Below are 55,674 nucleotides of genomic sequence, written 5' to 3' on the forward strand. Positions count from 1 at the left end.
TAAAGAGCGTTTGGTTAAGAGCTTTTCGTCTCAACCGAGGCGCGCATTCTACGCTTTCCTCAGAGCCTGTCAAGCGTTTATTTTGAAGTTTTTTGAATCTGCTTTCTTTCAAAAGCCTTTAACCTCAAACACTTACCGACTATCTCGTCGCGTTCAACGCTGCGAGGAGGCGAATAATACGCGCTTTGAAATTTGAGTCAACACCTTGATCTAAAATACTTTCAAACTGCATTTCGCAACCGCTCGGCAACTAAATGCCTGAACCATCGCTCTGTAGAGAAACACACCGTGGAGGCACTGGTCATGAGCGAGGCACAAAGCGAGAAGACCCCCGGCCTGTCGGCGGATGAAGAGAAGGAAGTCAGCCATAACCAGCCACCGCGGGCGGCGGTACTGCACGAGATCATTCGCTACCAGGGCGATCAGGAGCTGGAGCGCACCATTGCGGCGCTGTGGTGGTCGGCCTTGGCTGCCGGCCTCACCATGGGCCTGTCATTAATGGCCATGGGGCTCTTCTATGCCCGCCTGCCGGCAGGTGACAGTGCCCAGGTGGTTGCCAGTATCGGCTACAGCGCGGGTTTCCTTGCCGTGATCCTGGCGCGCCAGCAGCTGTTCACCGAGAACACGCTGACGGCGGTACTCCCCGTCATGACCACACCCACCCTGGCCAACCTCGGGCGGCTGTTGCGCCTGTGGAGCGTGGTGTTGCTCGGCAACCTGGCAGGTACCTTGCTGGTGGCCTGGGTCATGCTCGAACTGCCGATCTTCGACAGCAAGACCGATGTCGCTTTTCTCGAGATCGGTCGCAAGGTCATGAAGAACGACTTCAGCCAGATGTTTGCCAAAGGCATCGTCTCGGGGTGGATGATCGCCACCATGGTGTGGATGATCCCCTCCATGGAGCACGCCAAGATCTGGATCATCCTGATGATCACCTACCTGATGGCCCTAGGCGACTTCACCCATATCGTCGTCGGTTCGGTAGAGGTTTCCTACCTGGTCTGGGCCGGCGACGAGACCTGGCGCAGTTTCTGGCTGGAGTTTGCCCTGCCTACCCTAGCCGGAAACATCATTGGCGGCAGCTTCATCTTTGCCTTGATCAGCCACGCCCAGGTGCGCAGCGACAGCGGCAAGCCACCTTCGCAGCTATTAAAGGAAGACAAACACCCGTCCCCTCGCCAACAAGATGAAAGACACTGAAGTTCAGCGTGCCGCCACCGCACGCTTGGTCGTACGCCCCCGCTCGGGTGCAGGCCGTGGTTGCCACCAGTTCTGCCCCTCATGCGGCGAATCGAGGCTGACCCGCTCGCCCATCTGCGGTGTGCTTAGCCGAACTTGCGCGGCCGCGGCCAAAGCCACGATGCGCTCGAACGGCTCTTGCCAAGCGTGGATGGACAAATCGAAGGTGCCATTATGAATCGGCAGCATCCAGCGCCCTCGCAAATCGAGGTGCGCCTGCAGACTCTGCTCGGGCTGCATGTGCACGTTGGGCCAGGCCAGGTTGTAGGCACCGGTTTCAATCAAGGTCAGATCGAACGGCCCATAACGCTCACCGATCTGACGAAAGCCATGGAAATAACCCGTGTCTCCGCTGAAGAACACCCGCAATTGCCCATCCATGACCACCCACGAAGCCCATAACGTACGGTTGCTGTCGAACAACCCGCGCCCGGAAAAGTGCTGGGCCGGCGTGGCCACGAAACGCACACCCTCGACCTCGCTAGCCTGCCACCAGTCCAGTTGGGTGACCTTTTCCGCCGGCACCCCCCATTCAATCAGCAGGTCGCCCACCCCAAGCGGCGCCAGAAAACGCTCGGTGCGCGACGCCAGGAAGCGGATGGTTTGTTCGTCGAGGTGGTCGAAGTGATCGTGCGAGAGAATGACCGCTGTCAACGGCGGTATGTCATCCAGCGCCAGCGGCGGCGCATGAAAGCGCTGTGGCCCGGCCCATTGCACCGGTGAGGCGCGCTCGGAGAAGACCGGGTCGGTCATGAAGAAGCGTCCACGGAGTTTGAGCAGTACCGTGGAGTGCCCCAGGCGCCAGAGGCTGTGATCGGGGGCATCGAGGAGCTGCTGGCGTGTCATCGGCTGCACACTGATTGCCGCAGTTGACCGTGTTTCCGGCGGCTTGCGCAAGAACAGGTATTTAAAACCGATGCGCAGCTTTTTAAACACACCATCCTGGGGCAGGCTGGCCTGGTTGTGAAAACGTCCATCCCGCTGTGGCGCCGGCTCGCCGGCGGGGTTAGCCATGGGCATCATGAGCAGCAGCACTCCAAGCACGAGGAAAGCCTTCATGTTACCCCACAGTGATCGCGCCAACCGTGAATTGGCTTGTAAGGTCATTTTTCGTCGATGACAGTCTGTTGAACAATATTCACGTTTTTTATGCGATAAACGGCGCAACAGCAGAAGACGACGACCATGATGGACAACCGCAGCGGCAAGGGACTTTCTTTCGTCAAACGCATCTACCTGCCGCGCATCATCGGCTTGGGTATCGGTCTATTGAGTGTAGCCGCAGCCGTCGCACCGCTGTCGCCACCCACTTGGGCCTGGTGTGCACTGCTGTTCAATGGCCTGCTCTGGCCGCATGTGGCCTACCAGTGGGCGCTGCGTTCGGCGGCGCCCTTTCAGGCGGAGCAACGCAATCTGTTGCTGGATTCGCTGATGGGCGGCTTCTGGACCGCTGCCATGCACTTCAACCCCCTGCCCACCGTCACCGTGCTGTCGATGATGACCATGAACAACGTGGCCGCTGGGGGCAAACGGATGGTCGCCCAAGGGCTGGCGGCTCAACTTGTCGGCATGCTGCTGGCCAGCCTGTTGCTGGGCACCGGCTTGCAATTGGATGCCACGCCGCTGCAGATCTATGCCTGCCTGCCGATGCTGACGCTGTATCCCCTGGCCCTGGGCTGGGTATGCTACCGCCTGGCAATCAAGCTTGCCGAGCACAAGCGCCGCCTCAGCGCCCTGAGCCAGACCGACAGCCTGACCGCGCTTCTCAACCACGGAGCCTGGAAGGACATGCTGCAGTTGAAGTTCCAGGCCTGCCAGCAGCAACAGGCGCCGGCGGTGATTGCCCTGATCGATATCGACCACTTCAAGAGCATCAATGACACGTTTGGCCATGTGGTCGGCGACTGCGTACTTCGCCAGTTGAGCGCTGAGCTCAAACGCAACCTGCGCGACATCGACCAGGCCGGTCGCTACGGCGGCGACGAGTTCTGCGTGATCCTGCCGGGCACCAGCGAGGAACAGGCGTGCCAAGCCATGGAGCGCCTGCGCGAGCGCGTCGCCAGCTACCGCAACCCGCAGCTGCCGCACCTGCGGATCCGCCTGAGTATCGGCTTGTCGGCCTTCCATCCGAGCCTGGCGTCCCCCGAACATTGGCTGGACCAGGCCGACAAAGCGCTCTACAGCGCCAAGCGGCACGGTCGCGATCAGGTCAATTTCGCCCATGGCGAGGCTACGGCGCTCAAGCTGGCCTATCCTGACTGAATCTCCTCGCTGATTGTCCGGCGGGGGGCGGCAGCTCATGAAGGAGTCGCTTGTGTATGGCCAGGAACGCCAACCTAACGCCCGCCAGCCCTACCCCCCGCTTACCCATCCGCCCATTGATCAGCGGTTTTTGTGCCGTGTTTGGCCTGGCATGCCTGGTCACATTGGGTGCGCTGTTCAATATCGCCGCTTCACTGGATAAGCAGGAGCAGCAGCGCAGCGCCTTCCATGCCAACCAGGCGCTGGAGCAGCGCTTGCAGGCTTCGCGGCAGTTTCTCTCCAGCTACGCCGTGTGGGACGCTGCCTATGAGCACTTGGTGGGCAAGGTCGATTGGCAGTGGGCTTTCCAGGAAAAGAATGTCGGCGAATCGTTGTACAGCGCCAGCGGCTACGAAGGCGTGTTCGTCGTCGAGGACCAGCGCACATCCTATGCCTTGTTCAAGGGCAACCCCACCGAGTCTGGTGCCGGCAGTTTTATCGCTGCCCCCTTGCCGGCGATCATCGCCGAGGCCCGGCGCGTTGCCAGCGCGCGCGAACAGGTCACACACTTTATATTGTTCAACGGCTGGCCGGCCGTACTCAGTGCCGCCGCCGTGCGCCCCGACCGGGATGTAACAGCCGAGGAGGTGAGCCAGGCGCCGGTCATGCTGTTCGTCGATCAACTCACCGAAGCAAAACTTGCCCGCCTGGGCGCAGGCGCTGGCCTTGCGCAGATGCACATCGAAAAGGACCCGGTTGGCGAACATGGCCATGAGCAGATTGCCCTGGGCGATACCGGTTATCACCTCGCCTGGAGCAACCCGCTCCCAGGCCAGCAACTGCTCTGGGCCGTGCTGCCGCCGCTTCTTTGCGCGCTACTGGTGCTGGGCCTGGTGATGCTGTACCTGTTCCGCCATGCCCTGCGCAGCTCCCGCGCCATCGACCTGAGCCTGCAACACCTGCAACAGAGCAACCACGCCCTGGAGGCAAGTGAACAACGCTTCCGCGCCGTGGCCGAGGCCGCCTCCGACTGGATCTGGGAAACCGACCGCCAGCAGCGGCTGACTTACCTCTCGCAACGTTTCGTGCGGGTCACCGGCGATCAGGTGGAGGACTGGCTTGGGCAACCGATCAACCAGCTCCTCAGCTGCGACACTACGCCCCTGTCGCCCTGGTTGGATGCTCAGGCCGAGGCTGACACGGAACAACCGGCCAACCTGCGCTGCGCCTATCGCGACCACAACGGCCAGAACCGCTACTGCAGGGTTTCGGCGCGGGCGATCATCTATGACGGCAAACCCGCCGGTTTTCGCGGCACCGCCAGCGACATCACCGATGAAGTCGCCGCCCATGCGCGCATCCAGCACCTGTCACTGCACGATCCCCTGACCGGGCTTGCCAACCGCAACAAGCTCGCCCGTCACCTGGAACAAGCCCTACTGCGCGGCAGCGACTCACCGCCGCTGACCTTGCTGTTGCTTGACCTGGACAACTTCAAGCCGATCAACGACTCCCTTGGCCACGCCGCTGGCGATGCCGTGCTGCAGGAAGTGGCCGCACGCCTGCGCGATACCACCCGCGACGGTGACCTGGTCGCCCGCCTGGGCGGCGATGAATTCGTCTTGGTGCTTGAGGGAATGGACAACCGCACTGAGATCGACCGGCTCAGCAAGCGGCTGATCGAACTGCTGCAGCAGCCCATACTTTTCGAAGACCAATCGCTGCACGTCGGCGCCAGCCTGGGTATCGCCCAGACCCGCACCCAGGGCTTCGATGCCGGCGAGCTGATTCGCTGCGCCGATATCGCCCTGTACCAGGCCAAGGCCGACGGCAAGAACACCTGGCGCTATTTCGCCGCCGAGATGAACCAGCAGATCCAGTACCGGCGCCAACTGGAGAACGACCTGCGCCGGGCACTGAGGAACGACGAGTTCGTGTTGTACTACCAGCCGCGCTATCGCCTGGGCGATTTGCGCATCGTCTCGGTCGAGGCCTTGCTGCGCTGGCAACACCCTCAGGAAGGCCTGCTCGGCCCGGACACGTTCATCCCCCTGGCCGAACAGAGCGACCTGATCGTCACCCTCGGCCGCTGGGTGTTACGTGAAGTCTGCCGCAGCGCCCTGGGCTGGCCCGAACAGCTGCTGGTATCGGTGAACCTGTCCCCCGCACAGTTCCTGCGCAGCGACGTGGTGGCCGATGTGCGCGAAATCCTGCAGGAAAGCACATTCCCGGCCCAGCGCCTGGAACTGGAAATCACCGAGAACGTCATGCTCAACGACATTGAAGGCGCCTTGGGCACCATGCAAGCGCTGAAGGAACTGGGCGTGCGTCTGAACATGGATGATTTCGGCACCGGCTATTCGTCACTGGGTTATCTGCGCACCTACCCGTTCGACAGTATCAAGATCGACAAACGCTTCATCGCAGGGCTCGGCAACCCCAGCAGCAGTGACCGCGCGGTGGTGCAGGCGATTATCAACCTGGGCGAGGCCATGGGGCTGACCGTGACGGCGGAAGGGGTCGAGACCGAGCAGCAGCTCAAGGCACTGGAAGTGGACAATTGCCATGAGGTTCAGGGCTATTTCCTGAGCCGGCCGCTGGACAAGCGGGCATTTGAGCAATTGTTGCAGAACAGGCCAGGGCGCTCTGCCGATGCGTCCTGAGCCTGTACCGAGCACACAGGATTCAGCGCAAAGACCGCTCGGCAACGATCTCCGGCAAATCACCACGCCGCTGGTAGATGCGTAATGCCTCGGCAATATTCAGCCGATCATCCACATGCTGCTCCAGCAGTAGCGCGAGCCGCTCACGGCACAAGGCCATGCGCGCGCCCTCGTCGGCCCGCCAGACAAACTCGCTGCACGGAGTGATGCTCTCGTCAGCCACGTCCATGCCGAACGCGTCCTCGGAAAATCGCACGATGTGGACCCCGCGCTTGCCATGAAAACCGACGAAACCCTTGAGCTGGTCGGCGGCGTTGCAGATGTCCTGGGATGTAATGGCCATGACGTAACCTCGCAAATGAATGGAAGTGACGCACGCCAGGCTGGCAACGGTCGCCTCTACTGGGCAACGCGTCGGGCCAGGGTAGCGCAAGTGCCCGTCGATTTGCCACCAACCCTAAGCGTCGACCTGCGACGCGAGCACGCCGCTCAGCCAGTTCATGAATGGGCCGTAACGCCGCCGAACACCTGGCTGTCCGCGGAATCGACGTTATTGGCACCTACCACTCCAAAGCTGACGAAGCACAGGCCGTGGTCTAAAACCTGGAGCGAGCTGGAGCCAAAGCGGCCATGCTGCAGCTCGATGTCAGCGACAGCAGCCGTTTTGCAATTTTTGCCGAGCGCCTGAGCGAAACCCTGCCGCAACACTTCGGCCGGGAGCGCTTCGATTTCCTGGTGAACAACGCCGGCATCGGCCTCAACGTGCCCTACAGCGAAACCAGCGAAGCGCAATTCGACCAGCTGATGAACATTCAGCTCAAGGGGCCGTTTTTCCTGACCCAGCGGATGTTGCCGCTGTTGGTCGACGGCGGGCGGATCGTCAATATTTCTTCCGGCCTGGCGCGCTTCGCGCTGCCGGGATATGCCGCCTATGCGGCCATGAAGGGGGCGATGGAGGTGCTGACCCGCTATCAAGCCAAGGAACTGGGCGCGCGCGGTATCCGGGTGAATATCCTCGCACCGGGGGCGATAGAGACTGATTTCGGTGGCGGCGTTGTTCGCGACAACCAGCAGGTGAATGACTTCATTGCTGGCAATACGGCTTTGGGACGGTTGGGATTGCCGGATGATATCGGCGCGGCGATCGCCCTGCTGCTGGACGACGGCAATGGCTGGATAACCGGCCAGCGCTTGGAAGTGTCGGGCGGAATGTTCCTCTGAAATCCAGCAGCCCCGGCTTCACTGTTCAGGTGCATCCTCATGCACCTGAACACTGGCCGTCATCCCCGCACTCAGGTTGATGCCCTCTGGCACGTGGTCCAGCCGGATCCGCACGGGTATCCGTTGCGCCAGCCGCACCCAGTTGAAAGTGGGCTCGACCACTGGCAACAGCTGACTGTCGGGGTTGCTGTTGCTGTCGGTGATGCCTCGGCTGATGCTTTCCACATGGCCTTGCATCGCCTCCCCCGCCCCCATCAGCCAGACCTTCACCGAATCGCCCACGCGAATGCGCGGCAGCTTGGTTTCCTCGAAATAGGCCTGAATGTAGAAGGTCGAGTCATCCACCAGGGCCATCACCGATTCCCCTGCGTTCACATAGTTGCCCTGGGCCAGTCGCAAGTTGGTGATGTGCCCGCTACGTGGCGCCCGCACTTCGCTGCGTGCCAGGTTGATCTTCGCTACCTGCAATTGGGCTTGCGCCTCATGCAACTCACCCCGTGCGACCGCAGCATTGATCTGAGCGTTTTCGCGCAGTTCGGCACTGATCGCCTCGGGCCCCAGTGCAGTACGTCGCGCCGCTTCGCGCTCACGCAGATGGAGCTGCTGGCTGCGCGTTTCGGCCACGGCGCTGGCTTGATCGAACGCCGCCTGGAAGCGTTCGCGATCGATGCTCATCAGCAGGTCGCCGGCCTTGACCTGCTGGTTGTCCTGCACCTTGAGTTCGCGCACCCAGCCCGCCACGTCAGGCGCGATCACCACCACATCGGCACGCACCCGTGCATCACGCGTCCAGGGCGTGAACATGTAGTACTGCCAGAGTTTGTAGCCGGCCAGAACAGCAATGGCGACCACGCACAGGGTCACCAGGGTACGCACGACAGCACGCATTCAATCACTCCTTACAAAGGCCCCAGCAGACGGACTACCAGGTACAGCACACAAACGAACAACGCCGCGTCGAACAACGCTTCATGCCAGATCCAGCGCCCCAGCGGCGTGGCCTGCACCACAAAGCGCAACAAGCCGGTGAGCACCAGGGCCATCAAGACGTAGATCAGAAAAGGGCTGAGCAGCACGCCGCCCAATGCCCACTCACGCAACCCCATGGGCTTCCTCCTGCCAGCGGCACCACCTGTTCCAGCTTTTCTGCAACTGCAGCACCGCCCCTTCGGCCAGGCGCAGAGGGTCACTCGACGGCTGGCACTGGAGGGTGGCGATGAATTGCTCGCTGGCGGTATCCAGGCGTTGTCCACGCCCGGCAGCCGGCCCCTTGGCCAACACCGTCTCCACTTGCTGCAGGTATTCGCGTTCGGCAACACCCAACGGCGCCTGGGCGACGGCCAGGCACATGCGCAAATGCACCAGTTCGTCACCAATATCCAGTGCGTGCAGGCCATCATCCCAGCGTTTGCGCTCTGCCTCGGGCAGCTCGCTGGCCTGTCGCGCCAGTTGCATCAGACGGTCGGCCATGCGCCCGCCAAACCAGCTGTCGGCACCGCGCAGATCGCGTCGGGTCAGACGCACCAGGTCACTCTGGGTCGCAGCCCGCAGACGCCGGCCGAGCCAGCGAGGGTGACGGAACACCAGCAGGCGGAACGCCATGACCGCGGCCCCCACGCCCACCAGCATGGCCAGGGCACTGTTGAGCAACGTCGCCACGCCGAACTGCATGGCGTTGAGCGGCGACACCAAGACGATGAAATGCAAGCAATAGGAGGTAGCCGTGGCCCCTGTACGCGGGTGGGCCATACCCAGGGCGCCGAAAAACAGGGGCACGCCCATGCCCAGGCAGAGCAACGCAAAACTGCTCCACTGAGGCAGGAGGATCTGCCCTACGAGCAAGGCCGCCGGGATCGCCAGGAAGATACCGCGCAAAAAGCTGAGGCCGATCTGTGCACCGTTTTCACGGCTGGCGAACAAGCTGCAGACCACGCAGGTCAACACCAGGCCACCAGGCGCAGACGGCCAGGCGGTGGCTAGCCAGAAGCCACTCATCACCAGGAATGCCAGTGCGCTGCGCGAGCCGAACAGCAACGCCAGCGACCAGTCGCGGTGAGCTGCCAGGCCCTGCCCCACATCTTTGGGCGCCCTGCCCGCTTCCACGTCATCCAGCGCCTGGGTGGCGGCCATCGCATAGTCCAGTAGCAAGGCCATGCGCGCCAGGCAGAAGTGTTCGGCAGAGCTGATCTGCTCATCCTGCGCGGCGTCCCAGATGCGCTGGCGCAACAACAGCAGGCTCGGCTGATCGGGCTTGGCCAGCGAGGCGCGAACCTCTTCAAGCCAAAGAGCAAGGCGCGAGGCCTCGCGCTCATCGAGCTGGCGCCACTGGCGCCGCACTGAGCGCGATATGCGCAACAGCACCATCAGTTTCTGGCTCAGCCCGCGAATGGCCCTGGCCCGTTGACGCCCGCGCGGCCCCTCGAACCAGGCGTGTTCACGCTGGGTATCGATGGCGACGATACGCCCGAGGATCTCCAAAAGGCCTTTACGTTGTTCGTCCTCGCCCCCGAGCATCGCACTGGCGGCCTGCAAGCCGTTCTGCCAGGCCTGACGCGCCTGGCCGGCGAGTTGCTGCTCGACACGCATCGGCCAGAGCAAGGCGCTGGTGGCGGTTGCGCAGAAGATACCCAGGCAGATTTCGGTACAGCGCGCCACCGCCTGATCGAACACCTGCAGGGGATGGGAGATGGCGGGCAAGGCGATGATGGCTGCGGTGTAACCCGCCAGCACGAAGGCGTAGGCCCAGGCACTGCGCAGTTGCGTCGAGGCTGCCGTGCACAGGGCTAGCCACAACGCCAGGGTAATGAGGAACAGCCAGGGGGTTTGGGCGAACAAGCCGATGAACAACACTGACATGCAGGTGCCGACCAGCGTTCCGGCCAGCCGCGCGAGCCCCTTCTGCACCACCATGCCCGACAGCGGCTGGGCGACGATGAACGCGGTCATCAATGCCCAGGCTGGCTGCTCCAGCCCCCAGCGCATGGCCAGCCACAACGCCAGTCCGCCGCCAAGCAGGGTTTTGATGGCGAATTTCAGGGCGAGGCTGCTGGGTGCGAACAGGGCCTGGAGGGTGATGGGCACGAATCGGACCTTGCGGGGGGTGGTCAGGTAAACGATAGACAACGGAGAGAAGGATAATGCGAGAACAAATAATTAGCTAGCTAATCATCTTTATCAGGATTGATCCGACTTTTCTTGCAGAAAAAAAAATGGGCGACCGAAGTCGCCCTAAATGCCTTGCGTGCCCATGAACCTGGAAGGTCAGCGCGGCTTGCGCTTGTTCGAGTCCTTCCAAATGAAAATGCCCAGACCGGCAAAGAATGCGAACATCAACCCGACCGTTACCACACCCGCGATAACCACATTGTCGAAGAACATGTCGGCCTCCCGTTTCGTTTGCCGTTGTCCGATGGATGCAAGGTAACGAAATCGGGGGCGGGAGGAATTGATCGAGGTCAATGGTGCCCGGGACCGGACACGCGAGGCGGGCGCAGGGTTGACCTGCGTCAAGTTTCAGCGCTTCTTGGGTTTGCTTTTGGGCTTCTTTTTCTTCGCCTTGCCCAATGGCATGGCGTGCTCGAACGCCTGGCGCACTTCGTTAAGGCGCTTTTCCTTGAGGTCGTGGACGCGCTTGGCGCGTTCGGCATCGAAGTCGATGAGGTTGTCTTGGCTCATGGGTGGGCTCGACGGTCAACGGAGACCTGCATGATGAAGCCATGCGCCGGCGGTGACCAGCCCTGCCTTACACTTCTATGTCGACCAGCAGGCCCTGGCGCTGGTGCTCACCCATCAATGGTGCCACCGGCACGGTGTTGTCGGCGTTCACTTCGTCACCCGGCAAGGCGCTGTAGCGCTCTTCATCACCCTTGTTATTGCGCCGCTGCTGTTGGCGGCGCTGCTCGTCGCGCAGCAACAAGGCCTGTTCCTGCGGGTCGCGCTGATGCTTGAGGTCGATTGCGCTTTCGCTGGACGATGGCTGCACAGGCACCACCGGCTTGATGTCGGGCGTCTGCTTGACCGGATCCTGCTGCGAGGTCACGGGGGCGGCACTGAGCGGAATGATCGGCGGCAACATGGAAGTTCTCCTGTGCCCACTGTATCGGCCGTCCTTTAGCCAGCTTGAGCGTCGAAGGCAAGAATGTGCGGCCACCCATGGCCACACCCTGCCAGTATAGACAGCGGCTATTCGGCTTCGTCGTCCGGGTCGTCATTGCTTGGTGTGCTGGCCTCGCTCCAGGGGCGCTTGTAGACCTGCTGCCACACCGCATCCAGATGCTCGTGCAGCACCGGTGGCGCGTTTTTCAGCGTGGCACTGTCCTCACGTTCGCCACCGATCGGCTCTTCGCCTGCCGGCGTGATCAGCGATTGCCCGGTAATGGTGTAGCTGGCCTGGCCCTCGCGCAGCTCGATAGCGATGTCGTGCGGGTCGATGCCGCCGCCACAGAAGGCATGGCTGGCCACCGTCACTTCGGCGATACCGTCCTTGTTCAGGTCGCCGACATCGCTGACGTCGGTATAGAAGTCGACATCCAGGTCCAGGCCCGGGCAGGTGGTCTCCTGCTCGATCTGCCAGCGCGGCTTGAAGCCGTCACGCTCATTCGCACGCCCATAGAGCGTGGCCTTGAGCACCACCTTGTCGACTTCCTGCTCGGACTCGGCATCCACCGCCTGGCCATCGCTGCGGCTGAGCACCAGCAAGCCTTCGCCGTCGCGGTCACGAAAGTGCACGCTCTTGATCGGTGTCTGCACGCCCAATACCTCGAGCTGCTCGACCGGAATCGGCGGAAGGTTTTCGAAATTTTTCTGTTCGCAGGCGGCCAGCAGCACGAGGCTGCTCACGGCCAGGCAGGCATTCAACCAGCGGTGCTTGAGCGGCATGGCGTCCGTAGCCCTCGTCGGCAAGACGGTAATCTGCGATGAAACAGCTAGACTCTTGGACTCAACTCTATGGTCTGACCGGCCTATCCGTTAACATAGCCGGCTTTTCATCGCGGGAGTTCAGGCAGTATGGCGCAGCAGTATCAACCGGGGCAACGCTGGATCAGTGACAGCGAAGCGGAGCTCGGCCTGGGAACCATCCTGGCCCAGGATGGCCGCTTGCTGACCGTGCTCTACCCGGCCACTGGCGACACCCGCCAGTATTCCCTGCGCAATGCGCCGCTGACCCGCGTGCGCTTCGCCCCAGGTGACCAGATCACCCACTTCGAAGGCTGGAAGCTGACGGTGCGCGAGGTCGATGACATCGACGGGCTGATGGTCTATCACGGCCTCGATGGCCAGAACCAGCCGCGCACCCTGCCGGAAACCCAGCTGTCGAACTTCATCCAGTTCCGCCTGGCCAGCGACCGCCTGTTCGCCGGCCAGATCGACCCGCTGGCCTGGTTCAGCCTGCGTTACAACACCCTGCATCACACCAGCAAGCAGGTCCAGTCGTCCCTGTGGGGCCTGGGTGGCTGCCGCGCACAACCCATCGCCCACCAACTGCACATCGCCCGCGAAGTGGCGGACCGCAGCGCCCCCCGTGTGCTGCTGGCCGACGAAGTGGGTCTGGGCAAGACCATCGAGGCCGGCCTGGTGATTCACCGCCAGCTGCTGACCGGGCGCGCCAACCGCGTATTGATCCTGGTGCCGGAAAACCTCCAGCACCAGTGGCTGGTGGAAATGCGCCGACGCTTCAACCTGCAGGTGGCGCTGTTCGATGCCGAACGCTTCATCGAAAGCGATGCCAGCAACCCGTTCGAGGATGCCCAGTTGGCGCTGGTCGCCCTGGAGTGGCTGGTGGATGACGAAAAGGCCCAGGACGCGCTGTTCGCTGCCGGCTGGGACCTCATGGTGGTCGACGAAGCCCACCACCTGGTCTGGCATGAAGACCAGGTCAGCGCCGAGTATGGCCTGGTCGAGCAACTGGCCCAGGTCATCCCTGGCGTGCTGCTGCTCACCGCCACCCCCGAGCAACTTGGCCAGGACAGCCACTTCGCCCGCTTACGCCTACTCGACCCCCATCGTTTCCATGATTTGGCCGCCTTCCGCGCCGAGAGCGAAAACTATCGCCCGGTGGCCGAAGCGGTGCAGGAACTGCTCGAGGAGGGCCGCCTGTCGCCCCAGGCCCACGCCACCATCCAGGGCTTCCTGGGTGCCGAAGGCGAGGCTCTGCTGGCTGCGGTCAGCGACGGTGATTCCCAGGCCAGCGCACGCCTGATCCGCGAACTGCTGGACCGCCATGGCACCGGCCGCGTGCTGTTCCGCAACACCCGCGCGGCGGTCCAGGGCTTCCCCGAGCGCCAGCTGCACCCCTACCCGCTGGCCCTGCCGGAGCAGTACCGTGAACTGCCGGCCGGCGAGCACGCCGAGCTGTACCCGGAAGTCGCCTTCCAGGCGCAAGGCGAGGTGAGCGACGACGAGCGCTGGTGGCGCTTCGACCCACGGGTCGACTGGCTGATCGATACCCTGAAAATGCTCAAGCGCACCAAAGTCCTGGTGATCTGCGCCCATGCCGAAACTGCCATGGACCTGGAAGACGCCCTGCGCGTGCGCTCGGGCATTCCGGCGTCGGTGTTCCATGAAGGCATGAGTATTCTCGAACGCGATCGCGCCGCAGCCTACTTCGCCGACGAAGAATTCGGCGCCCAGGTGCTGATCTGCTCCGAGATCGGCAGCGAGGGCCGCAACTTCCAGTTCGCCCATCACTTGGTGATGTTCGACTTGCCGGCCCACCCTGACTTGCTCGAACAGCGCATCGGCCGCCTTGACCGGATTGGCCAGAAGCACATCATCCAGTTGCACATCCCGTACTTGCAGGATGGCCCGCAAGAGCGCCTGTTCCAGTGGTACCACGAAGGCCTTAACGCCTTCCTCAATACCTGCCCGACCGGCAACGCTCTGCAACACCAGTTCGGGCCACGCCTGCTGCCGATGCTCGAAGGCGGTGACAGCAAGGCCTGGGATGCCCTGGTTGACGAGGCCAAGGGCGAGCGCGAGCGCCTCGAAGCCGAGCTGCACAGCGGTCGCGACCGCCTGCTGGAACTCAACTCCGGCGGTGCCGGTGAAGGCCAGGCGCTGGTCGAGGCCATCCTTGAGCAGGACGACCAGTTCGCCCTGCCGATCTACATGGAAACCCTGTTCGACGCCTTTGGCATCGACAGCGAAGACCACTCGGAAAACGCCCTGATCCTCAAGCCGAGCGAGAAGATGCTCGACGCCAGCTTCCCCCTGGGCGACGACGAAGGTGTCACCATCACCTACGACCGTGCCCAGGCGCTGTCGCGCGAAGACATGCAGTTCCTCACCTGGGAACACCCAATGGTGCAGGGCGGCATGGACCTGGTGCTGTCCGGCTCGATGGGCAACACGGCTGTCGCGCTGATCAAGAACAAGGCCCTCAAGCCTGGCACCGTATTGCTCGAACTGCTGTTCGTCAGCGAGGTGGTGGCGCCGCGCAGCCTGCAACTGGGCCGCTACCTGCCACCCGCGGCGCTGCGCTGCCTGCTTGATACCAACGGCAACGACCTGGCCTCGCGCGTGGCTTTCGAAACGCTCAACGACCAGCTCGAAAGTGTGCCACGGGCCAGCGCCAACAAGTTCGTCCAGGCCCAGCGTGATGTGCTGGCCCAGCGCATCAGCGGCGGTGAAGCGAAGATCATGCCGACCCACGTCGAACGCGTGGCCGAGGCGCAACGCCGCCTGGCCGCCGAGGCCGATGAAGAGCTGGCGCGCCTGACTGCGCTCAAGGCCGTCAACCCAAGTGTGCGCGACAGCGAAATCAATGCCCTGCGCAAGCAGCGTGAAGATGGCCTGGCGATGCTGGAAAAAGCTGCCCTGCGCCTGGAAGCCATCCGCGTGCTGGTTGCGGGCTGACATTCCCGCAGTGATAGAGGGAGGCCTGAGGGCCTCCTTTTTTTATGCCTCGCCGCTATCAATCTGATAACCAAATCATTGCAATCAAAGCGCCATTAGTCAGGAAGGTTTAAACACCCGTTTCTATACTGCGTTGTGAACAGTCTCCTCGGGGCTTGATCGGAGACGGGTGCGCATTCGACCATGGGGCAAGCAATGGAATGGCTGGGACTGCAACTGTTCTCCGAATTGCCGGCTAGCGGGCGAATCGTCATTGATTGTCGGCATGAGCCGCTGCTGATCCTGATCGCCTTCGCCGTGGCCAGCGCAGCGTGCTTCGCCACCCTCGACATGGCCGAACGCCAATCCCACAGCGAACACCCCGCCGCCCGGCGGCAATGGCGGGTGCTCGGTGCCTGCTGCCTGGCCGGTGGTATCTGGGCCATGCACTTCATCAGCATGCTGGCGTTTCAGGCGCCGGTGGAAATGCACTACGACGTCTCGCTGACCGGCCTGTCGCTACTCATCGCCCTGGTCGTGGCGTGGATGGCGATGAACAGTCTCGATCGCGAGCAGATGCTGCCGCAGCATTACCTGCAAGGCGCCCTGCTTATCGGCCTGGGCATCGTGCTCATGCACTTTGTCGGCATGGCCGCACTTCAGACCGGCGCCCAGCAGTACTACCAGACCGACCTGCTGCTGGCCAGCGCAGCCATCGCCCTGCTGGCCAGCCTCGCCGCGCTGCTCTTGGCACGTTACTTCCGCAACGGCAGCGGCAGGATGCATCAAGCCATGAAATACGGCGCTAGCCTGCTGATGGCCAGCGGCATCGTCGCTACCCATTTCACCGCAATGGCCGCCATGACCCTGGTGATTCCGGCCGACACGGCCCTGAGCCTGCCCTCTGGCGACAACAGCCTGCAACTGGGCCTGACCGTCGCCGTCATCACCTTGCTAATCAGCGGCAGCAGCATCAGTGCCGCCTTGGCCGACAAGAAGCTGCAAAGCAAGGAAGACGACCTTCGCCGTTATGGCATATTGCTGGGCCAACTCGACCAGGCCCGCGCGTCGCTGCAGCAGGCAGCCCACTATGACGCCCTGACCAACCTGATCAACCGCCGCGGTTTCAACCAGGTGTTCGCCGAACGCCTGGCAGAACTGGATGCCAGTGAGCAGCGGCTGGCAGTGATGTTCCTCGACATCGACCACTTCAAGCGCATCAACGACAGCCTCGGGCATGATGCTGGTGACGAGATGCTCAAAGTCATCGCCAGCCATATCAAGGCCGCCACCCGCAGCCAGGACCTGGTGGCGCGGTTTGGCGGCGACGAATTCTGCGTGGTCACCACGCTGCACAGCCCGGATGAGGCACGCCATCTGGCCCAACGCATCATGCAGCGCATGAAGGATCCGATCGACCTGAACGGCCGACGCATGGTCATGACCACGAGCATCGGCATCAGTATTTATCCGGACGACGGCCTGACCGCTGAAGAGCTGCTCAAGCACGCCGACCTCGCGCTCTACCAATCCAAGGGCAGTGGGCGCAACAGCCTGCATTTCTTCAGCAGCGGCCTGAAGAGCCGGGCCACCCTCGAGCTGCAGCTGGAAGAAGAACTGCGCATCGCCCTGCTCGAAGAGCGCGGGTTGCGCGTGCACTATCAGCCGATTTTCGACCTGCACAGTGGCCAGGTGGCCAAACTCGAAGCGCTGGTGCGCTGGCAGCACCCGCAACACGGCCTGCTCAGCCCCGACCGCTTCATCGGCATCGCCGAAGCCAACGGCATGATCGTCGACCTCGACCTGTGGGTACTGCGCCACGCCTGCGAAGACTTGGCGCAATTGCATCGCCACGGTTTTGCCAGCCTCAAGCTTACGGTCAACTGCTCAGCGGTGACGCTGGGTCATGAGGCGCTGCCCAACGAAGTGGAAATGGCCCTGGCACAGGCAGGACTTGCGCCCAGGTACCTTGAGCTGGAAGTCACCGAGAACGCCCTGATGGGCGACATCCAGCGCACCGTCAACCTGCTCAAACGTATTCGCAGCCAGGGCGTCAGCCTGTCGATAGATGACTTCGGCACCGGCTACTCGTCCTTGGCCTACCTCAAGCGCCTGCCCCTCGATGTACTGAAGATCGATCGCAGTTTCCTGCAGGACGTGCCGGGTAGCCTGAAGGACCGAGAGATCGTGCAGGCCATCATCGCCATGGCCCATACCCTGCACCTGCAGGTGGTCAGCGAAGGCGTGGAAACCGTCGAGCAACACGAATTCCTGGCCGCCAATGGCTGCGACTACCTGCAGGGTTACCTGCTCAGCCGCCCGGTACCGCTGGCGGAGCTGCGGCCGATTCTCGACCGGCTCGACCGCCAGGAAGCCGCGCTCAGCGCTTGTTACGATACAGCTCTACCAGGGTCGCCGGATCTTTTTGCAGATACCCCTGGCTACCGTGCAGGCGCATCAACTGCGCGGCGAGGCCACTGAGCGGCGTCGCCGTACCCTGTTCGCGGGAGAACTTGACCGCTCCGTCGAGGTCCTTGAGCAACGTGCGCACGTGCCACTTGATCGGTTCGAAACGGCTCTCGGCCATCTGCGGCGCGAGGATCTGCAACGGCTTGGAATCGGCAAAACCACCGGCCAGGGCTTCGGCGATCAGCGTCGCATCCACCCCTGACTGTTCGGCCAGTGCCACGACTTCGGCGAGCACCAGCGCATTGCAGGCAACGATCATCTGATTGCAGGCCTTGGTCACCTGCCCCGCCCCCACACCGCCCATGTGCGTGACCCGCTGGCCCAGCGTCAGCAAGACCGGTCGTGCACGCTGCAGGTCGGCAGCTTCGCCACCCACCATGATCGCCAGGCTGCCAGCCTCGGCGCCCGGTGTGCCGCCAGAAACCGGCGCATCCAGCCAAGCCATGCCGCATAACGCGGCCAGCTCGGCGGCCATCTCGCGGGTGGCGGTTGGTTCCAGGCTGGAGAAGTCGATCAGCAACTGGCCGCTGCGCCCACCTTGGGCGATACCTTGCTCACCGAATACCACTTCGCGCACCACCGCCGTATCGGCCAGGCACAGCAGCACCATCTCGCTGCTGCGGCACAACTCGGCAGGGCTGGCGGCCAGCCGTGCGCCAGCGGCGACCAGTTCGGCGCACTTTTCCGGGCTGCGGTTCCACACCGTCAGCGGGTAACCAGCGGCCAGCAGGCGCCGGCACATCGGCAACCCCATCAGGCCGATCCCGGCGAATCCAAGCGAAGGCAGTGCAGTGCTCATCAACGACTCCTGGCAAATTCGATCTCTATCCGGGCCTGTCTGGGCCCCATTACGCATCCCGTAAACTGTTACCGCCACGCCGAATTGTTACCTACCTCTACCCACCTGATCGTCATCTAGCACCAGAATGGAGCGACTGCGCATTTTTGCGCACCAAAATCAATCAGGCTCACTCGGCGTTCTTCGCCTGTATCACGATGAACGGTGAAACGACCACCGCCCAGATCTCTGGATCGCGGGTTTGCAGGTCGAGCGCTTGCTCGGTCGTGACCGCACCCACGGTGCCATCACTGCGCCACTTGGCGAAGACCTCGCTGCGATTCTCGGCCATGGCGGCAGCAACCTCGATCAGGTCCAGGCTGGGGTCGACCCAAATCAGGTCACCCTTGGCCCAAAAACGCTCCAAGGCTTTCCATTCGATAGTTGCCGTCTCGCCGAGCAATTTGGCATAGAGGGTGCTTGTTTGATCAGTCATGGGTTCTTACCCGCAAAAAACGGCCAATAAAAAGGCCGGTATTTTTGCAGAAAAACCTGGTTTCAAATACGTAATTTGGTCGATTGGCCCTGAACGTGTGGGGTTGGGCCGAAGATGCAGGCAAATTGATGGCGCCTTTTTGTATCTTTGTGTCGATCATGCGACACCCTTGGAAGTAGGCACTTTTTGACCGCTTTTCAAGCGCTCAGGCGGCGCTCTACACTGTACCGGTACAGTTCCGGGACATGTTCCGGGGGAAGGTGGGCATGCAGCATGGCATGGCCGTGCCGCATATCCCGCCCGGTCTGTAGCCCTGGCCGCCAGGACTATAAGAATTACAACAGAATGAGTGGAGCACTATGATCAAGATTTCCAAGCTGTTCGCCGCAATGGTTCTGGCCGGGGTAGCCAGCCATTCGTTTGCCGCCGATACCATCAAGATCGGCATCGCCGGTCCGAAGACGGGTCCTGTGACCCAGTACGGCGACATGCAGTTCATCGGCGCCAAACAGGCCATCAAGGACATCAACGCCAAGGGCGGCGTCGATGGCAAAATGCTTGAAGCCAAGGAATACGACGACGCGTGCGACCCTAAACAGGCCGTGGCAGTCGCCAACAAAGTGGTCAACGACGGCGTCAAGTTCGTCATCGGCCACCTGTGCTCCAGCTCTACCCAGCCAGCGTCCGACATCTACGAAGACGAAGGCGTGATCATGATCACCCCGGCCGCCACCAGCCCGGAAATCACTGCCCGTGGCTACAAGCTGATCTTCCGCACCATCGGCCTGGACAGCGCCCAGGGCCCAGCGGCCGGCAACTACATCGCCGACCACGTCAAGCCGAAGGTCGTTGCCGTCCTGCACGACAAGCAGCAGTACGGTGAAGGCATCGCCACTGCGGTCAAGCAGACCCTGGAGAAGAAAGGCACCAAGGTTGCCGTCTTCGAAGGCCTGAACGCTGGCGACAAGGACTTCTCCTCGATCATCCAGAAGCTCAAGCAGAACAACGTCGACTTCGTCTACTACGGCGGCTACCACCCAGAGCTGGGCCTGATCCTGCGCCAGGCTCAGGAAAAAGGCCTGAAAGCCAAGTTCATGGGCCCGGAAGGCGTGGGTAACGACTCCATTTCGCAGATCGCTCAGAACGCCTCCGAAGGCCTGCTGGTTACCCTGCCGAAGTCGTTCGACGCTGACCCTGCGAACAAGGCCATTGTCGATGCCATCAAGGCTGACGGCAAAGATCCAAGCGGCCCGTTCGTGTTCCCGGCCTACTCGGCTGTCCAGCTGATTGCCGAAGGGATCAAAGCTGCCAAGTCCGAAGACACTGAGAAAGTGGCCGCCGAGCTTCACAAAGGCACTTTCAAGACCCCAACCGGCGACCTGTCCTACGACGAGAAAGGTGACCTGAAAGACTTCAAATTCGTGGTCTACGAATGGCACTTCGGCAAGCCGAAGACCGAAGTCTCCCCTCAGTAATTGCGTGACTAAATAGCTGACCGTAAAAGCCCACTGTGCGAGCAGTGGGCTTTGTTTTACGAGGTTCATGGACCTGACTCCCGCGATCCGGGGGCCAGTCCACCTGAAAATCTTAAAACCGTCACCCGCGGTTTCCTGGCTTACCCCGCCAGCGAAATGCAAATCAGGTTTTTAGGAGCGCTGTAATGCCTGAGATCTACCATTTCTTCCAACAACTGGTTAATGGATTGACCATCGGCAGCACCTACGCCTTGATCGCCATCGGTTACACCATGGTGTACGGCATCATTGGCATGATCAACTTCGCCCACGGCGAGGTATACATGATCGGTTCCTATGTGGCCTTCATCGCCCTGGCGGGCCTGGCCATGATGGGTATCCATTCGCTGCCGATCCTGATGACCGTTGCCTTCGTCGCGACGATCTTCGTCACCAGTGCCTATGGCTATAGCATCGAACGGGTTGCCTACCGCCCATTGCGCAACAGCAACCGTCTGATCCCGCTGATTTCCGCCATCGGCATGTCGATCTTCCTGCAGAACACCGTGTTGCTGTCACAGGATTCCAAAGACAAATCCATCCCCAACCTGATCCCCGGGAGCTTCTCCTTCGGGCCAGGCGGCGCCGAGGAAGTCCTGATCAGCTACATGCAGGTCCTGGTGTTCGTGGTCACCCTGGTGGCCATGACCCTGCTCACCCTGTTCATCTCACGTTCCCGCCTGGGCCGCGCCTGCCGCGCCTGCGCCGAAGACATCAAGATGGCCAACCTGCTGGGCATCAACACCAACAACATCATCGCCCTGACCTTCGTCATCGGCGCCGCGCTGGCGGCGGTGGCGGCCGTGCTGCTGAGCATGCAGTACGGCGTGATCAACCCCAACGCCGGTTTCCTGGTGGGCCTGAAGGCCTTCACCGCGGCGGTACTGGGCGGCATCGGCAGCATTCCGGGCGCCATGCTCGGCGGGCTGGTGCTGGGCGTGGCCGAAGCCTTCGGCGCCGACATCTTCGGCGACCAGTACAAGGACGTGGTGGCATTCGGCTTGTTGGTTCTTGTCCTGCTGTTCCGGCCGACCGGCATCCTCGGCCGCCCGGAGGTTGAAAAAGTATGAACAAAAATCTCAAACAGGCGTTCTTCAGCGCCTTGCTGGTCTGGGCCGTGGCCTTCCCGGTACTGGGCCTGAAACTGAGCATCGACGGCATCAGCCTGATCGTGCACAGCCAGGGCTCGTTCACCATCAGCATCATCGCGGTGTGCTCGGTGCTGATGTTCCTGCGTGTGCTGTTCGACAAGCAGTGGAGCTCGGTGATGGGACGCCGCTCGGACCGCAAGCTGATCTCGCCGGCGGTGAGCAACTTCCTGACCCTGCCCAAGACCCAGCGCTGGATCATCATGGGCCTGATCGTGGCGGCGCTGGTCTGGCCGTTCTTCGGTTCGCGCGGGGCGGTCGACATCGCCACGCTGATCCTGATCTACGTGCTGCTGGGCCTGGGCCTGAACATCGTGGTCGGTTTGGCGGGCCTGCTCGACCTGGGTTACGTGGGCTTCTATGCCGTAGGCGCTTACAGCTACGCCATGCTCTCGCACTACCTGGGCTGGAGCTTCTGGGTATGCCTGCCGATCGCCGGCCTGATGGCTGCCACCTTCGGTTTCCTGCTCGGCTTCCCGGTGCTGCGCCTGCGCGGTGACTACCTGGCGATCGTGACCCTCGGCTTCGGCGAGATCATCCGCCTGTTCCTGCGTAACCTCACCGACTGGACCGGTGGCCCCAACGGCATCAGCAACATCCCCAAGCCGGAGTTCTTCGGCCTGACCTTCGAGCGCCGTGCGGCCGAAGGGATGCAGACCTTCCACGAGTTCTTCGGGCTGCAATACAACTCGATCAACAAGGTCATCTTCCTCTACCTGGTGGCCCTGCTGCTGGCCCTGCTGGCGCTGTTCGTCATCAACCGCCTGCTGCGCATGCCGATCGGGCGAGCCTGGGAAGCGTTGCGCGAAGACGAGATCGCCTGCCGCGCGCTGGGCCTGAACCCCACCGTGATCAAGCTCTCGGCCTTCACCCTGGGTGCCTGCTTCGCCGGTTTCGCCGGCAGCTTCTTTGCCGCGCGCCAGGGCCTGGTGACGCCGGAGTCGTTTACCTTCATCGAGTCGGCGATCATCCTCGCCATCGTCGTGCTCGGCGGCATGGGCTCACAACTGGGCGTGATTCTCGCGGCCATCGTGATGATCCTGCTGCCAGAGCTGATGCGTGAGTTCAGCGAATACCGGATGCTGATGTTCGGTGCGCTGATGGTGTTGATGATGATCTGGCGTCCGCAAGGCCTGCTGCCTATGCAACGTCCACACATGGAGCTGCATCGATGAGCCGTGAAATTCTGCAAGTCAGCGGCCTGAGCATGCGCTTCGGCGGCTTGTTGGCGGTCAACGGCGTGGCCCTGACCGTCAAGGAAAAGCAGGTGGTGGCACTGATCGGCCCGAACGGCGCCGGCAAGACCACGGTGTTCAACTGCCTGACCGGCTTCTACAAGCCCAGCGGTGGCACCATTCTGCTCGATGGCCAGCCGATTCAGGGCCTGGCCGGCCACCAGATCGCCCGCAAGGGCGTAGTGCGGACCTTCCAGAACGTGCGCCTGTTCAAGGAAATGACCGCGCTGGAAAACCTGCTGATCGCCCAGCACCGCCACCTCAACACCAACTTCTTCGCCGGCCTGTTCAAGACCCCGAGTTTCCGCCGCAGCGAGAAGGAGGCCATGGAGCGCGCCCAGTACTGGCTGGAAAAGGTCAACCTGACCGAGTTCGCCAACCGCACCGCCGGCACCCTCGCCTACGGCCAGCAACGCCGCCTGGAAATCGCCCGCTGCATGATGACCCAACCCCGGATCATCATGCTCGATGAACCGGCAGCCGGCCTGAACCCGAAGGAAACCGAGGACCTCAAGGCGCTGATCGCCTACCTGCGCGAGTCGCACAACGTCACCGTGCTGCTGATCGAACACGACATGAAGCTGGTGATGAGCATTTCCGACCACATCGTCGTGATCAACCAGGGCACCCCCCTGGCCCACGGCACACCGGAGGAAATCCGCGACAACCCTGACGTGATCAAAGCCTACCTGGGGGAAGCGTAAATGCTGAAGTTCGAAAACGTTTCCACGTTCTACGGCAAGATCCAGGCGCTGCACAGCGTCAATGTCGAGATCAACCAGGGCGAGATCGTCACCCTGATCGGCGCCAACGGTGCCGGCAAGTCGACCTTGCTGATGACCCTGTGCGGCTCGCCGCAGGCGCACAGCGGCAGCATCAAGTACCTGGGTGAAGAGCTGGTCGGCCAGCCCTCCTCGCACATCATGCGCAAGAGCATCGCCGTGGTCCCCGAAGGCCGCCGCGTGTTCGCCCGCCTGACCGTCGAGGAGAACCTGGCCATGGGCGGCTTCTTCACCGACAAGGGCGACTACCAGGAGCAACTGGACAAGGTGTTGCAGCTGTTCCCGCGGCTGAAGGAACGTTACATCCAGCGCGGCGGTACCATGTCTGGCGGCGAGCAGCAGATGCTGGCCATCGGCCGGGCGCTGATGAGCAAGCCCAAGCTGCTGTTGCTCGACGAGCCATCGCTGGGCTTGGCGCCGATCATCATCCAGCAGATCTTCGACATCATCGAACAGCTGCGCCGCGATGGCGTGACGGTGTTCCTGGTGGAGCAGAATGCCAACCAGGCGCTGAAAGTCGCTGACCGGGCGTATGTGCTGGAGAATGGCCGGGTGGTGATGCAAGGTACGGGGGAAGCACTGCTGACCGACCCGAAGGTACGCGACGCGTACCTGGGGGGTTGAATGAAAAAGGGCCTTCGGGCCCTTTTTTCTGCCCGCAGGACGTGTATCGTGGCCAGCTCTTTGAAGATTCCCCGGAGCCCGCCCCATGCGCCTCACCCCGACTCTGCTGCTCAGTGCCCTGCTGCCCCTGTTCGCTGGCTGCCAGATGCTGGCCGAGCAGCCCCGTGACCCGAACATCGGCACCACGCGCATGCAGGGCGAGCTGAGCGCCAACGGCGGCCGCCTGTTGTTCAAGCCCTGCAGCGAAGCACGCCGTTTCGTAATCAAGGACGTCGCCGGCACCGGCATCCTGCAGGAGTCCGCCAGCTTGGCCAAAGCCGCCAACGCCACGTTGTTCGCCGACGTGCGCGGTCGCCTCACCGGTGCCAAGCAGGCCGACAACGACGGCCAGCTGGAGGTCAGCCGCCTGTACCGCCTGGAACCCTCTACCCGCGCTTGCGACGACCCCAACTTCAAGCAGCTGACCCTGCGCGCCAATGGCCATGAACCAGGCTGGGACATCAAAGCCAGCGGCAAAGGCATGGTGCTCAACCGCGTCGGCAAAGACCCTCTTCCCCTGCCGTTCCTGGAAGAAGAAGTGCCCGGTGGTGGCCTGACCCTGACCAGCGAAGCCAACGGCCAGCACGTTGAATTGTGGGTCGCCCCGCAGCGCTGCATCGATGGGGCCACTGGCGCTGTGCGCCACCTGCGCGCGGAACTGCGCATCGACGGTCAGACCCTGCAAGGCTGCGGCTACTACGGCGGCGCGCGCGACAACTGATCGCCGGGCGCTTTTATCCTGCCTGTCAGGGCGGCGAACAGCTTATACTTGGCGGTTTGTGTAAAGCCGCCGGCCGCCCATGGCCGGGATACTGGACCCTGCCATGCTACGAATCACCGAACTGAAGCTGCCCCTGGACCATCCCGACGAGGCGCTGCGCGAAGCCATCGTCCAGCGCCTGGGCATCCGCGACGAGCAACTGCTCAGCTTCAACCTGTTCAAGCGCAGCTACGACGCACGCAAGAAGAACAGCGAGCTGCTGTTCATCTACACCATCGACCTTGAAGCCAGCAACGAAGCCGAGCTGTTCGACAAGTTCGCCGACGATCACAACATCACTGTCGCGCCGGATGTCACCTACAAGTATGTTGGGCAAGCCCCGGCCGACCTGCAGGCGCGGCCGATCGTGGTCGGCTTTGGCCCGTGCGGCATCTTCGCCGGCCTGTTGCTGGCGCAGATGGGCTTCAAGCCGATCATTCTTGAACGTGGCAAGGAAGTGCGCCAGCGCACCAAGGACACATGGGGCCTGTGGCGCAAGAGCGTACTCAACCCCGAGTCCAACGTGCAGTTCGGCGAAGGCGGCGCCGGCACGTTCTCCGACGGCAAGCTGTACAGCCAGATCAAGGACCCCCTGCACCATGGCCGCAAGGTGCTGGAAGAGTTCGTCAAGGCCGGTGCGCCGGACGAAATCCTCTACATCAACAAACCGCACATCGGTACCTTCCGCCTGACCGGCATGGTCGAGCAGATGCGTCAGGACATCATCGCCCTGGGCGGTGAAGTGCGCTTCGAGCAGAAGGTCACCGACCTGCTGCTCGACGATGGCCAGTTGAGCGGTGTGGTGCTGGAGAGCGGCGAGCAACTGCAATCGCGTCACGTAGTGCTTGCCCTCGGCCACAGCGCCCGCGACACCTTCCGCATGCTGCATGGCAAGGGCGTGTTCATGGAAGCCAAGCCGTTCTCCGTCGGCTTCCGTATCGAACACCCGCAAACGCTGATCGACAAGGCGCGCCTGGGCAAATACGCCGGCCACCCGAAACTCGGCGCCGCCGACTACAAACTGGTGTACCACGCCAAGAACGGCCGCTCGGTGTACAGCTTCTGCATGTGCCCGGGCGGTACCGTGGTCGCCGCCACCAGCGAGCCTGGCCGCGTCGTCACCAACGGCATGAGCCAGTACTCACGTAACGAACGCAATGCCAACTCCGGCATCGTCGTCGGCATCGACCCTGAGCGCGATTACCCGGGCGGCCCGCTGGCGGGCATCGAGCTGCAGGAGCGCCTGGAAGCGCACGCCTATGTGATGGGCGGCAGCAACTATCAGGCACCGGCGCAACTGGTCGGCGATTTCGTGGCGGGCAAACCGTCGACAGCGCTGGGCAGTGTCGAACCGTCGTACAAGCCGGGCGTAACCCTCGGCGATTTGGCACCGAGCTTGCCCGATTTCGCCATCGAAGCGATCCGCGAGGCGCTGCCAGCGTTCGATCGCCAGATCAAAGGCTACAACCTGCATGATGCGGTGTTGACCGGCATCGAGACGCGTACCTCTTCGCCGCTGCGCATCACCCGCGGTGCGGATTACCAGAGTCTGAACGTGAAGGGGCTGTTCCCAGCAGGCGAAGGTGCCGGGTATGCCGGTGGCATCCTGTCGGCCGGTGTCGATGGCATTCGCATCGCTGAAGCTGTGGCACGAGACATGCTCGGCCTGTAAAACGCAGCACAATAAAAACCCCGAAATGGCCTGGCCAGTTCGGGGTTTTATTTTTCATGAGCCTGCGATCAATGCGAGACGCGGCTGGTACCGTCGACGGTCATGATGCGCACGCGCTCACCCACGCGGAAGATTTCGTTCTCCTGCACCGCCTGCACGTAGGCGCGCATGCTGCCATCGTCTTCACGTACAGTGATCTCGACACCTTGAGTACGGGTGATACCTTCCTCAGCGGCGGAGCCAGCCAGGCCACCGGCCACGGCACCGATCACAGCGGCGACGATGCTGCCACGGCCACCACCGACGGCGCTGCCGGCCACACCACCGACGATTGCGCCAGCACCACCACCGATCGGCGTCTTGGTACCTTCGATCTTGACCGGTCGCAGGGATTCGATGGTCCCCATGCGCACGGTCTGCACGCGACGGGCTTCATCACGGGAGTAGCTGTCGCCGGTCAGGCTGGAGGCACAGCCGCCCAGCAACAACGACATGGTGGTAAAGGTCGCCAACAGCAAAGCGGATTTACGCATGGGTAAGTCTCCATAAGTCAGGTGTCCATTAGACGCTGCACCTCGACGGCTGTCACGGTAGCGAAGCAATAAAATTATTTCCGTTCAGCTGCGGTACAGTCTCCGAGCAGAGCTCGCAGGCTTAGACAGAGGATAGTCAGGGAATGCTGCATCAGCGTGCGGATTGGGTTGGGGCTGCGGGACAGCCCCTGAAGTTCAAGGCGCCAGACGCTCGCGTGCCCATTGCCCATCGACCAATCGATAGTTCAGCCGATCATGCAGTCGGCTTGCCCGGCCCTGCCAGAACTCGATGCGCTCGGGCAGCAGGCGATAACCGCCCCAATGCTCCGGGCAATGCGGCTGAGTGTCGGCGAAGCGGGCCTCGGTGGCTTTCACCAGACCTTCCAGTTCCTCACGGCCGGCGATCACCCGACTCTGCGGTGAGGCCCAGGCGCCCAGGCGACTGCCCAGCGGACGCACCTGGTAATAGTCATCAGACTCCTTGGCCGTGACCTTTTCCACCCGCCCCTCGATCCGTACCTGGCGCTCCAGCGCTGGCCAGAAGAAGGTCATCGCAGCGAAAGGGTTGGCCTGCAGTTGCTGGCCCTTTGCGCTGTCGTAATTGGTGAAGAAGGTGAAGCCGTATGCATCGAGCCCCTTGAGTAGCAGCACACGGCAATGCGGGCGTCCCTCACCATCAACCGTGGCAAGGGTCAAGGCATTGGCCTCCACCGGTGGCTGCTCGGTCTTGACCGCATCGGCGAACCACTGGTGGAACAGGGCAAACGGCTCACCCGGAGCCTGGGCTTCGGCCAGGCCATCACGGATGTAGTCGCGGCGCATATCGGCCAGGGATTGGGTCATGGCTGCGTTTCCTTGACGATCAGTTGGTCTTCGCAGGGCTGTTGGCGGCTACTTTCTTGTCAGCGGTAGCCTTCTTGGCGGCGGGCTTGGCCGGCGCGACTTTCTTCTTGGCAGCGGTCTTGGCGGGTGCCTTGGCCTTGGCGACCGGCTTTTTCGCAGCCGGTTTGGCAGCGGCCTTGGCGGCTGGCTTGCTTTCGGCAGCCTTGGCGGCAGGTGCCTTGGCATCCTGAACGGCGACCATTGCGGCCGGGGTCGATGGCGGTACGGCCTTCTGGTACTTGGCCATCAGTGCCAGCATGGTGTTCTGCGGCGTCAGCAGCATTTCCACACGGCGATTCAGGGCGCGGCCTTCGGCGCTATCGTTGGCGGCGCGCGGCATTTCCGAACCCATGCCCTTGAGCGACAGGCGATCACGCTGCAGGCCGCTCAGGCGGAAGATAGCCGATACCGAAGCAGCGCGCTCCGTACTGAGCTTCTGGTTGGTGGCGGCAGCGCCACTGGTGTCGGCATGGCCCAGCACCAGCACGGCAGTCTTGGAGTCGCCCTCGACGGCCTTGGCCACGCGGGTGATCGGGCCAAGGGTCATCGGCAACAGCATGTTCGGACGATCCGGGTTGTAGGAGCTGTCTGCCGGAATGGTCACAACCAGCACGTTGTCACGGCGCTCCAGCTCAAGCTTGCTGTCCTTGATGGCTTCACGCAGCTTCGGCTCATACTGGTCGAGCCAGGCCTGGGTAGCTTTTTCATCGATCTTTGGCACGACCGGGCCCTTGGCCTGTTTGTCATCAGCGCCGAATGGCCACCACCAGCGGCTGGCGCTCTCGGACTTGGCGTCGGCCTTGGCGACCTTTTCGGTGACGGCCTGCTTCACTTCCTGCTCGGCGACCTTGTCCGAACCAAAGGGCCACCAACTGCTGCTGCCCCCTTTCGACGCATCCTGAGGATGGCTGGCGCAGCCGGTCACGGCGGTCAGGCACAGGGCCAGAGCTAAGGTTTTATGTGAAGACATCAGCGATACACCATGAAATTGAAAGAGATTTTGCCAACACACGTGAGGCGTTGGCATTGAGGATAGTCAAAGGGTTCGCGCAATACCCGCATTACCCGATCAAAGGCAGGTGCCAAGTACGCGCACTAGCTGCTGGGCCCTTGGGTCCATCAGCACGTAAGGGCCGAGGGTGTTGACCACGAAACCGAAGGCCACGTCGTGCTCGGGGTCGGCAAAGCCGACCGAGCCGCCCGCGCCAGGGTGCCCGAAGGCCCGGGCGCCAAGCCCGAAAGTGGCGTTGGCCACCGTGGGCTGGTCCAGCATGCAACCCAGGCCGAAACGGGTCTGAGTCAGCAAGGTACGGTCCTGACCCAGGCTGTGTTCGCGGGTCAATTCGTCGAGCAATTCTGATTCGAGCAGGCTGCCGTCGAGCAAGCCGGCGTAGAAACCCGCCAGGCTGCGGGCATTACCATGGCCGTTGGCCGCCGGCTGCTGCATGCGCCGCCATTCCGGCTTGTTGGTGCTGGTGAGGATCGCCGGCGGATTGGTGAACGCGCGGGTCGACAACGCCTGGGGTTCGCGCATGGTTACCTGCAGCAGGCGCTGCGCTGCGGCATCGCCGGCGTTGCCCTTGCCGCGTGCGATATGCGCCACACGATGGAATTCTTCGTCGGCCAGGCCGACATGGAAGTCCAACCCCAACGGCTTGGCCGTGCGGGCCACGATCGACTCGCCAGGGCCACGGCCATCGGCGCGGCGAATCAGTTCACCGATCAGCCAGCCATAGGTGATGGCGGCATAGCCGTGCTCGGTGCCGGGCGTCCACCAGGGCGTTTCCGCAGCCAGGGCATCAACCATGGTCTGCCAGTCATACAGGGCTTCTGCGGGCAGCAGTTCGCGGATGGCCGGCAAACCGGCGCGGTGGCTGAGCAGTTGGCGCAGGGTGACGCTCTCTTTGCCTGCCTGGGCAAACTCGGGCCAGTAGCGCGCTACGGGGGCATCGAGGGCCAGCTTGCCCTCACCCACCAGCTGCAGCGCGGTAACTGCAGTAAAGGTCTTGGTACAGGAGAACAGGTTGGCGATGGTATCGCTGTGCCAAGCTTCCTGGCCGTCCTTGTCGGCGCTGCCCGCCCACAGGTCGATCACAGTCTCGCCACCCACCTGGATGCACAGCGCCGCACCACGTTCCTGGGGATCGTCGAACAATGCCGCGAACGCTTCGCGCACAGCCTCGAACTTCAGCTCATAGTGACCCTGGATCTGCACCCGCTGTTCTCCGTACGACCTTAACGAAAAAGGCGTGCATTGTTTCAGTAGTTGGCGGTTTTGCCTACTGGGCAGGGCCCGATGGTCGTAGGAAAACGCCTCATTTTGTAGGCGATTTTTTTACTACAGGGCCCGATGTAGAGGCCCCATCGTGTAACTGGCTGCTCAACTGACCAATGGCCTGTAGGTTGCTCTTGCGCACCGCTTCGACAAACCCCGAATACGCTAAGTCCGTGATCGCCACCAGCCCCAAGTGCCCGTTCTCGCCATCGAGCAAGCGCCCGCTGGCCGGTTGGTCGAGGTACTGAAACCAATGCGCACCCACGATCATGGGCTGCGCCAGCGCTGCCTTGAGAAAATTGCCATAGGCCGGCCCGCGGTCCTCTTCTCGGGCCACTTCCACAGGCCCTGACCAGAATGGCCCGCGGTCCCGGGAGCCGAACTGAAATTCGGAAACGAGCACTGGCCTGTCCAACTCGGCAAGGCGAGCAAAGTCATAGCCGTCCTCGGGTTTGAGGGTATAGAAGTTGAAACTCAGGACATCGCAGAACTCGGCGCAGGCCTTGACCGCTTCCGGTGTGCTCACCGCATAGCGACCGCCCAGCAGCAGGTGGTTGGGCGCATGCCATTTCAGCGAATCGGCGATGGTCTTGAAATAGGTTTCGGCGAACACCTGCTGGAAATACTGGTAATCGCGCTCGATTTCCGGGTGATCGGGGCTTGGAAGCGGCGCCTCGAAACCTGGATCCTCCATCAACTCCCAGGCCTGAAGGTCGATACCCCAGGCATTGGACAGCCCCTGCTGATTACGGTACTTGTCGCGCAGCTGCTTGAGGAACGCGCGCTTAGCGGGTACATCAGTAGTTAGGCGCAAAGTGCCATAAGCCAGGCCGTATCGAGCCTTGGGGTCGTTGCCAGGCGCTGCCCAGGCCAGTTCGTTGTCGGCGAAATAACCGATCAACCACGGGTCATCACGATGGTCGCGCGCGGCGATCGCCACGGCGCGTTCGGTGGCCATGGCGAACCGCGGGTCGAACGGGTCGGGCATGCGCCCCCACCAGTCCATGCCGGTGCTGATGCTGGCATAGTCGCCCACGATGGACAGCGGCAGCGTATAGGGCATGCGCTTGGCTTCAGCCAGTGCAAGGTCGCTCCAGTTACCCAGGGTGTTGAAGCCCCAGGCTTGTAGACGGTCGAGCGTATGGGCCTGCCAACGCGCGGTGTCCAACATCAGCGCCGGGCACTCGGCAGCAGGCTGGCCTTCGACGGCGGCCAGGCAGGGTTTTCCATGGGTACGCTGGATGTTGGCCGCATAGAAATCGAACCAGCGCCCCTGTTTGAAGTTGCGCCCTTGCGAGGAGGCATTGCCATCGTCGTTGTTGCCCTCGCCGTAGAAGGCCGCCAGCGCGTCACCTTGGTCTGGCAGCGCAGTGAACATGCCTTCGCGGCCGGCGACATAGGTACGCCCGCCATCGGCAGCCACGGCATTGACGCCCAACGAATAGAACGGATGACCTTCCGGGGTTACCAGGTACCATCGGCCGTCGCGCTTCTCGGTACGAAAAAAACCCTTGGCTTCGAACACAGGCCCCGTCATTGAGCCTCCGTAACTGTCCAGCTGCAGCTTTGCGCGCTCGGTCAGCCAAGCCTTGAGTTGTTGCTGTTCGCGGTTGTCGGCGGCCTTGAGCTGTTCATCGTTGACGATCTTCTCTGGCCAACGGCCACGGGCAGACTGGCCGTAGCCGTCGATCAGCTGATGGTAGGCCGCCTTGTAAGCGATGTCGTCGTCCTGAACACCAACTTTTTCAATCAGCAGGTTCTGCGCCACCTTGGGGCTCGGAATGGTCAGGCTGAGCGAAACCACCTGTTTCAGGTCGACCTCGCCGACGCTAGTGGTCAACAGCACCCGCTGCCCGTCGTACATCCACGGCATCGGTGGGCCGGCGCGCATGCCCTGGCTCAGCGGCGAACTGGCTCGGAGCGGCACCATGACCGTCTGCGCTGGCCCTGCCGGCAGGTCGATGCGGCTGGTCAGGGTGCGGCCATCATTGTCCTGCACCGTGACCTCGACGGTCAGCGCCCAGTCCATGGCACTTTGCAGGCGCAAGGTGAGGAACTGCCCGGCGGACCAGTCCCAAGCGCCACTTTGCGGGCTCAGGCGCAGAGTCGGCCGCTCGACCGGGTTGAACACCACCCGCCTCAACACCTCGCCTTCGGTGGTCTGTTCAGCGTTGTACTGCGGCATGCCGGTGCCTTCGGTCGCCACATTGACGACCGAGGCAGGGCGCACGAAGCTGAACAGCGTCTGCTGCCCGGCCATCAGAGGCGCGCTCAGCAAGAGGGTGAGAACAGCGGGCAAGGTGCGGCGGATCATAGGGCTCAGGCTCTCCTTTCAGGCCCTCATGAGCCCGCGACAGAGTGATGGACAACGGGCCGGCGCGTCATGCTCCGGCCCTCAGGAAATCTCCCGCCGGAAGGGTGGCAGCGCATTGAGAATAGCCTTGCCATAGCGCTGGGTGACCAGACGACGATCCAGCAAGGTGATAACGCCGCGATCCTGCTCGGTGCGCAGCAGGCGACCGCAGGCCTGGATCAGCTTCAGAGAGGCATCGGGCACGGCGATTTCCATGAATGGGTTACCACCGCGGGCTTCGATCCACTCGGCCAGGGCCGCCTCGACCGGGTCGTCCGGCACGGAGAATGGAATCTTGGCAATCACCACGTGTTCGCAGTAGGCACCCGGCAGGTCGACACCTTCGGCGAAACTGGCCAGGCCGAACAGCACGCTGTGCTGGCCATCATCGACCCGCGCCTTGTGCTTATTCAATGTTTCCTGCTTGGAGAGGTTGCCCTGGATCAGCACCAGCTTGCGCCAGTCGCGGTCCAGGCCGTCGAACACTTCCTGCATCTGCTTGCGCGAGGAGAACAGCACCAGTGCACCACGAGCGTCTTCGACGATATTCGGCAATTCTCGGATGATCGCGGCGGTATGCGCTGCCGCATCGCGCGGGTCGGCCTTGAGGTCGGGCACCCGCAACAGCCCTGCATCGCCATGCACGAACGGGCTGGGCACCACGCACGTCACCGCGTCACGGGGTAGGCCCGAGCGCATGCGGAAGCGGTCGAACTTACCCAGTGCGGTGAGCGTCGCCGATGTCACCAGGGCGCCATGGGCCACGCTCCACAGGCTGCGGCGCAACATCTCGGCGGCCAGGATCGGGCTGGCATTGACTTCGATATCGAACAGCGCGCCGCTTTCGGCCAGGGTCAACCAACGGGCCATGGGCGGGCTGTCTTGCGGGTCTTCAGCGGTAAAGGCGGTCCACAACTCCCAGTTACCCTGGGCGCGGGTTACCAGGCTGCCGAACAACGGGTACCACTCTTCGGCTTGGTGGCTGGCGATGCCGATATTGACCTCACCGTCCATGCCTTCTTTAAGCAGGTCGGCCAAGCGGGTGAACAGGTCGTTGAGGCGGGCGAAGCCTTTTTTCAGCTCGATGCCGACTTCGCGCATCTGCTCGGGCACCACGCCGCCTTCGAAGCGATAGCGCGGGCGCTCGCGGCCCTCCACGTCTTCGCTGGGGCGGAAATCGGCGACCTGCTCGCACAGGGTAAACATGAACTGTTGCTGAGTGCGGATTTCCCGCGCCAGCTCCGGCACCTGTTCAATCAGCTTGCCCAGGTCGCCAGGCAACGGGTGCTGGGCCAACAGCTTGGTCAAGTTCTTGGCGGTCTGCTCCAGCCAGTCGGCGGTGGAGCGCAGACGTGAATAGTGGGCGAAGTGGCCGATGGCCTTGTCCGGAAGGTGGTGGCCTTCGTCGAACACGTACATCGTGTCGCGCGGGTCGGGCAATACCGCCCCGCCGCCCAGAGCCAGGTCGGCCAGCACCATGTCGTGGTTGGTGACGATCACATCGACTTTGCCCATGCCTTCACGGGCCTTGTAGAACACGCACTGCTGGAAGTTCGGGCAATGCCGGCCCGTGCATTGGCTGTGGTCGGTGGTCAGGCGCGCCCAGTCCTGGTCTTCCAGGGTTTCCGGCCAGCTGTCGCGATCGCCATCCCAACGGTTGCCGGCGAGCTTCTCGATCATGCTGTTGAACAGCTTCTGGCTGCGCTCGTCGACCTCGATGTGAAAGCCCTCTTCCTCGAACAGCTGGGCAGTGGCCGATTGCGCATGGCCCTCCTGCAGCAGCACATCGAGCTTGGACAGGCACAGGTAGCGGCCACGGCCCTTGGCCAACGCGAAACTGAAGTTCAGGCCGCTGTTGCGCATCAGGTCCGGCAAATCTTTGAAGACGATCTGCTCCTGCAGGGCCACGGTTGCGGTGGCAATCACCAGGCGCTTGCCGGCGGCCTTGGCAGCCGGGATCGCAGCCAGGCTGTAGGCGACCGTCTTGCCGGTACCGGTACCCGCCTCCACCGCGACCACGGCGGGTTCGCCAGCGCGGCGGCCTTCGTCGTCGCAGGCGATGTCGCCGAGTACCTTGGCCACTTCGGCGATCATCAGGCGCTGGCCATAGCGTGGCTTGAGGCTCTTGGCTTCGAGAAAACGCGAGTAGGCGCCCTGAATGGTGGCTTTGAGTTCGTTGCTGATCATGGTCTGCAGGCGCCCAAAGGGCTGGATATATTTTCAGTGTTTTGCATGGGGCGGCTATCATACCCCGCTATTGCCCTTTATGCCGCATGGAGATCCGGATGCTTGCCTTTACCCTGCCCTACACACTGCATGTCCTGGCCGCCCTGGTATGGGTCGGCGGCATGTTCTTCGCCTGGCTCGTGCTGCGCCCGGCAACGGTTGCAGCCCTTGAGGGGCCAGCTCGGCTGCGGCTGTGGGTGGAAGTTTTCCGACGCTTCTTCGTCTGGGTCTGGCTGGCCGTGGCGATCCTGGCGATAAGTGGTATCGGCATGTTGCATATGCGCTTCAGCGGTTTCGAGACAGCGCCCCGCTATGTACAGGTGATGATGGGCGGTGGGATCGCCATGTTCGCGCTGTTCATGCGCATTCAGGCGCTGTTGCTGCCGGAGCTGAAAGCTGCGGTGCAGGCCGAGGACTGGCCGACCGGGGCCGCGGTGCTTGGCCGGATCCGCCGCATGGTGGGGATCAATCTGCTGTTGGGCCTGGCCGTGGTGGCGGTAGCCAGTTCGCGGCTTCCTGTCTGAGCAGGGCGTTCCGAGGTCAGCCATTGCGCGGCAGCCGAGGCTGCCGCGGGATGGACATCACATGGAAAATCCCCGTCAGCAGGATCTGCAACCGATCGAACCAACGGTGGCTGCGCCCGCGCAGGCTGCCATTGAAGAACAGCACCTCCAGCAGGTGCAGCCCCAGCACCGCCACCCCTACCGCATTGATCAACAGGTTGAACGGCACCGGCTGCGGCATCATCTGGTTGAACAGCACCACGCCCCAGAATGCGATGGTGAGGATCTTGCCCAGCCCCAGGATGAATTTCATCTGCCGCTCCTTTAGCCCATTAGTTGAGGTGCAGGTCCACCCGGCGATTGTGCGCACGGCCTTCTTCGGTATCGTTCTCAGCGACTGGCTCGCTTGCTCCACGCCCCTCGCTGGTGACCTTCTGCGGTGCCATGCCCTGGCTGATCAGGTATTCGGCGACACTGGCGGCACGCCGTTCGGAAAGTGCCTGGTTATAGCTGTCTGACCCGACGTTGTCGGTGTGGCCAACCACCTTGATTCGCGACACGCCCAGCTCGTTGAGCCTGGGAAGCAGGCTCTGCAACCGCTGCTGGCTGCCCGTGGTCAGGTCAGCGGAGTTGAAGGCGAACATCACCTGGCCCTGGTCGTCCAGGGAGATCACCTCGGCCGTGGGTTGTGGCTCAGGCGCAGGTTGACTGGGCGGGTATTGCGGCAGCGGGCAGCCCATGTGGTTGACTGCCGTACCGGCAGGCGTATCGGGGCAGCGGTCGCGGCGGTCGAACACGCCGTCGTCATCCTCGTCACCGTCCTGGGCATAACAGATCAGGCCACCGGCGATCGCTCCCAGGGCGCCGCCTCCGGCAGCCCAGCTGGAACTTTCGATGGCGCCCAGGCCACCGCCCGCCAAGCCACCCAGCAGGCTGCAGATCGGCCAGGTCCTTTGATTGAGGGGCGCACTGCCGTCACTGTGGGTGGCGCAGCCTGCAAGCAGGCTGGAAACCACCAGCAGCGGCAGCGCTGCCTTTGACATAACACTCATGGTGAATGCTCCTGTGTCGTTGGCCGCATCCGGCCTACAGGAGTAAAGACGCGCCCGCGCCACTTCTCAAGGCGCGGGCGCATACCGTCAGCGCTGGATCTTGATCTCGGTGCGACGGTTCATCGAACGCCCATCGGCTGTGGCATTGTCCGCCACCGGCTGGGTTTCACCTGCCCCAACAACCGAGACGAAGCTGGCGCGAGGTACGCCGCTCTCGACCAGGTAATCGGTCACCGAGTGGGCACGGCGTTCGGACAGTTTCTGGTTGTAGCTGTCGGAGCCAACGCTGTCGGTGTGGCCGCTGACGCTCAGGCGGGCACTGGGGGCTTCCTGCTTCAAGCGGGTGGCGATGGTGTTGAGGCGCTCCTTGTCGGCGGCGGTCAGGCGCGCAGAGTCGAATTCGAAGTGCACGTCACGGATGACGATGACTTCCTCTTTCTGCACCACCACTTCCTCGACCACCGGGGCCGGTTCCGGCGGGCAACCGTTGGCATCGACCTGCACACCACGTGGCGTGCCTGGACATTTGTCACGGCTGTCCGGCACACCATCGCCGTCTTCGTCACCATCGCCATGGGCCCAGCAATAGCCAGCTGCCAGGCCACCGCCGAGCAGCGCGCCCCAGCCAGCCCAACTGGAGCTTTCAATGGCGCCCAGGGCGGCACCGCCCACACCCCCGACGGCAGCACACTTCGGCCAGTCGGTTTTTTGCAAACCTGCACAACCAGTCAACACACTGGTGAGCAGTACCAGGGGTAACGCTGTGCGTACTATGCTCATCTCAAAGCTTCTCCTAGGGGGAATCGGCACAAGACCGATCATTGGGAGTAAAGACCGCGCACCAGATCCCTGCCAGCAATAAGCCACGACGGTGTTACTTGCCACTTTGCCCCCGGCCGACAGCCCGTTAGTCTTGCAAGACCTGAACGAGGAATGGCAATGACCGACGGTTTTTCCCAACGCACACCGCAGCAGGCCCTGGCGGCGCTGCTGGAGCGCTTTACCCCGCAACGCCTGCTGCTGGTGGGCACGCGCTTCCCGGCCCTGGATGCCTTTGCCCAGGCACACCCAAACGTGACCATCGAAGCCTGCGCACCTGGCGCATTACCCGCTAACGTGGCCGCGCAGCGCTTCGACCTGGCCGTACTTGTGGATTGCCTCGAACACCTGCCCAAACGCGCGGGACTGGAATTGTTGGGCGGCATCCGCAACCTCAACGCCAGCCGGGTTGCGGTGCTGGCCGACCTGCGCGCCAGCGGCTGGCAGGACACCGACTTCTTTGCCCTGGCCCTGTCGGCCAGTGAGAAATTCCGTCGTGACGAGCAGGTCCTGAACTTGTTCACCTATGATCTACATGACTACAAGCAGGTCCCGGACTGGCTCAACGCCCGCTTCTGGGCCAACCCTGAAAACTTTGGCAAGTATTGGTGGTGATGATGAGTGTCTCGGTTTGCCCCTGTGGCAGCGGCAATTTGCTGGACGCCTGCTGCGGGCACTACCACGCCGGCACCCCGGCTCCGGATGCCCAGGCGCTGATGCGTTCGCGCTACAGCGCTTACGTGCTTGGCCTGATCGATTATCTGGTCGCCACCACCCTTGCGGCCCAGCAGGCGGGACTCGATCGCGCTGCCATGGCGGCCTGGAGCGCCCAGAGCACCTGGCTGGGCCTGGAGGTTGAGAACGCCGAGGTGCTCGGTGGCCAACCCGAGCATGCCTTCGTCACCTTCACCGCACGCTGGCATGACCAGGAGGGCGACCACCAGCACCGCGAGCGTTCCGCCTTTGTGCAGCATGATGGGCGCTGGTTCTTCATCGACCCGACCGTCGAGTTCAAGGCCGGCCGCAATGACCCCTGCCCCTGCAGCAGCGGGCAGAAATTCAAGAAATGCTGCGCCAGTTACGTTGGTAACTGAGCATGATCGCCCTAGCCCGCCTACTCCTGCTCGGCACCCTGCTGGCGCTGCAGGCGGGCTGCGCAATCTGGGGAGATGACGACTGGCGCGAGCCCGAAGTGCACCTGGTCAAGGTCGAGACAGTCAAGGCGCGCCTGCTGGAGCAGGAGTTCGTGCTGCACCTGCAGATCGACAACCCCAATGACCGCCGCCTGTTCATTCGCAACGTCGGCTATGCGATCTGGCTCAACGACCTGCTGCTGGTGGAAGATGAAGCCAGCGTCTGGCGCAGTGTCGGTGGCCATGCCCGGCGCACCTTCAAGATCACTGCTCGCACCAACCTGTGGAAACAGCTCAAGCCGTTGGCCAAGTTGCTCAAAAGCGAGCAACCGCTGCATTACCGCTTGCAGGGCGAACTGGCGACCGGGCTGCTCATCCACCGGGACCTGCACTTATCGCGCAGTGGTGAGATAATGCCCGGCGATTTCATACCGGAGTAACCCTGCAATGACCCAACAACCCCATGTTCATGGCCCTGACTGCAACCACGGTGACGATCATCACCACGATCACGACCACGGTCATGTGCACGGCCCGCATTGCAACCACGGCCACCAGGAGCCGGTTCGCAACGCCCTGAAGGACGTCGGCCGCAACGACCCGTGCCCGTGCGGCAGCGAGAAGAAATACAAGAAGTGCCACGGCGCTTGATCAAACGGTAAGCGACAAGCCTCAAGCTGCAAGAAAAGGCACACCTGCCCCCCGTGCAGCTTGAAGCACTCGACCACTCGTAAATAAAGCTGCACCGCACCTTGCACGGCGCCTGCGCGCTCACTACCTTAGCGCCATTAAAACCCGCCCCGCCTTGCAGGAGCCCTTTGTCATGGCCGCCCCCGTCCTTCCTCCCTTCCGCCCACGGTTCGCCGCAGCTGCCACGTTACTCGGCATGCTCGGGCTTGCCGGTTGCCAGATGGGCGGCTATCAGGACAGCGTGCCACCGACCACCGGCGTGCAGCCGCTCAAGGGCCTGGCACAGAACGTTTCGATCCGGCGCAACGCCATGGGCGCACCCCTGATCGAAAGCAGCAACTTCCACGACGCCCTGTTCAGCCTGGGCTATGTGCACGCCGGTGACCGCATCGAGCAGATGCTCGCCATGCGCCTGCTCGCCCAGGGCCGCCTGGCCGAGCTGGCCGGTAGCGAAGCGCTGGACATCGACCGCCTGATGCGCGCCGCCAACCTCAAGCAGAATGCCACTCAGCTGTATGCCGACGCGTCACCACGGCTCAAGCGCTTCTTCGAAGTCTATGCCCGCGGGGTCAACGCCTACCTGTTCCGTTACCGCGACAAGCTGCCGGCCAGCCTCGCCAGCAGCGGCTACCGCCCGGAATACTGGAAGCCCGAAGACTCGGCGCTGATCTTCAGCCTGTATGCCTTCAGCCAGTCGGTGAACCTGCAGGAAGAGCTGAGCGCCTTGACCCTGGCGCAAAAAGTTGGCAGCGACAAACTGCCCTGGCTACTGCCCGGTGCGCCGGATGAACCCCTGGCCGACGCCGAGGTGGAAAAACTCAAAGGGCTCAACCTGAATAGCCAACTACCGGGCCTGTCTGCCCTGGCAACGGCCAGCCAGAAACTCGCCGACCTCGACCTGCTCGGCAGCCCAGGCTCGGCCAACCTGGCTTTGGGCCCGCAACGCAGCCGCAGCGGCAAGAGCCTGCTGGCCAGCGACAGCCGCGCCGCCTGGGCCCTCAGCCCAGTGCAGATCCACACCGGCAAATATCAGGTGGCTGGCCTGTCGCTACCGGGCCTGCCCATTGTCCTTGCCGGTTACAACGGCAAGCTGGCCTGGAGCAGCAGCGCGGTGATGGCCGACAACCAGGATCTGTACCTGGAGCAATTGCGCCATCAGGGCGGCCAGCTGAGTTACCTGGCCGACGGCAAGTGGCTGCCGGCGCGCGCGCGCAGCGAAACCTTCTTCGTCCGTGGCCAACGGCCGCAGCGCGAAGTGATGTACGACACCCGCCATGGCACCCTGCTCACCCAACCCGGCACTGCCAGCCTGGGCCTGGCGCTGAACCTGCCGCAGCTCAAGGGCGACCGCAGCCTCGATGCGCTGTTCGACCTGACCCGTGCAAAAAATGTGGAGCGTGCGTTCGACAGCACGCGCGAGATCGGTGCCGCTGCGCTCAACTTCGTGTTCGCCGAACCTGAGCACATCGGCTGGCAGGTCAGTGGCCGCTATCCCAACCGCCGCGAAGGCCAAGGCTTGCTGCCGTCGCCGGGCTGGGACAGCCGCTATGACTGGGATGGCTACGCCGACCCGATGCTGCACCCCTACGACCAGGACCCGCCAGCCGGCTGGATAGGCCACGCCAACCAGCGCAGCCTGCCGCGTGGCTACGGCATGCAGCTGTCCAATACCTGGTACTACCCCGAACGCGCCGAGCGCCTGGCCCAGCTGGCCGGCAACGGCCGCCACGACAGCCGCAGCCTGATGGCCCTGCAGAACGACCAGGTGACGCTGCTGGCCGACAAGCTCAAGCAGATGTTCGACGCCCCGGGCATGGCCCAGCCGCTCAAGCAGGCCATCGACGCCTTGCCTGCCGCCCAGCGCGACAAGGCCCGTGACGCCCTGGCCCGGCTCAAGGCTTTCGATGGCCGCCTGAGCCCGGTGTCGGCGGATGCGGCGCTGTATGAACTGTTTCTCCAGGAAGTCGCCCGCCAGACCTTCCTCGACGACCTCGGCCCGGAATCCAGCCCGGCCTGGCAGGCGTTCGTCAGCAATGCGCGCCTGTCCTACTCGGCCCAGGCCGACCACCTGCTCGGCCGCGAAGACAGCCCGTTCTGGGATGACCGCAACACGCCGCAGAAGGAAGACAAACCGGCCATTCTCGCCCGCAGCCTGGCGGCTGCCGTGGATGCCGGCACGTCACAACTAGGCGCCGACCGACGCGCCTGGCAATGGGGCAAGCTGCACCAGTACCGCTGGCCTGCACCGGCCTACCATGGCTTGGGCGATGCCCTCAGCCGTTCGCCGTCGGCCGCTGGCGGTGATTTCACTACCATGGCCTTGACCCCCTATGCCTGGGGCAGCGATTTCGACACCCGCCTGCCGGCTTCGGCACGCATGATCGTCGACTTCGGCCAGGCCGAACCGCTGCAGGTGCTGACCAGCAACGGCCAGTCCGGCAACCCGGCCAGCGGGCATTACAGCGACGGGCTGGATGCCTGGTTCAAGGGGCGGTTCATGAGCCTGCCGATTCAGCCGCAGAATTTTGGCCGGGCTTATGGTAGTCAGCGGTTGACGTTGGTGCCGGGTAGATAGCCAGGAATGATGAAGCCGCCAGATTTGGCGGCTTTCATCTACTGCTCAAGCCGCTACAACAGCGAGTTCAATGCGCTGACCCAACACATTCAGCGCATGCTCGACCTGTTCGATCTTGGACCGATGCAGCAGGTCGACCAGCCGATCAACCTGGGGACGATTGACGCCCAACCGCCGCGCCATTTCAGTTTTAGTCACGTTTTGCTCGATCATGGTGTTCCAGAGCGCAGCTTTCGCCGCCGTCAGTGCTGGCAGACGCACGAGCGATTGACCGTAAGACGGTGCCCTCGGCAATGGAATAGCTTTTTTCTGATCCACATAGAAAGAAAGCGCGGACTCCATGGCATCAACTGCATCAAACAGTGCCTCCTCCGCGGTATCGCCGGCGCTGGCCATTTCAGGCACATCCGGACAACTGATCCAGACACTGCCCTCTTCTCGGTGAATGGTCACCGGATAATCGAAGATCATCGTGTGCTCTCCCCTAAGTTCATCATTCTCTCAAGCCCAGATCCTTCATGATCTTCTTTCTGAGCCCTTCACCTATTTCTTTGGCACCGTGATCCGGAAAGATCGTCTGGCGATTGCCGAGGTAGACCTTAAAATGGCTTCCCTTGGCTGGCACAAATGTAGCGCCCTGAGCGCGTAACCAACGGCGAAACTCACTGTACTTCATGCGGGCCTTCGATCACTCAATGTGCATCACATGCAAAGCGCGCGCAACATTTTTGTTGCGCAACTTGTATTGAGTGTGTAGTTAACCTCGAAAGCCCCTTCCGCATTTCCGAATGGTCTGAAGGCCTTTTCATCCTGATAGCCACTCGAACTTCTGTACCCCACCACCGCTCCTAACTGGTAACCCTCAACCACCAGTGCCCACCCCATGGACCTCGTCATCGCCCGCCCCGAAGGCCTGTACTGTCCGCCCGGTGATTTCTACATCGACCCCTGGCGGCCAGTGGCGCGCGCCGTCATCACCCATGGCCACGGCGACCATGCCCGTCGCGGCAATGCGCACTATCTGACAGCTGCCCCCGGCGCCGGCATTCTGCGCAGCCGCCTGGGCCAGGACATCGACCTGCAGACCCTGAGCTACGGCGAACGCATCCGTCATCACGGCGTCACCCTCAGCCTGCATCCAGCCGGGCATGTACTGGGCTCGGCGCAGGTGCGGCTGGAATACCAAGGCGAGGTCTGGGTGGCGTCGGGCGACTACAAGGTCGAGCCAGACGGGACCTGTGCCCCCTTCGAACCCGTGCGCTGCCACACTTTCATTACCGAATCGACCTTCGGCCTGCCGATCTACCGCTGGCCGAGCCAGGCCGAGGTTTTTGCCGGGGTGAATGCCTGGTGGCGGGCCAATTGCGACCAGGGCAAGGCCAGCGTGTTGTTCTGCTATTCCTTCGGCAAGGCTCAGCGACTTCTGCACGGCCTGGACAGCAGCATCGGGCCGATCCTGGTGCATGGCGCGGTCGAGCCTCTCAACCAGGTCTATCGCGAGGCCGGCGTGCACCTGCCGCCCACCCGCTATGCCGGTGATATCCCGCGTAACGACCCACTCATGCGCCAGGCCATCGTCCTGGCGCCACCCTCTGCCGCAGGCAGCAGCTGGATGCGCCGCTTCGGCGATTACAGCGATGCCTTCGCCAGTGGCTGGATGCTGCTGCGCGGCACGCGGCGGCGGCGCGGGGTGGACCGTGGCTTCGTGCTTTCCGACCACGCCGACTGGCCGGGCCTGCTCTGGGCCATTGAGCAGACAGGTGCCGAGCGGGTGATGGTCACCCACGGTTCGGTCAGCGTGCTGGTGCGCTACCTCAATGAAAAGGGTCTTGATGCCCGGGCATTCGTGACCGAATACGGCGAAGAAGATGACGCCCCCGCGACGGATGCAGAGGCATGAAAGATTTCGCCCAGCTCTACCTGCGCCTGGATGCCACGACGTCAAGCAATGCCAAGCTCGAAGGACTGCGCGATTACTTTGCCGAGGCCCCTGCAGAGGGTGCCGCCTGGGCGGTTTATTTCCTGTCTGGAGGCCGCCCTCGCCAATTGGTACCGACCCGCGTGCTGCGTGAACTGGCAACGACGTTGGCCGGCCTGCCCGAGTGGCTGTTCGAAGAAAGCTACCAGGCCGTGGGCGACATGGCAGAGACTATTTCCCTGCTGCTGCCGGAAAAATCGCACGGCAGCGAGGACGGCCTGGCCCATTGGGTCGAAGCCCATCTGCTGCCGCTTCGCGGGTTGCCCGCCGAAGAGATCCAGCGGCGCCTTCCGCCACTCTGGGCGCAGCTGGATCGCCCCAGCCTGATGCTGTGCCTGAAGCTGATCACCGGCAGCTTTCGCGTCGGCGTTTCCAAGCTGCTGGTGACCCGGGCGTTGGCGCAGCTGGCCGACCTGGATGCCAAGCGCGTGGCCCAGCGCCTGGTCGGCTACACCGACATCAGCCATCGCCCCACGGCCAGCAGCTACCACAAGCTGATCGCCGCTGAATCGGCCGATGAGCACAGCCAGCGCGGTGGCCAGCCTTATCCGTTCTTCCTGGCGCATGCGCTGCAAGCCCCTACCGAGCAGTTCGACGCCCTGCTCGGCCCGCCCAGCGCCTGGCAGATCGAATGGAAGTGGGATGGCATTCGCGCGCAGGTGGTCAAGCGCGATGGTCAGGTGTGGGTCTGGTCGCGCGGCGAGGAGCTGGTGACCGATCGCTTTCCAGAACTGCACGGCCTGGCGCAGAGCCTGCCGGACGGCGTCGTGCTCGACGGCGAAATCCTGGTCTGGAAACCGGGTGCCAACGCCGATGCCCCGGCCGTGCAGCCGTTCGCCCTGCTGCAACAGCGCATTGGCCGCAAGACCCTGGGCAAGAAGCTGCTGGCCGACGCCCCTGTGGTGCTGCAGGCCTACGACTTGCTGGAATGGCAAGGCGAGGATTGGCGCAACCGCCCCCAGCATGAACGCCGCCAGCAGTTACAGCGCATTGTCGATGCGTATCCCCTGGCCCCGCTGCTGCTTTCGCCGCTGCTCGAAGGGCAGGATTGGCAAGATCTCGCCGTGCAGCGCGAACAGTCGCGCCGCCTGGGCGTCGAGGGCATGATGCTCAAGCAGCGCGACGCCTTGTACGGCGTAGGCCGAACCAAGGACATGGGGGTATGGTGGAAATGGAAGATCGACCCGTTCAGCGTCGACGCCGTGCTGATCTACGCCCAACGCGGCCACGGCCGCCGCGCCAGCCTCTACAGTGATTACACCTTCGCCGTCTGGAACGCTCCGCCCGGCAGCCCCGAACGTGCACTGGTGCCCTTCGCCAAGGCCTACTCGGGCCTGAGTGACGAAGAAATGCGCAAGGTGGATGCGATCATCCGCAAAACCACCGTGGAAACCTTCGGCCCGGTGCGCAGTGTGACCCCAACACTGGTGTTCGAACTGGGCTTCGAAGGCATCGCGCTGTCGAAACGGCACAAGAGCGGTATCGCCGTGCGCTTCCCGCGCATGTTGCGCTGGCGCCTGGACAAACCGGTCGATGAGGCCGATGACTTGGCGACTTTGCAGGCACTGCTGGCCTGAACCACGCAAGGTGTTAGGCATGGCAGGCGAAATTATGCTTAGCTTTGTGCCGACCCGTGTCGCAGACCGTTTTCGCCACGCATCCAGGACCCCCATGCACCATTCGACCCACGACTTGCTCTCCCCCGTGCCCGGCGTCACGCGCCAACTGCACAGCTTCCACTTTGGCCCGCGCGGTGGCGCCAAGGTGTACATCCAGGCCTCGCTGCATGCCGACGAACTGCCCGGCATGCTGGTGGCCTGGCACCTCAAGCGCCGCCTGGGCGAACTGGAGCAGCAAGGGCGCCTGCGCCGCGAGATCATCCTGGTGCCGGTAGCCAACCCGGTCGGCCTGGAGCAGGTGCTGCTGGATGCACCGTTGGGCCGCTTCGCACTGCAGAGCGGTGAGAACTTCAACCGCAATTTCGTCGACCTGTCCGACAGCATCGGCGACCAGATCGAAGGCCACCTGACCCAGGATCCCGCGCACAACCTCGCCCTCATCCGTGAATACCTGCGCCGCGGCCTGGATGCCCACCCCGCGCATACGCCGCTGCAGTCGCAACGTCTGATTTTGCAGCGGCTAGCCTGCGATGCCGACCTGGTGCTGGACCTGCACTGCGACTTCGAGGCCGTCGAGCACCTCTACACCACGCCGGATGCCTGGCCGCAAGTCGAGCCGCTCGCACGCTACCTGGGCGCCCAGGCCAGCCTGCTGGCCACCGACTCCGGCGGGCAGTCGTTCGACGAGTGTTTCAGCCTGGTCTGGTGGCAATTGCAGCAGCGCTTCGCCAAGCGTTACCCGATCCCGTTGGGCTGCGTCGCGGTGACCGTCGAGCTTCGCGGCCAGGCCGATGTCAGCCATGACCTGGCGAGCAAGGACTGCCAGGCGATCCTCGACTACCTGACCCAGGCTGACGTCATCGCCGGCACGCCCGCCCCCTTGCCGGCACTGCTCCGCCCCGCTACACCGCTGGCCGCGGTCGAGCCGCTCATAGCCCCCCTGGGTGGATTGCTGGTGTATCACGCCCGCCCCGGCCAGTACTTGGAGGCAGGCCAATTGATCGCCGAAGTCATCGACCCGCTGAGCGATCGGGTGACTTCAGTGCGCAACAGTCAGCCGGGGCTGCTGTATGCCCGCAGCGTGCGGCGCATGGCCACGTCGGGCATGGTCGTCGCCCACGTCGCCGGTGAGCAGGTGTGCCGCAGTGGTTACCTGCTGGGCAACTGACCCGGTAAAACCAATACGCATTGCGGGTGGTCATTAGAAGCACAGCCTTCGAAGGACAATGCCCGCGCATGCCTGCCGCCAAAGACCTTGCCAATGCCTGGTTCGCTGCCCGTGGCTGGAAGCCCTTCGCCTTCCAGCGGCAAGTCTGGGCCGCTGTCGGGCGCGGCGAATCCGGGTTGCTGCATGCCAGTACCGGGGCGGGCAAGACCTACGCGGTATGGCTCGCTGCCCTGCGTGCCTTCGCCGAGCACACGACAGCGCGTCAGCCCGCGCCGCTGCAAGTGCTATGGATCACCCCCATGCGCGCATTGGCAGCAGACACCGCCCGCGCCCTGCAAATGCCGCTGGACGACCTCGGCTTGAACTGGAGCGTCGGCGTGCGCAGCGGTGACACCGGCAGCGCCGAACGCGCCCGACAAGCCAGGCGCCTGCCCAGCACCTTGATCACCACCCCCGAGAGCCTGACCCTGCTGCTGACCCGCGCACAGGCCTGTGATGACTTCGCCCAGCTGCGCCTGGTGGTGGTGGATGAATGGCACGAACTGCTCGGCAACAAGCGTGGCGTGCAGCTGCAACTGGCCCTTGCCCGCCTGCGCCGCTGGCACCCTCACCTGGTGACCTGGGGGCTCTCCGCCACCCTGGGTAACCTGGCGCACGCGCTCGAGGTGCTGTTGCCGCAGGGCGGCCAGTTGCTGCGAGGCCGCCAGGACAAGCGCCTGCTGGTCGACACCCTGCTGCCGAAGGCCATCGAGCGCTTCCCCTGGGCTGGGCACATGGGCCTTAAAATGCTCGACCCGGTCGCCCGCGAACTTGACGGCAGCAGCAGCAGCCTGGTGTTCACCAATACCCGCGCGCAGGCCGAGCTGTGGTACCAGGCCTTGCTCGACGCCCGCCCCGACTGGGCCGGGCAGATCGCCCTGCACCACGCCTCGCTGGCCCGCGCAACCCGCGATTGGGTAGAACTCAGCCTCAAGCAGGGCACGCTCAAGGCGGTGATCTGCACCTCCAGCCTGGACCTGGGCGTGGACTTTCTACCGGTCGAACGGGTCATGCAGATCGGTTCGGCCAAGGGCATTGCCCGCCTCATGCAGCGCGCAGGGCGCTCGGGGCATGCCCCGGGTCGCCAATCACGGATCACCCTGGTGCCGACCCATAGCCTGGAACTGGTCGAAGCGGCAGCGGCTCGCAGCGCGTTGGCTGCGGGGCATATCGAAGCCCGCCGTTCGCCACGCCTGTGCATGGATGTGCTGGTCCAACACCTGGTATCCATGGCCTTGGGCAGCGGTTTTCGCCCTGCCGAGTTGCTCGCCGAGGTGCGCAGCACCTGGGCATTCCACGAGCTGCGTGACAGCCAATGGCAGTGGGCGCTGGATTTCGTCAGCCATGGCGGCAGTTCACTCAGCGCCTACCCCGACTACCAGCGCGTCGAAGCCCACCCTGACGGCTTCTGGCGGGTCGCCAACGAGCGCCTGGCGCGACGGCACCGCATGGGCATCGGCACCATCGTCAGCGACGCCAGCCTGCAGCTTAAATACTGGAGCAAGGGCGGCGGGGGCAAGCACCTGGGCAGTGTCGAAGAGGCCTTCATCGCCCGCCTGCGTCCCGGCGACACCCTGGTATTTGCCGGACGCGTGCTGGAGCTGGTTCGGGTCGAGAACATGACCGCGTATGTGCGCCGCAGTAGCGCCCGCAAAGCCGCCATCGCCCGCTGGAATGGCGGGCGCATGCCGCTGTCCAGCGAGCTGGCCGATGCCTTGGTAGAGAAACTCGATGCGGCAGCCCACGGACAGTTCGACGAACCGGAAATGCGCGCGGTGCGCCCACTGCTGATGCTGCAGAACCAGTGGTCGGCCTTGCCCACCACCAAGACGCTGCTGGCCGAAACGCTCGCTACTCGCCAAGGCTCACACCTGTTTCTCTACCCGTTCGCCGGGCGCATGGCGAACCTCGGCCTGGCCAACCTGATTGCCTGGCGGGTCAGCCGCCAGCAACCGCTGTCGGTGTCCATCGCGGTCAGCGACTATGGCTTCGAGCTGCTCAGCCCCAGCCCGGTGGACTGGGCAACTCACCTGCCAGCAGCGTTATCCGACGAGCACTTGCTGGAGGATGTGCTGGCTAGCCTGAACGCCAGTGAGATGGCCTTGCGGCGCTTTCGCGAAATCGCCCAGATTTCCGGGCTGGTGTTTGGCGGATACCCGGCTGCGCAGAAGAGCACGCGGCAAATCCAGGCGTCCAGCGGGCTGTTCTTCGAGGTTTTTCGTAAACACGATGCCGACAATCTGTTACTGGGTCAGGCACGCGATGAAGTGTTGCGCGAGGAGCTGGAGATCGAACGGCTGCAGCGTCAATTGGCCAGACTGGGTCAGCTGCACCTGGATCTGCGTGAACTGCAAAGGCCTGGGCCGCTGGCATTCACCCTGCTGGTGGAAGGCATGCGCGAAACCTTGAGCACCGAGAAGCTGGCCGATCGCATCGCGCGCATGGTCGCCGACCTTGAAAAAGCAGCGAGCAGAACATGAGCAACCATTTGATCATCGAGCATTGCGGGCAGACGTTATGGTTGATGCCGGACCGCGCGCTCTACTGGCCTGCCCGCCGCGCACTGGTGGTCGCCGACGTGCATATCGGCAAAGCCGCCAGTTACCGCGCGCTGCACCAACCGGTACCGCGGGGTACGACAGACGCCACACTGCAGCGCCTGGATGCATTGCTGGCAGCCTGTGAGTGTGAACAACTGATCATTCTCGGCGACTTTCTACATGCCCGTACCGCACGGGCGCCTGCGACAATGGCGCGGTTGCAGGCCTGGAGGGCCCGGCATGACCGTCTACGCATCCTGCTGGTGCGTGGTAACCACGACCGCCATGCGGGCGACCCACCGGCACCATTGGGTATCGAAGTAGTGGATGAACCGTGGATACTCCCGCCGTTCGCCTTGCAACATGAACCTGACGCCCACCCTGAATTCCCGGTGCTGTCAGGCCATGTGCACCCCACATTCGTTTTACGTGGACGTGCTCGGCAGCGGCTGAGGCTGCCCTGCTTCGTCATGGCGCCGCAGGTCAGCCTACTACCGGCATTCGGCGAGTTCACCGGCGGGTGGAATGTCGAGCCCAGGCCAGGCAGCCGCCTCTATATCGCAGGCGCTGACCAGGTCTGGGCAGTGCAGCAATGATCGCGTTAGCCGGTCAGGCCACGGGCGCAGGTGGGGGTTCGTCGGGAAGGGTTGGCTCACCCGGCTCCATCGGCGGCGTTTCGCCAGGCTGGGCGGGTTGCGGGGTATCCGGATCAGGCTGGCCCGGTACGCCGCCGGCGTGCAATGGCGCCGGGTGGGCCAGCACGGACCACGCCAGCAAGCCGATCTGGTTGGGCTGCAGAACAGCCAGCTTCGCACTGATTGCGGGATCGAGTTTCATGGGCGACTCCTGACGAGGGCCACCGCGCGTCATGCAGGGTGGCACTGTTCAAAAGGTTGGAGTACCCAGGCGAGCAGTAATTCCCCGCGCTCGTCGGCTCAGGTGCGTGGCAAGGTGACGCCGCGCTGGCCCTGGTATTTACCGCCACGGTCCTTATAGGACACTTCGCACTCTTCATCGGATTCGAGGAAGAGCATCTGCGCCACGCCTTCGTTGGCGTAGATCTTCGCCGGCAGGGTGGTGGTATTGGAGAACTCCAGCGTCACATGGCCCTCCCACTCGGGTTCCAGCGGGGTGACGTTGACGATGATGCCGCAACGCGCATAGGTGCTTTTGCCCAGGCAGATGGTCAGCACATTGCGGGGGATGCGGAAGTACTCGACAGTACGCGCCAAGGCGAAGGAGTTGGGCGGGATGATGCAGACATCGCTCTTGACGTCGACGAAACTGCCGGCGTCGAAGTTCTTCGGATCGACCGTGGCCGAGTTGATGTTGGTGAACACCTTGAATTCGTCGGCGCAACGCACGTCGTAGCCGTAGCTGGAGACGCCGAACGAGATCACCCGGCTGTCATGTTCGCCACGCACCTGGCGTTCGACGAACGGTTCAATCATGCCGTGTTCCTGCGCCATGCGGCGAATCCACTTGTCCGATTTGATGCTCATGGCGGGGGGTGTCCTGAGAGTTGCGAGGTGAAAAAACCAAAGGCGCATCTTACCGGTCCCGGCGCTCAGGTTAAAGTTCCATACCGCATCCCGCGCCAGACGGGGCCTGCGGCCGCCGCCGATCCGAATTTCATCAAAGGCCATCTTGGAGATTGGCAGCTTGCGGAAAGTGGGTTAAGGTGGCGCCACTGTGCTGCACGTGACACCGAGAATCTCTAGTTTGATGCACGATCCTGATCGGCCCATCGCTGAATTTTCTGCTCTCTTTGCGCTCAGTCCCGGCCAGGGATTTTCCTGACCGTTATCAAATTGTCCAAGGAGACAGAAAAATGTCCAACCGTCAAAACGGTACCGTTAAGTGGTTCAACGATGAGAAAGGCTACGGCTTCATCACCCCTCAGTCGGGCGACGACCTGTTCGTGCACTTCAAAGCCATCCAAGCTGACGGCTTCAAAACCCTGAAAGAAGGCCAGGCTGTTACTTTCGTCGCTACCCGCGGCCAGAAAGGCATGCAGGCTGAAGAAGTTCAAATCGCCTAAGTCGATTTAGCTTCCTAGCTTTCAAAAAAACCCGCCTCCTGGCGGGTTTTTTTACGTCTGCTGAATCTTCAATCCTCGCTGATGGTGATGCTCGGCATCGCCGGCGCTGCCGCTTCCTGCAGCACGATCCGTGCGCCCACCTGGCGCGCCAGCTCCTGATAGACCATGGCAATCTGGCTTTCCGGCTCGGCAATCGCAGTCGGCTTACCGCTGTCGGCTTGTTCACGGATCAGCATCGACAAGGGCAGCGAGGCCAGCAATTCGACACCGTACTGCGCCGCCAGCTTCTCGCCACCCCCTTCGCCAAACAGGTGCTCGGCATGGCCGCAATTCGAGCAGATGTGCACCGCCATGTTCTCGACCACTCCCAACACCGGAATGTTGACCTTGCGGAACATCTCCACGCCCTTCTTGGCATCCAGCAGCGCCAGGTCCTGCGGTGTGGTGACGATCACCGAGCCTGCCACCGGCACCTTCTGCGCCAGGGTCAGCTGGATATCACCGGTGCCTGGCGGCATGTCGATCACCAGGTAATCGAGGTCGTCCCAGGCCGTCTGGGTCACCAGTTGCAGCAGCGCGCCGGAAACCATCGGCCCGCGCCAGACCATCGGCGTGTTGTCATCGGTGAGGAAGGCCATCGACATGACTTCCACGCCATGCGCCTTGATCGGCACGAACCACTTTTGCTCGCGAATCTGCGGCCGAGTCCCTTCGGCGATGCCGAACATCACTCCCTGGCTGGGGCCATAGATATCGGCGTCGAGAATCCCCACTCGGGCACCTTCACGGGCCAGCGCCAGCGCCAGGTTGGCAGCGGTGGTCGACTTGCCGACACCGCCCTTGCCCGAGGCCACGGCGACAATGTTCTTGACGTTGGCCAGGGCAGGCACCTGGGCCTGGGCCTTGTGCGCGGTAACGACGCAATCAATCGACACGTGGGCCGAGCTGACGCCGTCGAGGTTCCCGATCGCGGTCTGCAGCACCTGAGCCCAGCCATTCTTGAACAAACCGGCGGCATAGCCCAGCTGCAATTGCACGGTGACCTGCCCGCCCTGGATGTCGAGGGTGCGCACACAGCCGGCGCTGACCGGGTCAAGGTTCAGATAAGGGTCGGTGTATTGGCGAAGCACGCCTTCGACGGCGGCACGGGTGACGGCACTCATGGAGGCTCCCATTGGCAAACGGATAGTCAAACAGGCGCCTATCCTAACCCGTCAATCGTCAGCAGTTGCGTGCATGGGGTGAAATATATTCGCCGGCCCTTTATAGTGGCCGATCACCCTGATTTTTACCCGAGCCAGATAAGTAGCCGAGCCACCATGTCCGAGCCACGCCAGATTCTCGTCACCAGCGCCCTGCCCTATGCCAATGGGTCCATTCACCTTGGCCATATGCTTGAGTACATCCAGACGGACATGTGGGTTCGCTTCCAGAAAATGCGCGGCAACCAGTGCATCTATGTCTGCGCCGACGACGCCCACGGTTCGGCCATCATGCTGCGCGCCGAAAAGGAAGGCATCACCCCCGAGCAACTGATTGCCAACGTCCAGGCCGAGCACAGCAGCGACTTCGCTGACTTCCTGGTGGATTTCGACAATTTCCATTCCACCCACAGCGAAGAAAACCGCGAACTGTCGGGCATGATCTACTCGCGCCTGCGCGACGCCGGGCACATCGCGACCCGTTCGGTTACCCAGTATTTCGACCCTGAAAAGGGCATGTTCCTCGCCGACCGCTTCATCAAGGGCACCTGCCCCAAGTGCGCGGCCGAAGACCAGTACGGCGACAACTGCGAAAAATGCGGCGCCACCTACGCCCCAACCGAACTGAAGAACCCCAAGTCGGCGATCTCCGGCGCCACCCCGGTACTGCGCGATTCTCAGCACTTCTTCTTCAAGCTGCCGGACTTCCAGGCCATGCTGCAGCAATGGACCCGCAGCGGTACCCTGCAGGACGCGGTCGCCAACAAGCTCGCTGAATGGCTGGACTCGGGTCTTCAGGAGTGGGACATCTCCCGTGATGCGCCGTACTTCGGCTTCGAGATCCCGGGCGAGCCCGGCAAGTACTTCTACGTCTGGCTGGATGCACCGATCGGCTACATGGCCAGCTTCAAGAACCTCTGTGCACGCCGCCCGGAGCTGGACTTCGATGCGTTCTGGAGCGAAGGCTCCAAGGCCGAGCTGTATCACTTCATCGGCAAGGATATCGTCAACTTCCACGCCCTGTTCTGGCCCGCCATGCTCGAAGGCGCAGGTTTCCGCAAGCCGACCGCAGTCAACGTGCACGGCTACCTGACCGTCAACGGCGCCAAGATGTCCAAGTCGCGCGGCACTTTCATCAAGGCCCGCACCTACCTGGATCATCTGCAGCCCGAATACCTGCGCTACTACTACGCCGCCAAGCTTGGCCGTGGCGTCGACGACCTCGACTTGAACCTTGAGGACTTCGTGCAGAAGGTCAACTCCGACCTGGTCGGCAAAGTGGTCAACATCGCCAGCCGCTGCGCCGGCTTCATCCATAAAGGCAACGACGGCGTGATGGTTGTCGGCGACGCTGCGCCGGAGCTGACCGAGGCCTTCCTGGCTGCCGCCCCGTCCATCGCCGAAGCCTATGAGGCCCGTGACTTTGGCCGCGCCATGCGCGAAATCATGGCCTTGGCCGACCGTGCCAATGCCTGGATCGCCGACAAGGCGCCTTGGTCGCTGGCCAAGCAGGAAGGCAAGCAGGACGAGGTCCAGGCCATCTGCGCCCAGGGTATCAACCTGTTCCGCCAGCTGGTGATCTTCCTCAAACCCGTGCTGCCAGTACTGGCCGCCGACGCCGAGGCCTTCCTCAACGTCGCGCCGCTGAGCTGGAACGATCACACTTCGCGCCTGGAAAACCACAAGCTCAACCCGTTCAAGGCACTGATGAGCCGTATCGAGTTGGCCAAGGTCGAAGCCATGGTCGCTGCCAGCAAGGAAGACCTGCTGGCCGCGGGCGGCCAACCCCAGGCACCCGCCGGTAACGGCGAACTGGCCAAGGACCCACTGTCGGCTGAAATCGAATTCGACACCTTTGCCGCCGTGGACCTGCGCGTTGCCCTGATCGTCAAGGCCGAAGCGGTGCCCGGTGCCGACAAGCTGCTGCAACTGACCCTGGACATCGGTGACGAACAGCGCAACGTGTTTTCTGGCATCAAGTCGGCCTACCCGGACCCTTCCAAGCTCGAAGGCCGCCTGACCATGATGGTGGCCAACCTCAAGCCTCGTAAAATGCGCTTTGGCGTCTCCGAAGGCATGGTCATGGCCGCAGGCCCTGGCGGTGAAGAGATCTATCTGCTCAGCCCGGACAGCGGCGCCAAGCCAGGCCAGCGCATCAAGTAACCCCCCAAGCCCCGGCCTCAGTGCCGGGGCTTTTTTTATCCCACCGCGCGTTGCCGGACAGCGCAGCCGATTGCGGCTATCGTCATCTGCATGAACGACTATTTCCTGGCGCTGCTCGGCGCCGCGCTGCTCAACCATCTCTTTTTGCAGCGGCAGCCCAATTCAAGGCTGCGCCTGCATGTGTGCGGCCTGGCCGGCGCACTGTCAATCGCCCTTGGCGTGACCGGCGGCCAGCTGATCGAACATCTGCTGGTGGCGCCATGGCATTTGCAGGACCTGCGCCTGTTCCTGCTGCTGCCCTGGCTGGCCTTGCTTGCCTGGGGCGTACCGCAGGTACTGGCCAGGGTCAGGCGCGACTGGCCAACGGCGCACCTCACCTGGCCATTACTGAACAATGCTTTGGTGCTGGGCCTGACACTCCAAGTCATCAGCGAAAAGCCGCAATGGCTGGCCACGCTGAGCCTGGGCGTTCTTGCCGGCCTTGGTTTCTGGCTGGCCCTGGCGCTGTTCTACGACCTGAGCCTGCGCAGCCAGCATGCGGATGTTCCCGTCCCGCTGCGCGGCCCTCCCATCGCATTGCTCGGTGCGGGCATCGTGGCGATGGCACTCTGCGGTCTCAACGGATTATTCATGCAATGAAGCTGACTCATGACACCCGCTGACGCGCGCCTGCGCAACGCCATGGGCCTGGTGCTATTGGCTTGCCTTCCGGGGCTGCTCGCATCGTTCTGGCTGCTGGGGTGGGGGCTGCTGTTGAGCCTGGTGCTGTGCACAATCACTGCAATTGGCTGCGAAGCAGCGGCGCTGGCGTTGCGCGGCCTACCTGTCGCCACGACACTGAGCGACGGCAGCGCACTGGTGACCGCCGTGCTGCTGACGCTCGCCCTGCCCACCCAGGCGCCCTGGTGGCTGCCGATGATTGCCGCAGCCATCGCCATTGGCTTGGGCAAACAAGCCTTCGGTGGCGTTGGCCGCAACCTGTTCAACCCGGCGATGGTCGGCTACGTCTTCGTGCTGCTGAGTTTTCCGTTGCAGATGAACCACTGGCCAGGGCACCCAACAGGCCTCAGCGACAGCTTGCATCTGGTATTTGGCGGAGGTGAACACGTCGATGCATGGGCCGGGCCCACGGTGCTCGATGGCCTGCGTCACAACCGTAGCCTGACCAT

General features: G+C 63.0%; 53 protein-coding genes and 1 pseudogene (1 of these 54 only partly in view). 29 read left to right on the top strand and 25 right to left on the bottom strand.

Translation table 11 applies throughout. The annotated features are described in order from the left end of the window. Both ACZ6YA_RS20540 and ACZ6YA_RS20545 read left to right on the top strand, forming a co-directional pair. The coding region (locus ACZ6YA_RS20540; protein WP_465898924.1) for a hypothetical protein at nucleotides 1–196 on the top strand (196 nt) is incomplete at its 5' end. 107 nt (nucleotides 197–303) lie between these two features. Next, nucleotides 304–1,200, top strand: a complete 897-nt coding sequence (locus ACZ6YA_RS20545; RefSeq protein ID WP_465898926.1) for a formate/nitrite transporter family protein — start codon at nucleotides 304–306, stop codon at nucleotides 1,198–1,200. Nucleotides 1,201–1,203: 3 nt separating this feature from the next. Here the strand turns inward: ACZ6YA_RS20545 and ACZ6YA_RS20550 are convergent, their stop codons facing one another. After that, a complete protein-coding gene (locus ACZ6YA_RS20550; protein ID WP_465898928.1) occupies nucleotides 1,204–2,298 on the bottom strand; it encodes an MBL fold metallo-hydrolase in 1,095 nt (364 codons plus the stop codon). Nucleotides 2,299–2,427: 129 nt separating this feature from the next. Here ACZ6YA_RS20550 and ACZ6YA_RS20555 point away from each other — a divergent pair, with 129 nt between their 5' ends. After that, nucleotides 2,428–3,501, top strand: coding sequence for a diguanylate cyclase (locus tag ACZ6YA_RS20555; protein ID WP_465899081.1), 1,074 nt, complete (start codon nucleotides 2,428–2,430; stop codon nucleotides 3,499–3,501). Nucleotides 3,502–3,557: 56 nt separating this feature from the next. Next, the gene (locus tag ACZ6YA_RS20560) at nucleotides 3,558–6,143 is read left to right on the top strand and encodes a bifunctional diguanylate cyclase/phosphodiesterase (protein ID WP_465898930.1); all 2,586 of its coding nucleotides are present in this window, start codon (nucleotides 3,558–3,560) and stop codon (nucleotides 6,141–6,143) included. A 22-nt stretch (nucleotides 6,144–6,165) separates the two neighbouring features. Here the strand turns inward: ACZ6YA_RS20560 and ACZ6YA_RS20565 are convergent, their stop codons facing one another. Next, a complete protein-coding gene (locus tag ACZ6YA_RS20565; protein ID WP_465898931.1) occupies nucleotides 6,166–6,486 on the bottom strand; it encodes a DUF2025 family protein in 321 nt (106 codons plus the stop codon). A gap of 161 nt (nucleotides 6,487–6,647) precedes the next feature. Between ACZ6YA_RS20565 and ACZ6YA_RS20570 the strand changes: the two are divergent. Next, a pseudogene (locus tag ACZ6YA_RS20570) lies at nucleotides 6,648–7,364 on the top strand (SDR family NAD(P)-dependent oxidoreductase). 18 nt (nucleotides 7,365–7,382) lie between these two features. On the opposite strand, the gene ACZ6YA_RS20575 reads toward ACZ6YA_RS20570, so the two are convergent. From ACZ6YA_RS20575 to ACZ6YA_RS20605, 7 genes are all read right to left on the bottom strand, one after another. Next, nucleotides 7,383–8,252: an efflux RND transporter periplasmic adaptor subunit gene (locus ACZ6YA_RS20575; protein ID WP_465898933.1), complete on the bottom strand. Its 870-nt coding sequence runs from the start codon at nucleotides 8,250–8,252 to the stop codon at nucleotides 7,383–7,385. An 11-nt stretch (nucleotides 8,253–8,263) separates the two neighbouring features. Further along, nucleotides 8,264–8,470 (bottom strand): DUF1656 domain-containing protein, encoded by a 207-nt coding sequence (locus ACZ6YA_RS20580; protein ID WP_400800557.1) that lies wholly within the window; start codon nucleotides 8,468–8,470, stop codon nucleotides 8,264–8,266. After that, nucleotides 8,457–10,445: an FUSC family protein gene (locus ACZ6YA_RS20585; RefSeq protein WP_465898936.1), complete on the bottom strand. Its 1,989-nt coding sequence runs from the start codon at nucleotides 10,443–10,445 to the stop codon at nucleotides 8,457–8,459. Before ACZ6YA_RS20585 ends, ACZ6YA_RS20580 begins: the two co-directional genes overlap by 14 nt. Before the next feature lie 180 nt (nucleotides 10,446–10,625). Further along, nucleotides 10,626–10,742 carry a cytochrome c oxidase subunit CcoM gene (gene ccoM, locus ACZ6YA_RS20590; protein ID WP_008097462.1) on the bottom strand — a complete coding sequence of 39 codons (117 nt, stop codon included), beginning with the start codon at nucleotides 10,740–10,742 and terminating at the stop codon, nucleotides 10,626–10,628. 135 nt (nucleotides 10,743–10,877) lie between these two features. Beyond that, nucleotides 10,878–11,039: a hypothetical protein gene (locus tag ACZ6YA_RS20595; RefSeq protein WP_465898938.1), complete on the bottom strand. Its 162-nt coding sequence runs from the start codon at nucleotides 11,037–11,039 to the stop codon at nucleotides 10,878–10,880. A gap of 67 nt (nucleotides 11,040–11,106) precedes the next feature. After that, a complete protein-coding gene (locus ACZ6YA_RS20600) occupies nucleotides 11,107–11,439 on the bottom strand; it encodes an aspartate-semialdehyde dehydrogenase (protein WP_465898940.1) in 333 nt (110 codons plus the stop codon). A gap of 107 nt (nucleotides 11,440–11,546) precedes the next feature. Beyond that, on the bottom strand, nucleotides 11,547–12,242 hold the full coding sequence (locus ACZ6YA_RS20605; RefSeq protein WP_465898942.1) for a M949_RS01915 family surface polysaccharide biosynthesis protein: 696 nt from the start codon (nucleotides 12,240–12,242) through the stop codon (nucleotides 11,547–11,549). A gap of 129 nt (nucleotides 12,243–12,371) precedes the next feature. On the opposite strand from ACZ6YA_RS20605, the gene rapA reads away from it, so the two are divergent. Beyond that, nucleotides 12,372–15,218: an RNA polymerase-associated protein RapA gene (gene rapA / locus ACZ6YA_RS20610; RefSeq protein ID WP_465898944.1), complete on the top strand. Its 2,847-nt coding sequence runs from the start codon at nucleotides 12,372–12,374 to the stop codon at nucleotides 15,216–15,218. 195 nt (nucleotides 15,219–15,413) lie between these two features. Beyond that, entirely contained in the window at nucleotides 15,414–17,678 is a 2,265-nt protein-coding gene (locus tag ACZ6YA_RS20615) for a putative bifunctional diguanylate cyclase/phosphodiesterase (RefSeq protein WP_465898946.1), read from the top strand. Here ACZ6YA_RS20615 and ACZ6YA_RS20620 read toward each other — a convergent pair. Next, entirely contained in the window at nucleotides 17,578–18,465 is an 888-nt protein-coding gene (locus ACZ6YA_RS20620; RefSeq protein ID WP_465898948.1) for an NAD(P)-dependent oxidoreductase, read from the bottom strand. The genes ACZ6YA_RS20615 and ACZ6YA_RS20620 overlap by 101 nt on opposite strands. Nucleotides 18,466–18,634: 169 nt before the next feature. Further along, nucleotides 18,635–18,940, bottom strand: a complete 306-nt coding sequence (locus tag ACZ6YA_RS20625; RefSeq protein ID WP_465898950.1) for a DUF2288 domain-containing protein — start codon at nucleotides 18,938–18,940, stop codon at nucleotides 18,635–18,637. A gap of 359 nt (nucleotides 18,941–19,299) precedes the next feature. On the opposite strand from ACZ6YA_RS20625, the gene ACZ6YA_RS20630 reads away from it, so the two are divergent. From ACZ6YA_RS20630 to ACZ6YA_RS20660, 7 genes are all read left to right on the top strand, one after another. Beyond that, entirely contained in the window at nucleotides 19,300–20,415 is a 1,116-nt protein-coding gene (locus ACZ6YA_RS20630) for a branched-chain amino acid ABC transporter substrate-binding protein (protein ID WP_465898952.1), read from the top strand. 185 nt (nucleotides 20,416–20,600) lie between these two features. Continuing rightward, the gene (gene livH / locus ACZ6YA_RS20635) at nucleotides 20,601–21,524 is read left to right on the top strand and encodes a high-affinity branched-chain amino acid ABC transporter permease LivH (RefSeq protein ID WP_003254876.1); all 924 of its coding nucleotides are present in this window, start codon (nucleotides 20,601–20,603) and stop codon (nucleotides 21,522–21,524) included. After that, on the top strand, nucleotides 21,521–22,777 hold the full coding sequence (locus ACZ6YA_RS20640) for a high-affinity branched-chain amino acid ABC transporter permease LivM (RefSeq protein WP_465898954.1): 1,257 nt from the start codon (nucleotides 21,521–21,523) through the stop codon (nucleotides 22,775–22,777). Before livH ends, ACZ6YA_RS20640 begins: the two co-directional genes overlap by 4 nt. Next, nucleotides 22,774–23,541: a high-affinity branched-chain amino acid ABC transporter ATP-binding protein LivG gene (livG, locus tag ACZ6YA_RS20645; RefSeq protein ID WP_003254878.1), complete on the top strand. Its 768-nt coding sequence runs from the start codon at nucleotides 22,774–22,776 to the stop codon at nucleotides 23,539–23,541. Before ACZ6YA_RS20640 ends, livG begins: the two co-directional genes overlap by 4 nt. Continuing rightward, a complete protein-coding gene (locus tag ACZ6YA_RS20650; RefSeq protein ID WP_043203913.1) occupies nucleotides 23,542–24,243 on the top strand; it encodes an ABC transporter ATP-binding protein in 702 nt (233 codons plus the stop codon). It begins immediately after the preceding gene. A gap of 85 nt (nucleotides 24,244–24,328) precedes the next feature. Further along, a complete protein-coding gene (locus tag ACZ6YA_RS20655; RefSeq protein WP_465898956.1) occupies nucleotides 24,329–25,003 on the top strand; it encodes a COG3650 family protein in 675 nt (224 codons plus the stop codon). 103 nt (nucleotides 25,004–25,106) lie between these two features. Further along, on the top strand, nucleotides 25,107–26,714 hold the full coding sequence (locus ACZ6YA_RS20660; protein WP_465898958.1) for an NAD(P)/FAD-dependent oxidoreductase: 1,608 nt from the start codon (nucleotides 25,107–25,109) through the stop codon (nucleotides 26,712–26,714). Nucleotides 26,715–26,782: 68 nt separating this feature from the next. On the opposite strand, the gene ACZ6YA_RS20665 is transcribed toward ACZ6YA_RS20660, so the two are convergent. From ACZ6YA_RS20665 to dinG, 6 genes are all read right to left on the bottom strand, one after another. Then, on the bottom strand, nucleotides 26,783–27,247 hold the full coding sequence (locus ACZ6YA_RS20665; protein WP_465898960.1) for an outer membrane lipoprotein: 465 nt from the start codon (nucleotides 27,245–27,247) through the stop codon (nucleotides 26,783–26,785). A 195-nt stretch (nucleotides 27,248–27,442) separates the two neighbouring features. Further along, a complete protein-coding gene (gene pdxH / locus ACZ6YA_RS20670) occupies nucleotides 27,443–28,090 on the bottom strand; it encodes a pyridoxamine 5'-phosphate oxidase (protein ID WP_465898962.1) in 648 nt (215 codons plus the stop codon). Nucleotides 28,091–28,109: 19 nt separating this feature from the next. Beyond that, entirely contained in the window at nucleotides 28,110–29,099 is a 990-nt protein-coding gene (locus ACZ6YA_RS20675; protein ID WP_465898964.1) for an OmpA family protein, read from the bottom strand. A gap of 99 nt (nucleotides 29,100–29,198) precedes the next feature. Further along, nucleotides 29,199–30,344, bottom strand: coding sequence for a serine hydrolase domain-containing protein (locus ACZ6YA_RS20680; protein WP_465898966.1), 1,146 nt, complete (start codon nucleotides 30,342–30,344; stop codon nucleotides 29,199–29,201). Between the two features lie 100 nt (nucleotides 30,345–30,444). Beyond that, nucleotides 30,445–32,718 (bottom strand): beta-agarase, encoded by a 2,274-nt coding sequence (locus tag ACZ6YA_RS20685; RefSeq protein ID WP_465898968.1) that lies wholly within the window; start codon nucleotides 32,716–32,718, stop codon nucleotides 30,445–30,447. An 81-nt stretch (nucleotides 32,719–32,799) separates the two neighbouring features. Beyond that, a complete protein-coding gene (gene dinG, locus ACZ6YA_RS20690) occupies nucleotides 32,800–34,944 on the bottom strand; it encodes an ATP-dependent DNA helicase DinG (RefSeq protein ID WP_465898969.1) in 2,145 nt (714 codons plus the stop codon). A gap of 98 nt (nucleotides 34,945–35,042) precedes the next feature. Between dinG and ACZ6YA_RS20695 the strand changes: the two genes are divergently transcribed. Beyond that, the gene (locus ACZ6YA_RS20695) at nucleotides 35,043–35,507 is read left to right on the top strand and encodes a CopD family protein (protein WP_465898971.1); all 465 of its coding nucleotides are present in this window, start codon (nucleotides 35,043–35,045) and stop codon (nucleotides 35,505–35,507) included. A gap of 16 nt (nucleotides 35,508–35,523) precedes the next feature. On the opposite strand, the gene ACZ6YA_RS20700 is transcribed toward ACZ6YA_RS20695, so the two are convergent. The 3 genes from ACZ6YA_RS20700 to ACZ6YA_RS20710 form a co-directional block, all read right to left on the bottom strand. Next, on the bottom strand, nucleotides 35,524–35,799 hold the full coding sequence (locus ACZ6YA_RS20700; protein WP_465898973.1) for a DUF1145 domain-containing protein: 276 nt from the start codon (nucleotides 35,797–35,799) through the stop codon (nucleotides 35,524–35,526). Between the two features lie 19 nt (nucleotides 35,800–35,818). Beyond that, on the bottom strand, nucleotides 35,819–36,538 hold the full coding sequence (locus ACZ6YA_RS20705; RefSeq protein WP_465898975.1) for a PA1041 family peptidoglycan-binding anchor lipoprotein: 720 nt from the start codon (nucleotides 36,536–36,538) through the stop codon (nucleotides 35,819–35,821). Between the two features lie 87 nt (nucleotides 36,539–36,625). Next, nucleotides 36,626–37,318: a PA1041 family peptidoglycan-binding anchor lipoprotein gene (locus ACZ6YA_RS20710; protein ID WP_465898976.1), complete on the bottom strand. Its 693-nt coding sequence runs from the start codon at nucleotides 37,316–37,318 to the stop codon at nucleotides 36,626–36,628. Nucleotides 37,319–37,477: 159 nt separating this feature from the next. Here ACZ6YA_RS20710 and ACZ6YA_RS20715 point away from each other — a divergent pair, with 159 nt between their 5' ends. The 5 genes from ACZ6YA_RS20715 to ACZ6YA_RS20735 all read left to right on the top strand — a co-directional run bounded on the left by ACZ6YA_RS20715 (nucleotide 37,478) and on the right by ACZ6YA_RS20735 (nucleotide 41,755). Then, on the top strand, nucleotides 37,478–37,972 hold the full coding sequence (locus ACZ6YA_RS20715) for a DUF6231 family protein (RefSeq protein ID WP_465898978.1): 495 nt from the start codon (nucleotides 37,478–37,480) through the stop codon (nucleotides 37,970–37,972). 2 nt (nucleotides 37,973–37,974) lie between these two features. Beyond that, the gene (locus ACZ6YA_RS20720) at nucleotides 37,975–38,451 is read left to right on the top strand and encodes a YchJ family protein (protein ID WP_465898979.1); all 477 of its coding nucleotides are present in this window, start codon (nucleotides 37,975–37,977) and stop codon (nucleotides 38,449–38,451) included. Between the two features lie 2 nt (nucleotides 38,452–38,453). Continuing rightward, nucleotides 38,454–38,930 (top strand): LEA/WHy family protein, encoded by a 477-nt coding sequence (locus ACZ6YA_RS20725; protein WP_465898981.1) that lies wholly within the window; start codon nucleotides 38,454–38,456, stop codon nucleotides 38,928–38,930. A 7-nt stretch (nucleotides 38,931–38,937) separates the two neighbouring features. Beyond that, nucleotides 38,938–39,141, top strand: a complete 204-nt coding sequence (locus ACZ6YA_RS20730; protein ID WP_465898983.1) for an SEC-C metal-binding domain-containing protein — start codon at nucleotides 38,938–38,940, stop codon at nucleotides 39,139–39,141. Between the two features lie 172 nt (nucleotides 39,142–39,313). After that, nucleotides 39,314–41,755 (top strand): penicillin acylase family protein, encoded by a 2,442-nt coding sequence (locus tag ACZ6YA_RS20735; protein WP_465898985.1) that lies wholly within the window; start codon nucleotides 39,314–39,316, stop codon nucleotides 41,753–41,755. A gap of 45 nt (nucleotides 41,756–41,800) precedes the next feature. Here the strand turns inward: ACZ6YA_RS20735 and ACZ6YA_RS20740 are convergent, their stop codons facing one another. Together ACZ6YA_RS20740 and ACZ6YA_RS20745 are read right to left on the bottom strand one after the other, a co-directional pair. Next, complete coding sequence (locus tag ACZ6YA_RS20740) at nucleotides 41,801–42,226, bottom strand: type II toxin-antitoxin system HicB family antitoxin (RefSeq protein ID WP_465898987.1); 426 nt, start codon at nucleotides 42,224–42,226, stop codon at nucleotides 41,801–41,803. A gap of 22 nt (nucleotides 42,227–42,248) precedes the next feature. After that, nucleotides 42,249–42,431, bottom strand: a complete 183-nt coding sequence (locus ACZ6YA_RS20745) for a type II toxin-antitoxin system HicA family toxin (RefSeq protein ID WP_465898989.1) — start codon at nucleotides 42,429–42,431, stop codon at nucleotides 42,249–42,251. A gap of 207 nt (nucleotides 42,432–42,638) precedes the next feature. Between ACZ6YA_RS20745 and ACZ6YA_RS20750 the strand changes: the two genes are divergently transcribed. The 5 genes from ACZ6YA_RS20750 (at nucleotide 42,639) to pdeM (ending at nucleotide 49,695) form a co-directional block, all read left to right on the top strand. Next, on the top strand, nucleotides 42,639–43,655 hold the full coding sequence (locus tag ACZ6YA_RS20750; RefSeq protein WP_465898991.1) for a ligase-associated DNA damage response exonuclease: 1,017 nt from the start codon (nucleotides 42,639–42,641) through the stop codon (nucleotides 43,653–43,655). Next, a complete protein-coding gene (locus ACZ6YA_RS20755; RefSeq protein ID WP_465898993.1) occupies nucleotides 43,652–45,310 on the top strand; it encodes an ATP-dependent DNA ligase in 1,659 nt (552 codons plus the stop codon). Before ACZ6YA_RS20750 ends, ACZ6YA_RS20755 begins: the two co-directional genes overlap by 4 nt. 94 nt (nucleotides 45,311–45,404) lie before the next feature. Beyond that, nucleotides 45,405–46,520 carry a succinylglutamate desuccinylase/aspartoacylase family protein gene (locus tag ACZ6YA_RS20760; protein WP_465898995.1) on the top strand — a complete coding sequence of 372 codons (1,116 nt, stop codon included), beginning with the start codon at nucleotides 45,405–45,407 and terminating at the stop codon, nucleotides 46,518–46,520. 68 nt (nucleotides 46,521–46,588) lie between these two features. After that, entirely contained in the window at nucleotides 46,589–49,039 is a 2,451-nt protein-coding gene (locus tag ACZ6YA_RS20765; protein ID WP_465898997.1) for a ligase-associated DNA damage response DEXH box helicase, read from the top strand. Then, nucleotides 49,036–49,695 carry a ligase-associated DNA damage response endonuclease PdeM gene (pdeM, locus tag ACZ6YA_RS20770; protein WP_465898999.1) on the top strand — a complete coding sequence of 220 codons (660 nt, stop codon included), beginning with the start codon at nucleotides 49,036–49,038 and terminating at the stop codon, nucleotides 49,693–49,695. The genes ACZ6YA_RS20765 and pdeM overlap by 4 nt, the downstream gene beginning before the upstream one ends. 13 nt (nucleotides 49,696–49,708) lie before the next feature. On the opposite strand, the gene ACZ6YA_RS20775 is transcribed toward pdeM, so the two are convergent. Then, nucleotides 49,709–49,936, bottom strand: a complete 228-nt coding sequence (locus tag ACZ6YA_RS20775; protein ID WP_465899000.1) for a hypothetical protein — start codon at nucleotides 49,934–49,936, stop codon at nucleotides 49,709–49,711. A 98-nt stretch (nucleotides 49,937–50,034) separates the two neighbouring features. Next, nucleotides 50,035–50,601 carry a dCTP deaminase gene (gene dcd, locus ACZ6YA_RS20780; protein WP_012313046.1) on the bottom strand — a complete coding sequence of 189 codons (567 nt, stop codon included), beginning with the start codon at nucleotides 50,599–50,601 and terminating at the stop codon, nucleotides 50,035–50,037. Nucleotides 50,602–50,930: 329 nt separating this feature from the next. On the opposite strand from dcd, the gene ACZ6YA_RS20785 reads away from it, so the two are divergent. Then, nucleotides 50,931–51,140, top strand: coding sequence for a cold-shock protein (locus ACZ6YA_RS20785; RefSeq protein WP_012273869.1), 210 nt, complete (start codon nucleotides 50,931–50,933; stop codon nucleotides 51,138–51,140). A gap of 68 nt (nucleotides 51,141–51,208) precedes the next feature. Here ACZ6YA_RS20785 and apbC read toward each other — a convergent pair whose 3' ends face one another. Next, the gene (apbC, locus tag ACZ6YA_RS20790) at nucleotides 51,209–52,303 is read right to left on the bottom strand and encodes an iron-sulfur cluster carrier protein ApbC (RefSeq protein ID WP_465899003.1); all 1,095 of its coding nucleotides are present in this window, start codon (nucleotides 52,301–52,303) and stop codon (nucleotides 51,209–51,211) included. Between the two features lie 156 nt (nucleotides 52,304–52,459). On the opposite strand from apbC, the gene metG reads away from it, so the two are divergent. The 3 genes from metG to ACZ6YA_RS20805 all read left to right on the top strand — a co-directional run. After that, nucleotides 52,460–54,505: a methionine--tRNA ligase gene (metG, locus tag ACZ6YA_RS20795; RefSeq protein ID WP_465899005.1), complete on the top strand. Its 2,046-nt coding sequence runs from the start codon at nucleotides 52,460–52,462 to the stop codon at nucleotides 54,503–54,505. A gap of 90 nt (nucleotides 54,506–54,595) precedes the next feature. After that, on the top strand, nucleotides 54,596–55,144 hold the full coding sequence (locus tag ACZ6YA_RS20800) for an Rnf-Nqr domain containing protein (RefSeq protein WP_465899007.1): 549 nt from the start codon (nucleotides 54,596–54,598) through the stop codon (nucleotides 55,142–55,144). Between the two features lie 9 nt (nucleotides 55,145–55,153). Next, nucleotides 55,154–55,674: the 5' portion of an RnfABCDGE type electron transport complex subunit D gene (locus tag ACZ6YA_RS20805; protein WP_465899008.1), read on the top strand. 451 nt of this gene lie beyond the right edge of the window; 521 of the gene's 972 nt are visible here — the first part of the coding sequence; the start codon lies at nucleotides 55,154–55,156; its stop codon lies beyond the right edge, outside the window.

It is taken from the genome of Pseudomonas sp. NPDC090752 (genome assembly GCF_055584805.1).

Coding starts and splice junctions, on each gene's coding strand:
- ACZ6YA_RS20550 (WP_465898928.1), bottom strand. CDS start 2,298: ATGAAGGCTTTCCTCGTGCTTGGAGTGCTGCTGCTCATGATGCCCATG.
- ACZ6YA_RS20705 (WP_465898975.1), bottom strand. CDS start 36,538: ATGAGTGTTATGTCAAAGGCAGCGCTGCCGCTGCTGGTGGTTTCCAGC.
- ACZ6YA_RS20685 (WP_465898968.1), bottom strand. CDS start 32,718: ATGATCCGCCGCACCTTGCCCGCTGTTCTCACCCTCTTGCTGAGCGCG.
- ACZ6YA_RS20580 (WP_400800557.1), bottom strand. CDS start 8,470: ATGGGGTTGCGTGAGTGGGCATTGGGCGGCGTGCTGCTCAGCCCTTTT.
- ACZ6YA_RS20755 (WP_465898993.1), top strand. CDS start 43,652: ATGAAAGATTTCGCCCAGCTCTACCTGCGCCTGGATGCCACGACGTCA.
- dcd (WP_012313046.1), bottom strand. CDS start 50,601: ATGAGCATCAAATCGGACAAGTGGATTCGCCGCATGGCGCAGGAACAC.
- dinG (WP_465898969.1), bottom strand. CDS start 34,944: ATGATCAGCAACGAACTCAAAGCCACCATTCAGGGCGCCTACTCGCGT.
- livG (WP_003254878.1), top strand. CDS start 22,774: ATGAGCCGTGAAATTCTGCAAGTCAGCGGCCTGAGCATGCGCTTCGGC.
- ACZ6YA_RS20785 (WP_012273869.1), top strand. CDS start 50,931: ATGTCCAACCGTCAAAACGGTACCGTTAAGTGGTTCAACGATGAGAAA.
- ACZ6YA_RS20605 (WP_465898942.1), bottom strand. CDS start 12,242: ATGCCGCTCAAGCACCGCTGGTTGAATGCCTGCCTGGCCGTGAGCAGC.
- ACZ6YA_RS20675 (WP_465898964.1), bottom strand. CDS start 29,099: ATGTCTTCACATAAAACCTTAGCTCTGGCCCTGTGCCTGACCGCCGTG.
- livH (WP_003254876.1), top strand. CDS start 20,601: ATGCCTGAGATCTACCATTTCTTCCAACAACTGGTTAATGGATTGACC.
- ACZ6YA_RS20600 (WP_465898940.1), bottom strand. CDS start 11,439: ATGTTGCCGCCGATCATTCCGCTCAGTGCCGCCCCCGTGACCTCGCAG.
- ACZ6YA_RS20765 (WP_465898997.1), top strand. CDS start 46,589: ATGCCTGCCGCCAAAGACCTTGCCAATGCCTGGTTCGCTGCCCGTGGC.
- ACZ6YA_RS20565 (WP_465898931.1), bottom strand. CDS start 6,486: ATGGCCATTACATCCCAGGACATCTGCAACGCCGCCGACCAGCTCAAG.
- ACZ6YA_RS20545 (WP_465898926.1), top strand. CDS start 304: ATGAGCGAGGCACAAAGCGAGAAGACCCCCGGCCTGTCGGCGGATGAA.
- ACZ6YA_RS20620 (WP_465898948.1), bottom strand. CDS start 18,465: ATGAGCACTGCACTGCCTTCGCTTGGATTCGCCGGGATCGGCCTGATG.
- ACZ6YA_RS20720 (WP_465898979.1), top strand. CDS start 37,975: ATGAGTGTCTCGGTTTGCCCCTGTGGCAGCGGCAATTTGCTGGACGCC.
- ACZ6YA_RS20730 (WP_465898983.1), top strand. CDS start 38,938: ATGACCCAACAACCCCATGTTCATGGCCCTGACTGCAACCACGGTGAC.
- ACZ6YA_RS20665 (WP_465898960.1), bottom strand. CDS start 27,247: ATGCGTAAATCCGCTTTGCTGTTGGCGACCTTTACCACCATGTCGTTG.
- ACZ6YA_RS20695 (WP_465898971.1), top strand. CDS start 35,043: ATGCTTGCCTTTACCCTGCCCTACACACTGCATGTCCTGGCCGCCCTG.
- ACZ6YA_RS20595 (WP_465898938.1), bottom strand. CDS start 11,039: ATGAGCCAAGACAACCTCATCGACTTCGATGCCGAACGCGCCAAGCGC.
- ACZ6YA_RS20625 (WP_465898950.1), bottom strand. CDS start 18,940: ATGACTGATCAAACAAGCACCCTCTATGCCAAATTGCTCGGCGAGACG.
- ACZ6YA_RS20715 (WP_465898978.1), top strand. CDS start 37,478: ATGACCGACGGTTTTTCCCAACGCACACCGCAGCAGGCCCTGGCGGCG.
- ACZ6YA_RS20615 (WP_465898946.1), top strand. CDS start 15,414: ATGGAATGGCTGGGACTGCAACTGTTCTCCGAATTGCCGGCTAGCGGG.
- ACZ6YA_RS20640 (WP_465898954.1), top strand. CDS start 21,521: ATGAACAAAAATCTCAAACAGGCGTTCTTCAGCGCCTTGCTGGTCTGG.
- ACZ6YA_RS20745 (WP_465898989.1), bottom strand. CDS start 42,431: ATGAAGTACAGTGAGTTTCGCCGTTGGTTACGCGCTCAGGGCGCTACA.
- ACZ6YA_RS20710 (WP_465898976.1), bottom strand. CDS start 37,318: ATGAGCATAGTACGCACAGCGTTACCCCTGGTACTGCTCACCAGTGTG.
- ACZ6YA_RS20560 (WP_465898930.1), top strand. CDS start 3,558: ATGGCCAGGAACGCCAACCTAACGCCCGCCAGCCCTACCCCCCGCTTA.
- pdxH (WP_465898962.1), bottom strand. CDS start 28,090: ATGACCCAATCCCTGGCCGATATGCGCCGCGACTACATCCGTGATGGC.
- ACZ6YA_RS20660 (WP_465898958.1), top strand. CDS start 25,107: ATGCTACGAATCACCGAACTGAAGCTGCCCCTGGACCATCCCGACGAG.
- rapA (WP_465898944.1), top strand. CDS start 12,372: ATGGCGCAGCAGTATCAACCGGGGCAACGCTGGATCAGTGACAGCGAA.
- pdeM (WP_465898999.1), top strand. CDS start 49,036: ATGAGCAACCATTTGATCATCGAGCATTGCGGGCAGACGTTATGGTTG.
- ACZ6YA_RS20575 (WP_465898933.1), bottom strand. CDS start 8,252: ATGCGTGCTGTCGTGCGTACCCTGGTGACCCTGTGCGTGGTCGCCATT.
- ACZ6YA_RS20650 (WP_043203913.1), top strand. CDS start 23,542: ATGCTGAAGTTCGAAAACGTTTCCACGTTCTACGGCAAGATCCAGGCG.
- apbC (WP_465899003.1), bottom strand. CDS start 52,303: ATGAGTGCCGTCACCCGTGCCGCCGTCGAAGGCGTGCTTCGCCAATAC.
- ccoM (WP_008097462.1), bottom strand. CDS start 10,742: ATGTTCTTCGACAATGTGGTTATCGCGGGTGTGGTAACGGTCGGGTTG.
- metG (WP_465899005.1), top strand. CDS start 52,460: ATGTCCGAGCCACGCCAGATTCTCGTCACCAGCGCCCTGCCCTATGCC.
- ACZ6YA_RS20555 (WP_465899081.1), top strand. CDS start 2,428: ATGGACAACCGCAGCGGCAAGGGACTTTCTTTCGTCAAACGCATCTAC.
- ACZ6YA_RS20655 (WP_465898956.1), top strand. CDS start 24,329: ATGCGCCTCACCCCGACTCTGCTGCTCAGTGCCCTGCTGCCCCTGTTC.
- ACZ6YA_RS20700 (WP_465898973.1), bottom strand. CDS start 35,799: ATGAAATTCATCCTGGGGCTGGGCAAGATCCTCACCATCGCATTCTGG.
- ACZ6YA_RS20630 (WP_465898952.1), top strand. CDS start 19,300: ATGATCAAGATTTCCAAGCTGTTCGCCGCAATGGTTCTGGCCGGGGTA.
- ACZ6YA_RS20760 (WP_465898995.1), top strand. CDS start 45,405: ATGCACCATTCGACCCACGACTTGCTCTCCCCCGTGCCCGGCGTCACG.
- ACZ6YA_RS20740 (WP_465898987.1), bottom strand. CDS start 42,226: ATGATCTTCGATTATCCGGTGACCATTCACCGAGAAGAGGGCAGTGTC.
- ACZ6YA_RS20725 (WP_465898981.1), top strand. CDS start 38,454: ATGATCGCCCTAGCCCGCCTACTCCTGCTCGGCACCCTGCTGGCGCTG.
- ACZ6YA_RS20800 (WP_465899007.1), top strand. CDS start 54,596: ATGAACGACTATTTCCTGGCGCTGCTCGGCGCCGCGCTGCTCAACCAT.
- ACZ6YA_RS20775 (WP_465899000.1), bottom strand. CDS start 49,936: ATGAAACTCGATCCCGCAATCAGTGCGAAGCTGGCTGTTCTGCAGCCC.
- ACZ6YA_RS20750 (WP_465898991.1), top strand. CDS start 42,639: ATGGACCTCGTCATCGCCCGCCCCGAAGGCCTGTACTGTCCGCCCGGT.
- ACZ6YA_RS20735 (WP_465898985.1), top strand. CDS start 39,314: ATGGCCGCCCCCGTCCTTCCTCCCTTCCGCCCACGGTTCGCCGCAGCT.